The sequence below is a fragment of the Marinomonas primoryensis genome (assembly GCF_013372285.1).
GTDB classification, from domain to species: domain Bacteria; phylum Pseudomonadota; class Gammaproteobacteria; order Pseudomonadales; family Marinomonadaceae; genus Marinomonas; species Marinomonas primoryensis.
The window spans coordinates 420,001-477,671 of record NZ_CP054301.1 but is presented as its reverse complement, the minus strand read 5'-3'; the positions used below and the strand labels follow the sequence as shown (position 1 = coordinate 477,671).

The 57,671-nt window shown below is 43.0% G+C and carries 49 protein-coding genes, 2 rRNA genes and 1 other RNA gene (1 of these 52 running past the window's edge); 29 read left to right on the top strand and 23 right to left on the bottom strand.

Features of this window, described 5'->3' with window-relative positions; all coding sequences use genetic code 11:
- Positions 1–491: 491 nt before the first annotated feature.
- The 3 genes from MP3633_RS02155 (at position 492) to MP3633_RS02145 (ending at position 3,329) form a co-directional block, all read left to right on the top strand.
- Positions 492–1,505 (top strand): DctP family TRAP transporter solute-binding subunit, encoded by a 1,014-nt coding sequence (locus MP3633_RS02155; protein WP_176334282.1) that lies wholly within the window; start codon positions 492–494, stop codon positions 1,503–1,505.
- A 79-nt stretch (positions 1,506–1,584) separates the two neighbouring features.
- Positions 1,585–2,058: a TRAP transporter small permease gene (locus MP3633_RS02150; protein WP_176334281.1), complete on the top strand. Its 474-nt coding sequence runs from the start codon at positions 1,585–1,587 to the stop codon at positions 2,056–2,058.
- A gap of 2 nt (positions 2,059–2,060) precedes the next feature.
- Positions 2,061–3,329 carry a TRAP transporter large permease gene (locus tag MP3633_RS02145; protein WP_176334280.1) on the top strand — a complete coding sequence of 423 codons (1,269 nt, stop codon included), beginning with the start codon at positions 2,061–2,063 and terminating at the stop codon, positions 3,327–3,329.
- 76 nt (positions 3,330–3,405) lie between these two features.
- Here MP3633_RS02145 and MP3633_RS02140 read toward each other — a convergent pair whose 3' ends face one another.
- On the bottom strand, positions 3,406–3,885 hold the full coding sequence (locus MP3633_RS02140) for a peroxiredoxin (protein WP_176334279.1): 480 nt from the start codon (positions 3,883–3,885) through the stop codon (positions 3,406–3,408).
- Positions 3,886–3,947: 62 nt separating this feature from the next.
- Positions 3,948–5,924, bottom strand: coding sequence for a methyl-accepting chemotaxis protein (locus tag MP3633_RS02135; protein ID WP_176334278.1), 1,977 nt, complete (start codon positions 5,922–5,924; stop codon positions 3,948–3,950).
- A 254-nt stretch (positions 5,925–6,178) separates the two neighbouring features.
- Between MP3633_RS02135 and MP3633_RS02130 the strand changes: the two genes are divergently transcribed.
- The 3 genes from MP3633_RS02130 to MP3633_RS02120 all read left to right on the top strand — a co-directional run bounded on the left by MP3633_RS02130 (position 6,179) and on the right by MP3633_RS02120 (position 8,742).
- Positions 6,179–7,591, top strand: coding sequence for an aminotransferase-like domain-containing protein (locus tag MP3633_RS02130; protein WP_176334277.1), 1,413 nt, complete (start codon positions 6,179–6,181; stop codon positions 7,589–7,591).
- 212 nt (positions 7,592–7,803) lie between these two features.
- Positions 7,804–8,214: a PilZ domain-containing protein gene (locus MP3633_RS02125; RefSeq protein WP_112136413.1), complete on the top strand. Its 411-nt coding sequence runs from the start codon at positions 7,804–7,806 to the stop codon at positions 8,212–8,214.
- A gap of 12 nt (positions 8,215–8,226) precedes the next feature.
- The gene (locus MP3633_RS02120; RefSeq protein ID WP_112136411.1) at positions 8,227–8,742 is read left to right on the top strand and encodes a DUF501 domain-containing protein; all 516 of its coding nucleotides are present in this window, start codon (positions 8,227–8,229) and stop codon (positions 8,740–8,742) included.
- A 55-nt stretch (positions 8,743–8,797) separates the two neighbouring features.
- On the opposite strand, the gene MP3633_RS02115 is transcribed toward MP3633_RS02120, so the two are convergent.
- Positions 8,798–9,088, bottom strand: coding sequence for a hypothetical protein (locus MP3633_RS02115; RefSeq protein ID WP_176334276.1), 291 nt, complete (start codon positions 9,086–9,088; stop codon positions 8,798–8,800).
- An 89-nt stretch (positions 9,089–9,177) separates the two neighbouring features.
- On the bottom strand, positions 9,178–10,662 hold the full coding sequence (glpK, locus tag MP3633_RS02110; protein ID WP_112136408.1) for a glycerol kinase GlpK: 1,485 nt from the start codon (positions 10,660–10,662) through the stop codon (positions 9,178–9,180).
- Between the two features lie 157 nt (positions 10,663–10,819).
- Between glpK and MP3633_RS02105 the strand changes: the two genes are divergently transcribed.
- The 3 genes from MP3633_RS02105 to MP3633_RS02095 all read left to right on the top strand — a co-directional run bounded on the left by MP3633_RS02105 (position 10,820) and on the right by MP3633_RS02095 (position 14,160).
- Positions 10,820–11,590 carry a DeoR/GlpR family transcriptional regulator gene (locus MP3633_RS02105; protein ID WP_112136406.1) on the top strand — a complete coding sequence of 257 codons (771 nt, stop codon included), beginning with the start codon at positions 10,820–10,822 and terminating at the stop codon, positions 11,588–11,590.
- Positions 11,591–11,773: 183 nt separating this feature from the next.
- Positions 11,774–13,261, top strand: coding sequence for a glycerol-3-phosphate dehydrogenase (gene glpD / locus MP3633_RS02100; protein ID WP_176334275.1), 1,488 nt, complete (start codon positions 11,774–11,776; stop codon positions 13,259–13,261).
- A 122-nt stretch (positions 13,262–13,383) separates the two neighbouring features.
- Positions 13,384–14,160: a TSUP family transporter gene (locus MP3633_RS02095; RefSeq protein WP_112136402.1), complete on the top strand. Its 777-nt coding sequence runs from the start codon at positions 13,384–13,386 to the stop codon at positions 14,158–14,160.
- On the opposite strand, the gene gcvA is transcribed toward MP3633_RS02095, so the two are convergent.
- The 4 genes from gcvA to MP3633_RS02075 form a co-directional block, all read right to left on the bottom strand.
- Complete coding sequence (gene gcvA / locus MP3633_RS02090; RefSeq protein WP_112136400.1) at positions 14,155–15,099, bottom strand: transcriptional regulator GcvA; 945 nt, start codon at positions 15,097–15,099, stop codon at positions 14,155–14,157. The genes MP3633_RS02095 and gcvA overlap by 6 nt on opposite strands.
- A gap of 545 nt (positions 15,100–15,644) precedes the next feature.
- Entirely contained in the window at positions 15,645–17,018 is a 1,374-nt protein-coding gene (locus MP3633_RS02085; protein ID WP_176334274.1) for a glyceraldehyde-3-phosphate dehydrogenase, read from the bottom strand.
- A 262-nt stretch (positions 17,019–17,280) separates the two neighbouring features.
- Complete coding sequence (locus tag MP3633_RS02080; RefSeq protein ID WP_176334273.1) at positions 17,281–17,610, bottom strand: DUF3392 domain-containing protein; 330 nt, start codon at positions 17,608–17,610, stop codon at positions 17,281–17,283.
- A gap of 33 nt (positions 17,611–17,643) precedes the next feature.
- On the bottom strand, positions 17,644–18,201 hold the full coding sequence (locus tag MP3633_RS02075; RefSeq protein ID WP_176334272.1) for a uridine kinase: 558 nt from the start codon (positions 18,199–18,201) through the stop codon (positions 17,644–17,646).
- 130 nt (positions 18,202–18,331) lie between these two features.
- On the opposite strand from MP3633_RS02075, the gene MP3633_RS02070 reads away from it, so the two are divergent.
- Entirely contained in the window at positions 18,332–18,943 is a 612-nt protein-coding gene (locus MP3633_RS02070) for a uridine kinase family protein (RefSeq protein WP_176334271.1), read from the top strand.
- Between the two features lie 34 nt (positions 18,944–18,977).
- On the opposite strand, the gene dnaJ is transcribed toward MP3633_RS02070, so the two are convergent.
- The 3 genes from dnaJ to grpE all read right to left on the bottom strand — a co-directional run bounded on the left by dnaJ (position 18,978) and on the right by grpE (position 22,877).
- On the bottom strand, positions 18,978–20,108 hold the full coding sequence (gene dnaJ / locus MP3633_RS02065) for a molecular chaperone DnaJ (protein ID WP_176334270.1): 1,131 nt from the start codon (positions 20,106–20,108) through the stop codon (positions 18,978–18,980).
- 174 nt (positions 20,109–20,282) lie between these two features.
- The gene (gene dnaK, locus MP3633_RS02060) at positions 20,283–22,196 is read right to left on the bottom strand and encodes a molecular chaperone DnaK (protein ID WP_112136389.1); all 1,914 of its coding nucleotides are present in this window, start codon (positions 22,194–22,196) and stop codon (positions 20,283–20,285) included.
- A gap of 102 nt (positions 22,197–22,298) precedes the next feature.
- A complete protein-coding gene (gene grpE, locus MP3633_RS02055) occupies positions 22,299–22,877 on the bottom strand; it encodes a nucleotide exchange factor GrpE (RefSeq protein WP_112136387.1) in 579 nt (192 codons plus the stop codon).
- 185 nt (positions 22,878–23,062) lie between these two features.
- Between grpE and recN the strand changes: the two genes are divergently transcribed.
- Positions 23,063–24,733 carry a DNA repair protein RecN gene (gene recN, locus MP3633_RS02050; RefSeq protein ID WP_176334269.1) on the top strand — a complete coding sequence of 557 codons (1,671 nt, stop codon included), beginning with the start codon at positions 23,063–23,065 and terminating at the stop codon, positions 24,731–24,733.
- 71 nt (positions 24,734–24,804) lie between these two features.
- Here the strand turns inward: recN and fur are convergent, their stop codons facing one another.
- The gene (gene fur / locus MP3633_RS02045) at positions 24,805–25,215 is read right to left on the bottom strand and encodes a ferric iron uptake transcriptional regulator (protein WP_112136384.1); all 411 of its coding nucleotides are present in this window, start codon (positions 25,213–25,215) and stop codon (positions 24,805–24,807) included.
- Between the two features lie 69 nt (positions 25,216–25,284).
- On the opposite strand from fur, the gene MP3633_RS02040 reads away from it, so the two are divergent.
- On the top strand, positions 25,285–25,602 hold the full coding sequence (locus tag MP3633_RS02040) for an outer membrane protein assembly factor BamE (protein ID WP_176334268.1): 318 nt from the start codon (positions 25,285–25,287) through the stop codon (positions 25,600–25,602).
- Here MP3633_RS02040 and MP3633_RS02035 read toward each other — a convergent pair.
- Genes MP3633_RS02035 through MP3633_RS02025 form a run of 3 tightly spaced genes read right to left on the bottom strand, consistent with a single transcriptional unit; the run spans position 25,599 to position 27,676 of the window.
- Positions 25,599–25,883: an RnfH family protein gene (locus MP3633_RS02035; RefSeq protein WP_112136381.1), complete on the bottom strand. Its 285-nt coding sequence runs from the start codon at positions 25,881–25,883 to the stop codon at positions 25,599–25,601. The genes MP3633_RS02040 and MP3633_RS02035 overlap by 4 nt on opposite strands.
- A 1-nt stretch (position 25,884) precedes the next feature.
- Positions 25,885–26,316, bottom strand: a complete 432-nt coding sequence (locus tag MP3633_RS02030) for a type II toxin-antitoxin system RatA family toxin (protein WP_176334267.1) — start codon at positions 26,314–26,316, stop codon at positions 25,885–25,887.
- Between the two features lies 1 nt (position 26,317).
- Complete coding sequence (locus MP3633_RS02025) at positions 26,318–27,676, bottom strand: sodium-dependent transporter (RefSeq protein ID WP_176334266.1); 1,359 nt, start codon at positions 27,674–27,676, stop codon at positions 26,318–26,320.
- Between the two features lie 181 nt (positions 27,677–27,857).
- Between MP3633_RS02025 and smpB the strand changes: the two genes are divergently transcribed.
- The 10 genes from smpB to MP3633_RS01975 all read left to right on the top strand — a co-directional run bounded on the left by smpB (position 27,858) and on the right by MP3633_RS01975 (position 36,668).
- A complete protein-coding gene (gene smpB / locus MP3633_RS02020) occupies positions 27,858–28,337 on the top strand; it encodes an SsrA-binding protein SmpB (RefSeq protein WP_112136376.1) in 480 nt (159 codons plus the stop codon).
- Between the two features lie 88 nt (positions 28,338–28,425).
- Positions 28,426–28,787: a transfer-messenger RNA gene (gene ssrA, locus MP3633_RS02015) on the top strand.
- Between the two features lie 283 nt (positions 28,788–29,070).
- On the top strand, positions 29,071–29,718 hold the full coding sequence (locus MP3633_RS02010) for a putative periplasmic lipoprotein (protein ID WP_176334265.1): 648 nt from the start codon (positions 29,071–29,073) through the stop codon (positions 29,716–29,718).
- A 215-nt stretch (positions 29,719–29,933) separates the two neighbouring features.
- The gene (locus MP3633_RS02005; RefSeq protein WP_176334264.1) at positions 29,934–30,545 is read left to right on the top strand and encodes a Yip1 family protein; all 612 of its coding nucleotides are present in this window, start codon (positions 29,934–29,936) and stop codon (positions 30,543–30,545) included.
- 307 nt (positions 30,546–30,852) lie between these two features.
- Positions 30,853–33,651 (top strand): monovalent cation/H+ antiporter subunit A, encoded by a 2,799-nt coding sequence (locus MP3633_RS02000; protein ID WP_176334263.1) that lies wholly within the window; start codon positions 30,853–30,855, stop codon positions 33,649–33,651.
- The gene (locus tag MP3633_RS01995) at positions 33,651–34,016 is read left to right on the top strand and encodes a Na+/H+ antiporter subunit C (RefSeq protein ID WP_112136281.1); all 366 of its coding nucleotides are present in this window, start codon (positions 33,651–33,653) and stop codon (positions 34,014–34,016) included. The genes MP3633_RS02000 and MP3633_RS01995 overlap by 1 nt, the downstream gene beginning before the upstream one ends.
- Positions 34,017–35,528, top strand: a complete 1,512-nt coding sequence (locus MP3633_RS01990; RefSeq protein WP_176334262.1) for a monovalent cation/H+ antiporter subunit D — start codon at positions 34,017–34,019, stop codon at positions 35,526–35,528.
- Positions 35,525–36,010, top strand: coding sequence for a Na+/H+ antiporter subunit E (locus tag MP3633_RS01985; protein ID WP_176334261.1), 486 nt, complete (start codon positions 35,525–35,527; stop codon positions 36,008–36,010). Before MP3633_RS01990 ends, MP3633_RS01985 begins: the two co-directional genes overlap by 4 nt.
- A complete protein-coding gene (locus MP3633_RS01980) occupies positions 36,004–36,273 on the top strand; it encodes a K+/H+ antiporter subunit F (protein WP_112136275.1) in 270 nt (89 codons plus the stop codon). Before MP3633_RS01985 ends, MP3633_RS01980 begins: the two co-directional genes overlap by 7 nt.
- An 8-nt stretch (positions 36,274–36,281) precedes the next feature.
- Complete coding sequence (locus MP3633_RS01975) at positions 36,282–36,668, top strand: Na+/H+ antiporter subunit G (RefSeq protein WP_112136273.1); 387 nt, start codon at positions 36,282–36,284, stop codon at positions 36,666–36,668.
- Here MP3633_RS01975 and amt read toward each other — a convergent pair.
- Positions 36,646–39,702 carry an ammonium transporter gene (amt, locus tag MP3633_RS01970; RefSeq protein WP_176334260.1) on the bottom strand — a complete coding sequence of 1,019 codons (3,057 nt, stop codon included), beginning with the start codon at positions 39,700–39,702 and terminating at the stop codon, positions 36,646–36,648. The two genes, MP3633_RS01975 and amt, sit on opposite strands and share 23 nt — an antisense overlap.
- Positions 39,703–39,953: 251 nt before the next feature.
- Complete coding sequence (locus MP3633_RS01965; RefSeq protein ID WP_112136272.1) at positions 39,954–41,981, bottom strand: hypothetical protein; 2,028 nt, start codon at positions 41,979–41,981, stop codon at positions 39,954–39,956.
- Positions 41,982–42,384: 403 nt separating this feature from the next.
- Between MP3633_RS01965 and MP3633_RS01960 the strand changes: the two genes are divergently transcribed.
- The gene (locus tag MP3633_RS01960) at positions 42,385–42,678 is read left to right on the top strand and encodes a hypothetical protein (RefSeq protein WP_176334259.1); all 294 of its coding nucleotides are present in this window, start codon (positions 42,385–42,387) and stop codon (positions 42,676–42,678) included.
- A 32-nt stretch (positions 42,679–42,710) separates the two neighbouring features.
- Here MP3633_RS01960 and MP3633_RS01955 read toward each other — a convergent pair whose 3' ends face one another.
- A complete protein-coding gene (locus tag MP3633_RS01955; RefSeq protein ID WP_112136268.1) occupies positions 42,711–44,228 on the bottom strand; it encodes a Ppx/GppA phosphatase family protein in 1,518 nt (505 codons plus the stop codon).
- A 532-nt stretch (positions 44,229–44,760) separates the two neighbouring features.
- Between MP3633_RS01955 and rho the strand changes: the two genes are divergently transcribed.
- Both rho and MP3633_RS01945 read left to right on the top strand, forming a co-directional pair.
- Complete coding sequence (gene rho / locus MP3633_RS01950) at positions 44,761–46,026, top strand: transcription termination factor Rho (protein WP_217909077.1); 1,266 nt, start codon at positions 44,761–44,763, stop codon at positions 46,024–46,026.
- Positions 46,027–46,168: 142 nt separating this feature from the next.
- Complete coding sequence (locus MP3633_RS01945) at positions 46,169–46,897, top strand: NAD(P)H-flavin reductase (RefSeq protein ID WP_176334258.1); 729 nt, start codon at positions 46,169–46,171, stop codon at positions 46,895–46,897.
- A gap of 96 nt (positions 46,898–46,993) precedes the next feature.
- Here MP3633_RS01945 and MP3633_RS01940 read toward each other — a convergent pair whose 3' ends face one another.
- Together MP3633_RS01940 and mqo are read right to left on the bottom strand one after the other, a co-directional pair.
- Positions 46,994–47,269, bottom strand: coding sequence for a hypothetical protein (locus tag MP3633_RS01940; protein ID WP_176334257.1), 276 nt, complete (start codon positions 47,267–47,269; stop codon positions 46,994–46,996).
- Positions 47,270–47,370: 101 nt separating this feature from the next.
- Entirely contained in the window at positions 47,371–48,849 is a 1,479-nt protein-coding gene (gene mqo / locus MP3633_RS01935) for a malate dehydrogenase (quinone) (protein WP_239495680.1), read from the bottom strand.
- A 405-nt stretch (positions 48,850–49,254) separates the two neighbouring features.
- Here mqo and MP3633_RS01930 point away from each other — a divergent pair, with 405 nt between their 5' ends.
- Positions 49,255–49,662 (top strand): CBS domain-containing protein, encoded by a 408-nt coding sequence (locus tag MP3633_RS01930; protein WP_112136263.1) that lies wholly within the window; start codon positions 49,255–49,257, stop codon positions 49,660–49,662.
- Here MP3633_RS01930 and hslO read toward each other — a convergent pair.
- Entirely contained in the window at positions 49,659–50,534 is an 876-nt protein-coding gene (gene hslO, locus MP3633_RS01925) for an Hsp33 family molecular chaperone HslO (protein ID WP_176334256.1), read from the bottom strand. The two genes, MP3633_RS01930 and hslO, sit on opposite strands and share 4 nt — an antisense overlap.
- A 231-nt stretch (positions 50,535–50,765) precedes the next feature.
- On the opposite strand from hslO, the gene MP3633_RS01920 reads away from it, so the two are divergent.
- From MP3633_RS01920 to ppk1, 3 genes are all read left to right on the top strand, one after another.
- Entirely contained in the window at positions 50,766–52,691 is a 1,926-nt protein-coding gene (locus tag MP3633_RS01920; RefSeq protein ID WP_176334255.1) for an ABC-F family ATP-binding cassette domain-containing protein, read from the top strand.
- 136 nt (positions 52,692–52,827) lie between these two features.
- Positions 52,828–53,817 carry a porphobilinogen synthase gene (gene hemB / locus MP3633_RS01915; protein ID WP_176334254.1) on the top strand — a complete coding sequence of 330 codons (990 nt, stop codon included), beginning with the start codon at positions 52,828–52,830 and terminating at the stop codon, positions 53,815–53,817.
- Between the two features lie 153 nt (positions 53,818–53,970).
- Positions 53,971–56,190 carry a polyphosphate kinase 1 gene (ppk1, locus tag MP3633_RS01910; RefSeq protein ID WP_112136258.1) on the top strand — a complete coding sequence of 740 codons (2,220 nt, stop codon included), beginning with the start codon at positions 53,971–53,973 and terminating at the stop codon, positions 56,188–56,190.
- A 281-nt stretch (positions 56,191–56,471) separates the two neighbouring features.
- Here ppk1 and rrf read toward each other — a convergent pair.
- Both rrf and MP3633_RS01900 read right to left on the bottom strand, forming a co-directional pair.
- A 5S ribosomal RNA gene (gene rrf / locus MP3633_RS01905) occupies positions 56,472–56,586 on the bottom strand.
- 234 nt (positions 56,587–56,820) lie between these two features.
- Positions 56,821–57,671, bottom strand: a 23S ribosomal RNA gene (locus tag MP3633_RS01900); it runs 2,045 nt beyond the window's last position.

Sequence of the window (57,671 nt, the reverse complement as noted above, 5' to 3'; positions counted from 1 at the left end):
TATTACATTTTGATATAGCTATTTTTAGTACAAGTAAGTACATCTACTCATTTCAGATATTTACGCCAGATAACGTCATTCTTAATCGGACTAAACACGCCTTAAAATTACGCCATAACTTTGATCTATATAGTTTTTTTAAAATCCACTAAGCTAAAAGTGTTTTTATATTCCGTTTTCGATATACAAGAGACATAAAAAATTCATTTCTAAAAATGCAAAAATTACGACATTTTGTGTAGTGTTGCTTAGCAAAACAGATCAAAAAGCAAATATCGAGCGGAATACAAAGCATAAATCTAAACTGTATTTATGCCATTGTGTGCCTACAAGAAAAAATGTAGGGTATTTTTGAAATGATCCTATATTATTTAAACGCCCAAAAATATTAATGACGAATACAGGACAGCCTGCCTTACTGCAAAGTAAGACAGAAAATACAAAAATAATATGTCCGGGACACACAAGGTCCCGAGCTTGGAGACGTAAAAATGAATCTAACCAAAAAAATCACCCTCGGTTTAATGGCAGCAGGTGCAGTCAGTGCCGTTAGCGCAGCAGACCTTACTATTACTATTGGCCACGTTGACCCTCAAGATTGGACATCATCAAAAAAAGGCGCTGCTACTGAGGTCTTTAAAAATCTCGTTGAAGCTGAGTCCGGTGGTCGTATTGAAGTCAATGTGTACCCTTCTGGCCAACTTGGTGGTGAAACAGACCTTGTTCAATCCGCTCAAGAAGGCACACTTAGCATGGCGATGGTGTCTGGCGCTTTTGCAAAAGTTTGTAAAGAAGCCGCTGTGCTAGAAATCCCCTACTTATTCCCATCAGCCCCAATCGCATGGGAAGTATTAGATGGCGAATTTGGCAAAGCCTTGTCTCAACACTGTCTAAAAGAAAGTGGATTACGCACCCTAGCGTATGGCGAAACTGGCTTCCGTAACTTCACCAACTCAAAGCGCCCTGTTGCTGAACCTAATGACATGAAAGGGCTAAAAATTCGCGTTCAAACTTTGCCTCTTTACGTTGAGATGGTAAAAGCGATGGGCGCAGAACCAACGCCAATCGCATGGCCTGAAGTACCATCCGCCCTAACGACTGGCGTTGTTGATGGTCAAGAAAATCCAATCAGTGTTATTGAAGCGAACAAATTCTATGAGTTCCAAAAATACTTAACACTAGATGGTCACGTCTACGGAACAGATTTCTTGCTAATGAATGAAGACCTGTATCAATCATTGAGCGATGCAGATCGAGCCATCATTGACCGCGCAGCGAAAGTAGCCGGAACATTAGGCCGTGCCGTACAGCAATTCAACTCTGCAAAAGGGCTAAAATCATTGGCTAAAAATGGCATGGTCATAACCACACCAACGCCAAGCCAAATGGCGAAATTCCGTGATGCTGCACAACCAGCCGTAATCAATTGGCTGAGAGGTGAAGTACAACCAGAGTGGATTGATCGTGCTCAATTGTCTGTAAAGGTTGTTAGTAACTCGCAATAAGCTATTCGTTTGAAATCAGGAGGCCGGCAGAGATTTAATCACTGTCGGCCACCTTCCTTTGTCACAACCCGGAATCACCATGAAACGCCTCTACAAGAAAGTCCTCTCCATCTTAACTGGCACCTCCCTATTCGTTATTTTTGGCGTTATTTTAGTCAGTAGCATGAGTCGCTATTTATTAAATTCACCGATTCAATGGAGTGAGGAAGTAGCGAAATACGCCATGATTTACGGCACCATGTTTGGCATGGCGCTGTGTTATTTAGAAGGCATACATATTCGTTTTACGTTTTTAGAGGATTTGGTTTCCGATAAGATCCGCCACTTTCTTTATTTTATTTCCGACGCTATCGCCCTTATTAGTGGCGGAGTGATCGCCTATTCTGGTTACCTTTTCATGATGAAACGAGGCGGTATCAAAGCGCCTGGGACGGGCATTGAAATGTATTATTTTCAAGTCGCCATGGTCATTGGTGGCTTGTGTCTTATTATTGCTGCACTCATTCGACTCGCCGCGTATTTCCAACCTAAATCATCCGTAGAAGGGCAATAATCATGCTAGGTTTCGGAATTCTTATTGTTCTTTTGGTAATTGGTAGCCCTATTGCCTTTGCTATTTTATTGGGTGTTGTGGGTCATGTTTACACTCTTCCATTTAATGTAAGTTTAGTGGCTCAACGCATTTTCAGCGGGCTGGACTCTTTTTCAATTCTGGCCATTCCGTTGTTCGTTCTAGCGGGTGAGTTAATGAATGAAAGTGGCATCACAAGCCGCATCATCAACTTTGCTAATGCTTTAGTTGGACACATGAAAGCAGGACTTGCCCATGTAAACATCTGGGCTTCGGTGATTTTTGCAGGTCTATCTGGATCTGCCGTTGCGGATACATCAGCACTTGGACGCGTGTTTATTCCGACCATGGAAAAAGAAGGCTACCCACGCGCTTTTGCGGCGGCACTAACGGCCGCATCGTCTGTTATTGGGCCGATGATTCCACCCAGCATTCCGGTGATTATTTACGCTTTAATCACCACCGGTGTTTCTGTCCCTGCTCTGTTTCTTGCTGGTGTCACGCCTGGGCTATTTCTTGCTGTTGCCTTGTCCGTTTACGTTTACTTTTTTGCAGGTCATTACGCGCCGTTAAAAGCAAAACTGTCCATGAAAGAACGCTGGAAAGCCTTTGTTGAAGCATTGATTCCACTTTTCATGCCGATATTCATTGTGGGCTCAATCCTGACCGGTATCGTTACGCCAACGGAAGCCGCTGCCTTTGCTGCCGCTTATGCTTTGTTAGCAGGTATGTTTATTCTGAAAAGTTTGAAAATATCAGACTTGCCTCGCATTTTCGCCCGAGCAATGCGCGACTCCTCTGTGATTCTGATCGTAATTGGCGTAGTCGCAGCAGCGAACTGGTTACTGACTTTCTCAAGAGTGCCGCAAACCGTCAGCCAAATGGTACTAGAGCAAGTGTCTAGCCCTTGGATGTTCCTAATCCTAGTCAACGTAATTTTGCTGGTTGTTGGTCTATTCCTTGAAGGGATTGCCGCGATGCTGATACTACTGCCGATTTTGCATCCTATCGCCATGAGCCTTGGCATTGATCCGGTTCACTTTGGTATTGTGGTGATTTTTAACTTGATGATTGGGCTTGTGACACCGCCGATGGGGATTTGCCTATTCGTTTCGAACTCCATTGCCAATGTCGGTATTGCGGCGATTTCAAGACAAATCATGCCACTCTTCTTAGTTGAATTAGCGGTCTTGATCTTGATTACCTTTGTACCAAGCACGGTAACCTTCTTACCGACGTTATTTGGCTACTGACCAGCACATAATGAGTCATAAATATCGGATACAAAAAAACGACGCACATGGCGTCGTTTTTTTTGTCTCGAAATATCTACAGTTGAGACAATACGTATTCAGCAGAGCTAACTTTGTATTCGCCTGGCTCATCTAGCCATAACTGTTGCACAATGCCATTTGACACTAACATGGCATAACGGCGACTACGAATCCCCATTTTGGCAGCAGAGATGTCCAGTTCTAATCCCATAGAACAAGTAAGTTCAGCCAGACCATCAGACGCCATTATTAGGTTTTCTGCGTTATTTGCTTGACCCCATGCATGCATCACAAAGACATCGTTAACAGAAAGACAAACGATCTCATCAATTCCCTTTTCTTTCAGGACATCAAAATGCACAACAAAACCAGGTAAATGACTGGCACTACAGGTTGGTGTGAAAGCACCCGGTACGGCAAACATCAACACAGTTTTTCCTGAGAAAAACTCAGTCACATCTATCGTTTCAGGGCCTTCTTCTCCCATGACTTGAAACGTACCATGAGGCAACATATCACCAACAAGAATCGACATAGACTTTATCTCCCGAGAATTAAGTTGCACCAATATTAACGCAATCTATCTTAGAAAAACCATCAAACAATCTTAAATTGGCTAAGTAGATGTTTCTGATGAGACGCTAACTTTGACAAGCCTTCACTGTCGCTCTCACTTTGATCCGAACCCAATGCCGCTTGTTCAGACATCTCAGATATCTCAAGCACATTCAGCTTAACTTCTTGCGAAACCGCAGACTGTTCTTCAGCCGCTGCCGCTATTTGCGTACTCAAATCACGTATCTCTGCCATGCTGCTTTGCAATTCAGCTAACGACAATCCAACTGTACGAGCCTCTTCAACACTGGCATTAGCACTCTTACGGCTTTCTTCCATACTGCCAACCGTTTTCGTCACGCCTTGTTGTAATTGAACAATAACGCGCTGTATTTCTTCGGTAGAACTGTGTGTGCGAGTTGCTAAGGTACGAACCTCATCGGCCACCACAGAGAACCCTCGACCTTGCTCACCAGCACGCGCCGCTTCGATGGCCGCATTTAATGCCAATAAATTCGTTTGCTCTGCAATTGCTTGAATCACATCCAGGATACGATCGATGTTCTTAGAGTGCTCATCAAGCTGGTTAACGACCTCGGTAGACTCTTCAATTTTTGCAAGGAGGAGCTCCATTTTTTGAATATTTGAATCCATCAAAGCGCGGTTCTGATTGGCTCTTTGGTCAACCGATTGAATTTGGTGCAAAATAACCTCTGAACTTTTCGCCACTTGATCTACTGCGGAAACCATTTCAGACATGGATGATGCCACTTCCGTCGTTTTGTCATTCTGCGCTTTCATCAATCGTTTAGAGTTCGCTGCTAAGCGAACATTACTGACGGCAGATTCAGCAACATTATTAGAGACTTGGTCTATTTCAGCCATCACACTTTGTAGTTTAGCAACCAGTCCATTGACCCAATTCGATAACTCACCAAACTCATCTTTGGTTTGGACGTTACTACGCTGAGTGAAATCACCATCCGATATTTTACCCAAGACAGTCATCACTTCTTTTAACGGTAGACGAATACTTCGGCTAACCCACAAAGCCACCAGCACAGCAATCACAATCGATACCACAAGCACGATTCCAATAATAAGCGTCGATAACGTCGCTGCGGCGCTCGCTTCAGCTTTTGCTTCCCCACCCATTTGCGTTGTCGCGGACAATAGCTCCTGTACCGATGTATTCACGACCTCCATGCTGTCTGACAACTGCTTAGCCAACCTTTCAGACTCTTGAACTAAACGAGCACTTTCATATTGTTTCGCCACCACACCTTCATCTGAAACAACACCCATCTCAATCTCATTAACCAGATCATTGATGTTGTCATCTTTTAAATACGACTCTTTATCCTTCAAACTCGTAATTATCGATGCCATTTCATCGCGAAATGCCTGCATCTTTTCCAAACTACGCACATCAAAATAATCGTTTACTGTAACTTGTAGGCTTTGTATTTGGCTTTGCATATAGGATGCGGCAAACTGAACTTCTGACGTATCGCCATCCGTCTCTAACATGCCCAAATCTTCAGACGTAAAATTGATCGCATCTTTCAAATCAAGTTTTTCATCTGGTACTACAGCTTGTAGCTCTAGCATTTTTTTGTGATTAGAAAAGGCGATATCGGTATAACCAAAGAAATGCTCAACTTCTGCGTTGATATTTCCCAACGCCTGATTCATTTCAGGAAGGTCTTGAAGCTGAACAGACAGTTGATTAGACACCTCACTAAACTCTTGTTTATGCAGTGAAAAACGTTCAGATAAACTTTCTAGCGAATCGGGTTTCTTACTCAGTAAATACTGTAAAACAGCGGCATTAGCTAAACTCAAATCGTCTTTTAAAGCATTACTAGTAGACGAAATGGTGGCTACTTTCCCCGTAACAATATTCAGTCGATCCTCGATTTTATTAATGCCAACAAAACCTGATGCAGCAATCATCAATAAAAGCAGAAGTAGAATACTAAAACCAAATAAAATCCTTTGAATAACGGACAACGACATAATCGACCTCTAAATTAATTTCTACTCTAAGCTCTCTATGTGCCTATTCTACTGAAAGACACTCACATTTACTGAAAACTAACCAATCATACAGGAAAACCATAACACTTTATTTACAAACAATGATGCATCATCAACGTCAAATGGCATGGAAAGTAAATCTATAAACGTCGCCCTGCTGATCCACATAGATTTCTTTCAACCCACCAATCTGGTAGATTGGCTCTCTCTTTTATGAATTCGAATTGCGCTTTATGGATTGCCCCTTATACGAAAAAATCGCCAACCAAATTGAACACCAAGTTCATGAAGGTATTTTCTTACCAGGCGCAAAGATTCCATCAGTTCGAAAATCCAGCAAACAAATGGAAGTCAGTGTTGCCACAGTGCTACAAGCCTATAGTTTATTAGAAGACAGGGGTGTCATTAAAGCACGCCCACAAAAAGGCTATTTCGTCCAAGAAAATCAGCTACAGCCAACCGAGTCTGCAAAAATTGAACCGACTCAGAATGATGGCACCATTCATGCGCTTTTAAGGCGTTTGCTGCACGCATCACAAGACGACAATATCATTCAATTTGGTGCGGCTATTCCAAAAAGCCAATTCCTACCGATACGACAACTACAACGCTCTGTTGGTCGACTTATGCGTTTAGAGCCAGAAATCTGTGCGGCTTACGAGTTTACGCCAGGTTCATTAAGCTTGCGCCGTCAAATAGCCATCCGAATGCTAGACAGCGGCTGTCAACTACAACCCGATGACATCACCATAACACTCGGCTGCCAAAATGCCTTAATGTTGTCATTACAAGCCGTTGCCAAGGCTGGTGACACCATCGCCATAGAAAGCCCTGCTTATCATGGCGTCTTACAAGCCATCGAAATACTCAACTTAAAAGCCATTGAAATCCCCTGCTCGGCTGAAGACGGCATAGATTTAGATTTATTAGAAAAAGCCGCCACAAAGTGGGATATTAAAGCCTGCATTGTCACACCAAATAATCAAAACCCGATTGGTGCCACACTCAGCCACCAAGCAAGACAGCGTATTATCGACCAATCCGTACAACATAACTTCACACTCATTGAAGATGACGTGTATGGCGAACTCAGCTACAAGGACAAGCGCGAGCGATCCCTCAAAGCAGACGACAAACTTAACACGGTTATTTATTGCAGCTCTTTTTCTAAAAGCATCGCACCTGGGTTTCGCGTAGGTTGGATTGTCGGCGGACGATTTCAAACACAGATTGAACATTATGCTTATGTGCAATCTTTAGCGATTCCAACATTAACGCAAACCGCCATCGCCAATTTTTTAGAAAACGGTGCATACGATCGTCATCTACGAAAAACTCGATTGGCGTATCAGGATAACTTAGCCCGCTGCCAAGCATTAATTTTAGAACACTTTCCAACAGGCACCCAAACCTCAACACCAAAAGGGGGTTTTTTACTGTGGGTCACTTTACCAAACACCGTCGATGCTATGACGCTTCACTCCCAAGCACTAGAGAGCAACATCGGCTTACTTCCAGGATTAGCGTTCAGTTTAACAGCGCAGTTTAGCCATCATTTCAGATTGAATTACGCACTCAATTGGGACAATAAAACCGATGCTGCACTAAAAGAATTGGGCAGACTTTGCCAACAACAGACAAACTGATCTAAGCTAATTGAGCACACCAAACAGTAATGGACGCAAAGCGAGACACAGCGGTCATTTTCATATAAGTAGAAGTTATGATTTAGGGCTTAGACATCTTAAAATTGATCTGTACAGACAGGGTAAAAAGCGTACAATTCGCATTCTTTTTTAAACACTCTGCCTCCTTGGCCGATAACATGAATATCTGAAATAGTAGCTGGCTTGTTGCGATGGAATTTGTTTTACATCCGAAAGACCTTCCGTTAGACATTACGCTAATAGAAGATCAGCCCTTTCCTCCAATTAATGAAGAAAGAGCTGGGTTTGTCGGTATCACCTATGTTGCCCTCCGCCCATTTGACAATGGGCGCTCAGTAAGAATTACACTGGAAGAAATAGACCCAAATTTCTGTGTCTCTGGCCGTGTCGTTTGGTGCAACAAAGAAAAAGACGGCTATCGTATCGCCATTGAATTTCCCACCAACGAAGAGTGCTATTGTGTTCGTATGATCGAGCAACTCTCTCAGATAGAGCACTATCGACGCCAAGCCAAAATTCAAGGGCGAAGACTTAACTACAATGAAGCTGCTGCCGAATGGATACAAAAATTTGCCGCCAGCTTTCCTGCATTCAGCATTTAATAAGACCCTACAATGACAACAAAACTTTCTCAACGTGATATCGACATCATCACAGCACAACTCAAACGTACACCTAACGGAATCAATGCGGTTGCTCATTATTCGCCTAATGGAACACCACAAGTCTTAGAAATGGAAACCTGGGTATTTGATCAACCCTTCCCTACGCTTTACTGGCTTTCCAGCAAAGCCATAGACAAAGCATTGGCTAAAATAGAAAGCAGTGGCGTTGTAAAAGAACTGGAACAGCGCATTAAAGAAGATGAAGAACTAAGAGAAGCGCATCACGCCTCCCATCGCGATTACATTGCAAGACGTTGGGAAGTCATGAGTGATGAGCACAAAGCCATCATTGAGGCAAAAGGCTTTACGCACCTCTTTGATAAGCTAGGCATTGGCGGTATAGCAAACTGGGATCAAGTGCGATGCTTGCATATGCAATACGCCCACCACCTTGCTGGAAATAATGTTATCGGTCGTATTCTCGACGAAGAATACGGTGTTAGAGCCATAGCAGACGCAGAATAACATAAAAAAAGGGCAACTCAATGTTGCCCTTTTTTATCATTGTTAACCGAATCTTTTATTTCAAACTCTTCAACAATGCTCTCAATTCATCCGGTGATGTCACCTTTGGGAGCACCTCACGAATTCGATTAAACGCAGCTTGTGCAACGGTTGCACGTTGCGCGTAAGTCGTTAACGCACCACCAGTCCAGCCAGCCAGTTTCACCATTTCATTTTTGAAATTGTTACCACCCACACCGTGTCCACCTAACGTCATTAGCGCATCTTCAATGGCTAAGTAGCTAGGACGTTCACCACCAAACTTCATAAAATCATCATCTTGTACTTCAATAAACTGCTTTGACATTATCTAAACCTTTTTCACAATGCTCACGCTTAAAGTTAGACACAATTGCCCTATCGTACAAGACATGACGTGTATCAAATCGTAAAGGCTTAGTCTCGTGTACGAACGCGGTCTACCGCCTTTTGCCAACCTTGATACAATTTATCTCCTGTGCCTTTTTCCATTGTTGGCTCAAAGCACTTATCCGCTTTCCATAATGCACCAACATCGTCTAAAGACTGATAAAGACCCACATGTAAACCCGCCAAAAATGCAGCACCCAGTGCGGTTGTCTCTGTCACGCAAGGACGCTCTACCGTAATTTCTAATAAATCACTTAAGAATTGCACCATCACATCATTTATTACCATTCCACCATCTACACGTAAAGAACTAAATGTCGCGCCATCTTGCGCCATCGCACCAACAAGGTCTCTCGTTTGATAACACACAGAGCGCAAACCTGCACTCACGATGTCTTCTACACTTGTGTCGCGAGTAAGCCCTATCATGGCGCCACGTGCATCTGGGTCCCAATACGGCGCACCCAAACCAGTAAAGGCAGGCACAAGATAAACCGAATCATCATTCAAAGCTTTCTTTGCTAAGCTCTGTGTCTCTTTAGCATCGGCAAAAAGCTTCAGCCCATCACGCAACCATTGAATAGCGGCGCCAGCCACAAAAATGCTGCCTTCTAAGGCATAAGTGACTTTGCCATTTAAACGATAACCAACCGTTGTCAGCAGCTTATGCTCTGATCGAATGGCCTTATCGCCCGTGTTCAGAATCAAGAAACAACCAGTACCATAGGTGCTTTTTACCATGCCAGGTGTAAAACACGCTTGTCCAACCAACGCCGCTTGTTGATCACCAGCAATACCATTCACCGGAATTTCAGCACCTAACCAAGAAGCATCAATGACACCAAAATCAGCACTGCAATCCATCACTTCAGGAAAAATAACATCCCCTATACCGAGAATCTGAATCAGTTCATCATCCCACTCTTGCGTATGAATATTAAACGCCATCGTACGCGCAGCATTTGTCGCGTCGGTTTTATGAGACTTACCCTTGGTTAATCGCCACAACAAAAAGCTGTCAACCGTACCAAAAGCCAAACGACCCGCCTGCGCTTTTTCTCGAGCCCCTTCAACGTTATCTAAAATCCAACGAATTTTTGTGGCTGAGAAATAAGGATCGATTAAAAGACCTGTTTTCTCTTGAACCTTTTCACCCAACCCCTGATCGCTTAAGGATTGGCAGAATCCACTCGTTCGGCGGTCTTGCCACACAATCGCGTTATATACCGGCTTACCCGTTTCCGTATCCCATAGAATGGTCGTTTCACGCTGATTTGTGATGCCTATGGTTGCTATCGCTTGCGCATCGATCCCTGTATCCTTAAGAACGGATCGACAAACAGCTAAGGTAGATGACCAAATATCTTCTGGATCATGCTCAACCCAACCGTCATCCGGAAAGATTTGCGGGAACTCTTGCTGAGATTGACCGACACGGGTGCCTTTTTCGTCAAATAAAATAGCTCGAGAACTGGTAGTACCTTGATCGATAGCAAGAATATAATGCGTCATAGTGAATTCTCTTTGAAGTCACAGCCACTCAAAAATCGGGCGACTTAATTGTTGTTTTGTTTTTTGAACATGAATATTCAAATACGAATATTCCATATTAAAAACCAATGTGTACACATTTAGCAAGTAGTAACCTTTTTCAGGAGAATAAAACAATATGGGTCAACTCTCTCGCCAAGACAACATTGTCGCCATAGTAAAAGAAAAGGGCTATGTCACAATTGATGAATTGGCCAGCCAATTTACTGTCACACCGCAAACCATTCGCAGAGATATCAATGAGTTGGCTAAAGCGGATAAAATACGCCGACATCATGGTGGCGCCAGTTACGATTCCAGCACCACCAACGTGGCTTATGCAACCAGACAAATATTACAACTTCCAGCAAAAGAACAAATTGCTAAAAAAATTGCCGCTGAAATCCCTAATCATGCTTCCCTGTTTATCAATATAGGTACAACAACCGAAACGGTTGCGCGAGAATTATTGAATCACCAAGGCCTACAAGTTATTACTAATAATTTAAACGTCGCCGCTATCTTAAGCGGAAAAGAAGACTTTACCGTCATCATTGCTGGTGGCACGGTTCGCTCTCGTGATGGCGGCGTTATGGGAGAGGCCACCATCGACTTCATCAATCAATTCCGAGTGGACTTTGGCATTATAGGTATCAGTGGGATAGACCCAAATGACGGTTCTCTTTTGGATTACGACTATCAAGAAGTTCGCGTTGCACAAAGTATTATCAATAACTCTCGTACTGTTTTTCTTGCAGCTGACAGCGCTAAATTCGGCCGTAACGCCGTTGTCCGCTTAGGTAATATCTCACAAGTCGACAGACTGTTTACCGACGAACAACCGCCAAAAGCCATCATTAACATGATGAAAGAACACAAAGTACGATTAGAGCTTTGTACGCCCAAGTAACCCTTGGGCACAGCACTACCAGCTTAATTGAGGTTTGCCACTTCTGCTTTTTTCATCAAAAAGATCAAATATTCACCAAAATCTTACAAACCGATATTGTCATGAGACACATAGAGGTTTAATATCGAATTCAAATGTTCATTTTCGAACATACACATTCGTATATCAACCGTGAGGCTTTGCATGAATCACTCCCATTTTGACCTATTTGTTGTTGGCGGCGGCATTAACGGCACCGGAATCGCCGCTGACGCGGCAGGACGCGGCTTGAATGTTGGCCTTTGCGAAATGGGAGATTTGGCTCACGCCACCTCATCGTCAAGCAGTAAGTTGATTCACGGTGGCTTACGCTATTTGGAACACTACGAATTTCGCCTTGTGAAAGAAGCGTTAACAGAACGTGAAGTTCTGTTAAAAATAGCGCCTCACTTAGTCACGCCCATGCGTTTCCAAATGCCACATAGACCTCATTTACGCCCAGCTTGGTTAATACGCATCGGTTTGTTTCTCTACGACAACTTAGGGAAACGAGATACTCTGCTGGGCTCAAAAGGCGTAAAATACGGCACTGACAGCCCGCTAAAAGACGATATAACACAAGGCTTTGAGTACTCAGATTGCTGGGTAGATGATGCTCGCTTAGTTGTGATCAACGCTCTTAGCGCACAACAAAATGGCGCCTCTATTTTTGTTCGCACTCGCTGCACTTCAGCAAAGCGTGTCGACAATCAATGGCATATAAGCCTAGAAGATCAGATAACTAAAGAAACCCACGAGATAACCGCGAAAGCGTTAGTAAACGCCGCAGGGCCTTGGGTATCATCATTTATCGAAACTAAACTAGAGCAAAAAGCCCCATATGGCATTCGCATGATCAAGGGAAGCCATATCGTAGTACCTAAGCTATATCAGCACTCTAATGCATTTATTATGCAAAACACGGATAAGCGTATCGTTTTTGCAATTCCTTATCGTGAACACTACACGCTACTAGGCACAACCGATGTTGAATACAAGGGCAACCCTAACGATGTGGCGATTTCCGAAGAAGAAACCCAGTACATTTTAAAAGTGGCAAACGATCACTTCAAAAAAACACTCTCTCCAGCCGATGTCGTATGGAGCTATTCCGGCGTTCGTCCTTTATTAGAAGACGAGTCCTCTGATCCATCCGCTGTGACTCGGGATTACACTCTGCATCTAGACGACAAAAATCACAAAGCACCATTGCTAAGTATTTTTGGTGGAAAAATCACAACCTATCGTAAACTGGCTTTATCAGCGATGACTAAACTTACGCCTTATTTCGATAACCTTGGCGAGGCTTGGACAGACAAAAAACCACTACCAGGTGGTAATTTAGACATGTCATTGGATGCCTTCACCATGAAACTTCAACAAGACTACCCTTTCATTGGCGCTAACCTTGCTCGTCGCTTTGCTAACAGCTACGGCACGCTAACCCATACTTTGCTGGATAAAGTCAACTCCGAGAGCGAGCTTGGGCAACACTTTGGCAATCAGCTTTATCAAGTAGAAGTCGATTATTTGATAAATCATGAGTGGGCACGTTCAGCCGAAGACATTCTGTGGCGCCGCACTAAACTGGGGCTTGAGCTGACACCAGATCAAGTGACTACCCTTGAAGGCTACATACAAACGAAAGTGTAATATCGTCGGTAACGAATTTTAACATTCCTACTCATTAGCTCATCTAAACGATTGTTTAGGTGGGCTTTTTTTGGTCTACTAAAACGCGCCTAACCTCCCTCTATAATAGGAAACAACACGCAATGGATTTTGTATTTTTTGAGATTTCTCTTTGGGTTTATCTTGCGCTCTTTGGGGCCGCGTTTTTTGCCGGAATGATCGACGCGATTGCAGGCGGCGGCGGCCTGATTACCGTTCCCGTCTTATTAGCAGCAGGCCTTTCTCCAGCGGAGGCATTGGCGACCAATAAATTACAAGGCTGTGCAGGCACAGTCTCGGCTTCTTATCACTTTATTAAAAAAGGACAAGTGACACTTTCGGATATGTGGCTACCCATTGCAATGACGGCAATCGGTGCCGTCTTCGGAACACTATTAGTCTCTTATCTAGACAGTGGCCTGTTGCTAAAAGCAGTGCCTATTATTTTAATTGCCGTGGCTATTTTCTTTTTCTTTTTGCCAAAGCTTCAACCTTATATTGCCAGTAAGTTTTCTCTTACTCATGTGCAGTTTGCCGTGATTATCGGTACCAGTATTGGTTTTTATGATGGCTTAATTGGCCCTGGCACCGGCGCTTTTTTTTCAACGGCTTACCTATGCCTAATGGGATTGACGGTGGTTTCAGCAACGGCACACACGAAAGTACTCAATGCGACCAGTAACTTAGCGTCACTCGCGATGTTTGCCTTTAGCGGTCATCTTATTTGGGCGTTAGGGATTGTTATGGGAATAGGCCAATGGTTTGGCGCGCAAATCGGCTCACGTCTCGTCATCACCAAAGGTGTAAAACTCATTCGTCCTATGGTGATTATTATGTGCTTGGCGATTTCAGTAAAACTGCTTTTAGATAACTACTTATAGTGAGTTCAAATCATCGGGCGTCGTCAAAGTATCCTCTGGTGAATATTGATAGCACTGTGCAACTAACCAACTGAGCAACTGCTGAACCGGCTCTCGCTGGCGCTGCATTTCAGGGCAAACAAACAAATACGCATGCCCTTCGTCCAATATTTCTGAAAACGGCATCATTAATCGCCCTTGCTGAATATCATCCATCACCAAAGGCGTTCTTCCTAAGGCAACACCCTGCCCTGCAATAGCGGCCTGCACAGCAAGATCACCTCGGTTAAAACTGATGCCACGAGAAGGTTTAATACCTTTTGCATTAGCCAGTAGCAGCCACTTCTCCCACTCTGCATAAGGACTAGAAAAACGCCATTCAGAGTCATCATTTAATAAAGGTACTTGTGCTAATTGACTCGCTTCGCTCAAAGCCCGCTGCTGCGCAAACGCAGGACTGCAAACAGGAAACACCTTATCCTTCATCAAGGGAACAATATGCCCTTTGGAGCTATGAACATGGCTATGCACTATCGCCACATCAATTCTGTCACGCTGGAAGTTCACTTCTCTATCGTTGGCTTGGATGCGAAGCTGTAAATCAGGATAGGCTTCTTGCAAACTGCCCAGTCGAGGAATCAACCATTTGGTTGCAAACGATGGCATAACAGAAACGGTTAAAATATTGGAGGTTTCTTCTTCCTGAAGATCTGAGACCAACTCATTGATTTCATTGAAACTATGATTTAACTGAACGGCCAAACGTGCGCCGGCTACCGTTAACTCCAAACGCCGGTGATAACGAATAAATAAAGTCAGCCCTAACCTTTCTTCTAATTGCCGAATTTGCTGACTAATAGCGCCTTGCGTTAGGTGCATTTCTTGCCCGGCTTTTGTAAAACTCAAATGGCGCGCAGCGATAGCAAACGTACCCAGTCCAGCCAAAGGAATAGACTTCATAAAAAAACCATCATAAGACGAGCTCAGCTACTGCAAAATAAAAAAAGATAATTAGAAAATATTTTCTATATATTGAATGTGCACCTAAAAATCGCATTTATCACCCTAATATGATCAATTAAAGTAAAAAAAAACAGTAAATCACGAAAATTAAAAATAACCCAGAGTAACAAGGCGCGTATTCAAGAATATATTATTGTATTTTGCATTAATCTATCTAATCCTACAAATCAATTTATATCGTTTGTAACCTTCCTCTCTGAAGCTAGAATAGCGTTATATCTTAGGTTTAACAGCAACCTAATATTTACCGATACAGCCCTAACTGTATTATTCTCAAAACGTGTCCCACAGTCATGTTTTGAGTGAGTCGTATCATTCCCCACAGTGTGATACTGCTAGTTACTTTTATTTAAGCCGGATCTTTATCCGGCTTTTTTTTATCCGATTTTTCTTTCCAACATTGATGACATCCATATCAGAACAAAAAACGGCGACCTTAGGGGTCGCCGTTCAAAAAAACAATGTAATGCAGTCGTTATTTATTAAGCAGCTTGCTCTTCAAGCAACTCAACACTCATAAAATTTACCTGAGCAAGTTTCTCCATCAAACGAACCACCTGACAGCTGTAACCATACTCGTTGTCGTACCAAACATATAATGTCGCTTGATTGCCGCGAACTTTCGTTGCTAACGAATCTAAAATCCCTGCTTGTTGAGAACCGATAAAGTCAGAACTCACCGCATCCGCCTCTTCACTGTAGCCAATTTGCCCTGTTAACTCGGCGCTATTAGACGCCGATTTTAGCAACTGGTTAATCTCTTCAACCGATGTCTCAGACTTCAGATTTAGACTTAATACCGCGATAGAGACGTTAATCACAGGAACTCGGATGGCGCTGCCGCTCAATTTGCCTTCTAGAGAAGGAATCGCTTTTGAAACGGCTTTAGCCGCACCCGTTTCTGTCATCACCATGTTCATGCCTGCTGCACGGCCACGACGATCACCCTTATGAATATTATCGATTAGATTCTGGTCATTGGTGTAAGCATGAATCGTTTCAACATGACCAGATACGATACCGAACTTGTCTTCAAGAACAGACAATATCGGTGTAATCGCGTTGGTTGTGCAAGACGCCGCAGAAACAATGCGATCGTCTTCGGTGATATCACTGTCGTTTACGCCGAAAACAATGTTTTTCATTTCTTTACCTGGCGCGGTCAACACAACACGCTCAATACCTGGGCGATTCAAGTGAACACTCAAACCGTCACGGTCACGCCAGCGCCCAGTGTTATCAACTAATAGAGCGTTGTCGATGCCATGCGCTTGATAATCGACTTCAGCAGGATCTGAAGCATAAATGATTTTTACTGGAGAACCATTAATAATCAATGATTGGTTCGCTTCATCAACCTTAACTAAACCTTCGTATATGCCGTGAACCGAATCGTATTTTAATAAGCTAGCACGTTTAGCAAGGTCGTTATCACAAGCCTTACGAACAACAATAGCCGCCAACGCCATACCTGGTGTTGTATGACCTAACGCACACATACGACGAGCAAGCAAACGACCAATGCGACCAAAGCCGTACAACACAACAGGGGTTTCAGAGCCATTTTGAGAATGCGCCGCCAATACAGAAGACACATCCGCTTCTGCAATAAGAGACTCAAGCTCCACGGTGGTATGTGCATTATTGCTAGCAAGAACCTGCTCCAACACTTGATAGACTTGCACAAGATCTAGCTCTGGATGCTGATCAAAAGCCGTCATTAATCCAGTAACAGAGTCTGCCATCAAGGTGTTTCCTGCCAACTGAACTTTAATCGCTTTTTCACGACCAAGTTTACCCAAAAGAGGAATCATAGATTCTGCTTGCGAAAGTGTTTGTAACCAAGTGTTTGTCATTTTCTGCCCCCGAAAAAAGACTCTGTTGTATCAATATGGGCGCAGTTTAACGAGAGAATTAGACAAAAACAAATTGTAAGAAGACTACAAAAAACCTTTAAAACCGGTAGTTTAGAGTGTTTTTTTATAGAAATAACGAAATAAAAAGGAAGGGTTAGAAACTTTACTACATAATCGCACTATCAAGCGGCACATCCGCACAAATAGCGCCGCTATGTTGTAATTTGGCAACGTAAACTGGTAGATAATTTCATGAATTATTTTATAAATGACGCTTTCTTTCCGCCAAAACCCCCAAAAAGCAAAAACAAGCAAGCAACAAAACGGGGCGATACACAAAATCAACGCGTGTAATCCCCCAATAAACCAGTGGCTGACTCCACAAGGCTAAAAGTCCGTACCCAAACGTACACATCAAAATAAACGCCATAACCCGAGCAATAAAGACCCAAGAAGAAACTAAGCGCTTAAGAAACCCATTCACTTTATCGCCATACACTACCAAGCAGGTGGCCACCAAGGCCAAAGATATGTCATGAAGGTGAGGTTGAATTAAGTGCGCCAAACGAAGATTAAGATCTAGAATAAACATAATAATAAATACTACAAAGCAAAAAATACAACACTACTGTTTTTTACGAGACAAAGCCTCAACATCAATTTGACCAGAACGCCCCATCACTCTAGGCCGCTCATCGACATACATAATATATACATCATAAGTACTATTATGAAACTCGATCATAGTGCCATCTTTAAACAGCCACTTTGATCGACCAATGCCGTCATTCAAGTAGCCCTCACTAGGAGCGCCATACTTTTTCTGTAGTAATTCACCCAGCGCCTGGCGCTTTTCAAGACTTCCCACAACGCCTGACAACAGTGCCTGCTGTACATACCTAGATGAATTCGAAAAAATGGTCGCATTAGTCACACCCAAAATACCTTCAGGCCCCAAACTGTAGCTCACTTCTCCCTCTTTATAAGAAGGGTAACTATGTAACCCCATGCTATCAAGTTTCTTCTCCAACCGAGACAAGCTCAAATCATTCAGTGGCAAACCAAACAATTCGGCTATATTAGAAAGCTGAGGAATTTCAGTCGTTTTTGCATTTACAACCGTCGTCATTCCCACTAAAACAAGAATCAACACAGCAAACACTGAAGTAAATTTTCTAGACATTAACCTTTTTCCCAATGAGATGTCATGTTCCAGTTTGACTGGGCAAAAAAAGACAAACCTGATATATAATACGACACTATAAACTCCTTCAACCAAAGGAGCATCAAAACTTTATTTATTGAGGTAATTCATGGCTCTTGTTATTGGCATCACAGGCGTATCCGGCAGCGGAAAAAGCCGACTATGCTCTCTATTAGCGGAAGGTCAAGGCGATAAAATCACCGTTCTTTGCCAAGACAGTTTCTATAATGGGTGTGGCAGTATTGACCCAGATGTATACAACTTTGACGACCTAAACTCGTTAGACCTTGAGAGCATAACGCTGGCCATTCATAACTGTAAAAACCGCCAGCAACCAAACGAAATTCCTGTTTATGATCACTCACAACACAAACGTATAGGGTACCGAAATTTAGACCCTACTCACATTGTATTGGTAGAAGGTCATATGATGTTTCAAGACGCTGGCATTCGTGATGCCGTTGACTACCTACTCTACGTCGACACCGACATGGACATCGCTATCGTTCGACGACTGAAGCGAGACATCGCTGAGCGTGGTCGAGATGTGAACGAAGTAACCAGCCGCTATATGCGTCATGTACGCCAAGCCTCACTAAAGACGATAGATATTCGCAGCAAATCGGACTTTATTATTCCGAACAATAAAAGCTTCACCAATGCCGCCAATTTACTACGCAACTATATTGACTATTTACTAAAAGAAAAAGGCGCCAAATAGGCGCCTTTTTTAAACGATAGGAATAACAAATCTTTTATTTCTTAATGTCGTCAAAGAAACGCTTCACACCGTCAAACCAATTTTTTTGCTTAGGCGAGTGATTTGTTCCCTCTCCCATGCTTTCAGACAACTCTGTGAATAACTCTTTTTGACGAGACGTTAGGTTCACTGGTGTTTCGATCACAGCCTTACAAATCAAATCACCCACTGGACCGCCACGCACAGGCTTAACGCCTTTATTACGAAGACGGAACAATTTACCTGACTGACATTCAGCCGTCACCTTCAGACGTACACGACCATCTAGCGTAGGCACATCAATTTCACCACCCAACGCAGCCGTAGTGAAGCTGATAGGTACTTCACAATATAAGTTCGCACCATCTCGTTCAAAAATACTGTGCGGCTTCACCGATACCTGAACAAACAAGTCACCTGATGGCCCACCATGCGTTCCGGCTTCACCTTCACCAGACAAACGAATACGATCACCTGTGTCTACGCCGGCAGGAATTTTAACATTAAGTGTTTTGTACTCTTGCACTCGACCTTGTCCATGGCAATCATGACAAGGATCGCTGATAACTTGACCGGCACCATGACACTCTGGGCACGCCTGCTGAACAGAGAAAAAACCTTGTGACATGCGGACTTGGCCTGCGCCACCACACGTGCCACAGGTTTTCGGCGTTGAGCCTTTTTTCGCACCAGAACCTTCACACTTCTTACAATTCACCAGCGTTGGTATACGAATTTTTTCTTCGCATCCCCAGACTGCTTGCTCAAGGTCAAGCTCTAATGTGTAACGCAAATCGGAACCACGACGAGTTCGGCTTTGACCGCCACCGCCACCGCCGCCAAAAATGTCACCAAACACATCACCGAAAACATCACTAAAACCACCAGCTCCAGCACCACCGCCGTAACCGCCGCCCTGACCATTAACACCTTCATGGCCAAATCGATCATAGGCTTCGCGTTTTTCATCAGAAGACAGGATTTCATAAGCTTCTGCCAGCTCTTTGAATTTATCAAGTGCTTCTGGGTTATCTGGGTTTTTATCTGGATGGTACTTATTCGCTAAAGAACGATAAGCTTTTTTAATATCTTTCTTATCCGCGCTTTTGGCCACCCCAAGAACGTCGTAATAGTCTCTTTTGCTCATCGAAGGCATTCCTGAATTAAAAAGTCCGAATTAAAAAATCTGAATTGAAAAGTCCAAATCTAAAGAGTCTGCAAAGTCGTCAATCTAAGACATTACAAATAGCAAAACACGGTCCTAAAACCGTGTTCGCTATTAACAACCCTTTTTGACAAGGGCAAAAATAAGGTTTAACGCTTATTTTTTATCGTCTTTTACTTCTTCGAACTCGGCGTCAACCGCATCATCCTGAGACTTAGCTTGTTCGCCTTCAGCTGGCTGTTCGCCGGCTTCTGCTTCTGCATACATCTTCTGAGCCAAAGTACCAGACGCTTGAGTCAACGCATTCGTTTTCTCTTCGATCTTCTCTTTGTCGTTAGACGTTAGCGCCTCTTCAAGCTCAGTGATCGCTGTTTCAATCGCTTCTTTCTCTTCTGCTGTTGCTTTGTCGCCAGCATCAACCAAAGTTTTACGAGTAGCGTGAATCATGCCGTCAGCTGTGTTGCGAACTTGTACAAGTTCTTCGAACTTGCGATCTTCTTCGACATTCGCTTCAGCGTCTCGAACCATTTTTTCAACTTCTTCGTCAGTCAAACCAGAAGAAGATTTAATGACAATAGACTGCTCTTTACCCGTTGCTTTGTCTTTCGCAGACACACTCAAGATACCGTTGGCATCAAGATCGAAGCTTACTTCGATTTGTGGCACGCCACGTGGAGCAGGTGGAATGTCAGCCAAGTCAAAACGACCTAGAGATTTATTCTGAGACGCTTGTTTACGCTCACCCTGCAATGCATGGATAGTCACTGCATTTTGATTGTCTTCTGCTGTAGAGAAAGTCTGAGACTTCTTAGTAGGAATCGTCGTATTTTTCTCGATCAGCGCCGTCATCACGCCGCCCATAGTCTCGATACCTAAAGACAGTGGTGTAACGTCTAGAAGAAGAACGTCTTTTACATCACCAGAAAGCACCGCACCTTGAATAGAAGCACCAATTGCAACGGCTTCATCTGGGTTCACGTCTTTACGTGGTTCTTTACCAAAGAATTCAGTTACTTTCGCTTGAACCATTGGCATACGTGTTTGACCACCAACCAAGATAACATCATCGATGTCAGCCGCTGTCAGGTCGGCATCTTTCAATGCTTGACGACAAGGCTCAAGAGATTTCAATACAAGCTCTTCAACCAAAGACTCTAACTTAGAACGTGTCAATTTCACGTTCAAATGTTTAGGGCCAGACGCATCTGCTGTGATGTAAGGCAAGTTAACTTCTGTCTGAGAAGAAGAAGACAACTCAACTTTCGCTTTTTCGCCTGCTTCTTTTAAACGCTGTAGTGCCAATGGATCGTTATGTAGATCGATACCAGATGATTTTTTAAACTCAGCCGCTAAAAATTCGATAATACGCATATCGAAATCTTCACCACCTAAGAAAGTATCGCCATTAGTAGACAGTACTTCGAATTGCTTCTCGCCATCTACGTCAGCGATTTCGATGATAGAAATATCGAACGTACCACCACCAAGGTCATAAACCGCGATAGTAGAGTCGCCAGTGCTTTTATCTAGGCCGTAAGCCAAAGCCGCTGCCGTTGGTTCGTTGATAATACGTTTCACTTCTAGACCAGCGATTTTACCCGCGTCTTTTGTTGCTTGACGCTGAGAATCGTTGAAGTAGGCAGGTACTGTAATAACCGCCTCTGTTACTTTTTCGCCTAGGAAGTCTTCCGCTGTTTTCTTCATTTTCTTAAGAACTTCAGCAGAAATTTGTGGTGGCGCTCTTTTCTCGCCTTTCACTTCTACCCATGCATCACCGTTATCCGCAGCTACGATTTTGTAAGGCACCATAGAGATGTCTTTTTGAACAACATCGTCTTTAAACTTACGACCAATCAAACGCTTAACAGCAAACACAGTGTTTGTTGGGTTTGTTACCGCTTGACGCTTAGCAGATTGACCGACTAACACTTCACCGTCTTCTGCATAAGCAACGATGGACGGTGTGGTGCGATCGCCTTCAGCATTTTCAATTACGCGTGCTTTCTCGCCATCTAATACGGCAACACAAGAGTTCGTTGTACCTAAATCAATACCAATGATTCTACCCATGGTTTGTCTCTCCAATAAATTCGTTTATTACAATGATGATTCTGTATTTGGGTCCGCTTTTTTATATTTCAAGCGCTTAGTGTCAAAAAAATGACAGGCAATTTAAGCCGCGCTTGAAACCACAACCATTGCTGGACGCAATAGACGGCCATGAAGCGTATAACCTTTTTGCACAACATCCATTACCGTGTTTGGCTCTAACTCAGGATTTGGCATCATGGTGATCGCTTGATGCAATGCTGGGTCGAAAGGTTCGCCATGTGGATCAACCACGGCCACCTCAAAACGCGCTAAGGTTTCAAGCAAATCTTTTAGCGTAAGCTCAACACCTTCACGAACAGGGTCTGATTCACCTGTTTCAGGGGCCGATGTCAGCGCTCGCTCAAGATTATCCGCAACACCTACAATTGCTTTCGCAAATTTTTCGACGCCAAATTTATGCGCCTTTTCAACATCTTGCTCCGCACGACGGCGCACATTTTGCGCATCGGCATGAGCTCGAAGTGCCGCTTCTTTATACTGAGCGACTTCTTCTAATGCTTTTGCAAGCTCATCATTTTCAGTAACTTCCTCTAAAAGCTCTACTTCAGGCTCCAAAAGTTCTTCTACTGTTTCGTTTTGCGTTTCGCTTTTCAAAACTTGCTCCGCGTCTAGATTAGGATTTTTTTGCTGCTCACTCATTCTTTAACTCCAAATAACAGAAACAATTCTTTCTCTGTGCTGGTTATATGGGGACAGCTTTTTACCTTTCAATACTAAAACCGCATTAATTTCATGGGAATTAAATTTGCGAACTAGACTTGTCAAAAAACAACCAACTACTGTATAAATAACCATATAAAATATTTTCTATTTCGGAGCACTCTATGCTGACCAGTATCGCTATCTCCAACTTCGCCATTGTTGAATCCCTAGAGCTGGAATTCAAAAAAGGCATGACCGTGATTTCAGGTGAAACGGGCGCCGGTAAGTCCATTATGGTGGACGCCTTGTCTTTATGCTTAGGCGATCGTACTGACGCCGCGGTTGTAAGGCATGGTGAAAAAAGAGCTGACATCAGCGCCAGCTTCGATATACAGCAATACCCTCATGTTCATAAATGGCTTGAGGAAAGAGACCTAGAACATGACCAACATTGCATACTACGTCGCGTCATCAGCAAGGAAGGCCGTTCGAAAGCGTATATAAATGGTCGCCCTTGTACCTTAAGCGATTTAAAAGAAGTGGGCAGTCAACTTGTTGATATTCATGGACAACACGAACATCAGTCTTTATTAAAAAAGAATGCACAAAGGCAACAACTTGATGCCTATGGCCAGTTGACTGACTTAAGTAAAAAAGTAAACCAGCAATACACTGTCTGGCGACAGCTAAAAGAAGAGCTGTCTGCTCAACAAAATCGTTCATCTGAACAAAATGCTAAAATTCAACTCCTCGCCTATCAAGCTCAAGAATTCCAGCAACTCGATCTGCAAAAAGGTGAGATTGAAGCACTGGAAAACGAACAAGCCTTTTTATCCAACATTGCTGATTCGCAATTTAAAGCCTATCAAGCCAGTGGCATTTTGATTGACAGCGACGAAGGCAACGTTTGCTCTTTATTACATCAAGCCATTAATAGCGCTAACCAAATCAACCCTACCACCAAAGAGCTCGAAAGCGCGCTCGAAATGATGAACACCGCGCTTATTCAAGCCCAAGAAGCCGCAGATAGTTTACATCATTACCAAGATACGCTGGAGCAAAACCCAGAACGCCTTACCGAGGTAGAGCAGCGCTTATCCGATATTTATGAAACGGCTCGAAAACATAGGACACTCCCAGAAACACTTTTAATATTGCGAGAAAGTGTCGAAACAGAACTGAATAGCCTACAAGGCAGTGAAGAAAGCTTAGAGTCACTAAAAGAAAAAGAAGAACAAGCCTACGAAAACCTAACTGCACTTGCCACAACATTGACCGAGAAGCGCATCACAGCGAAAGACGACCTCGCTCAAAAAGTGGAAGAACAAGTTCATGGCTTAGGTATGCCCCATGCCCGTTTCTTTATTCAGTGCCAACCACTTAATCAAGTGACGGCTAACGGCTTTGAAGACATCGAATACATGATCGCCTCCAACCCAGGGCAGCCAGCTCAACCACTACGCAAAGTGGCATCAGGCGGTGAGTTGTCACGAATCAGCTTAGGTATCCAAGTGGTCACCGCGCACACATCGATTATTCCGACCTTGGTATTTGACGAAGTAGACGTTGGTATCAGTGGCGGTATCGCCGAAGTGGTCGGCCGCATGCTTCGCTCTGTTGGCAAACGCGGACAAGTTTTCTGTGTTACTCATTTAGCTCAAGTCGCTGCGCAAGGCAATCAACACCTACGCGTCAGTAAATTAGTTGCGGATGAAGCAACATCTTCACAAGTGGCATTGTTAAAGGACCAAGAACGCACTCACGAAATTGCACGCCTATTAGGTGGACTAGAACTTACAGAGCAAACCTTAGCGCACGCTCGTGAAATGCTTGGGAATGTTCAGTTACAGTAACAAGAAATTCAAAAAAGGGCTTAAACTCTGCAGTTTAAGCCCTTCACACTCACTATAACGTAAGAGAGTGTTTATTTTTTCTTTGGACGCACATACATAATCAGACTGTGATCTTCAATATCGAAGCCATGCGCTTCAGCAATTTCATGCTGACGTTGCTCAATAATAGGATCAACGAACTCAATCACTTTACCAGTCTCTAAACAAATCATGTGATCGTGATGATCGCCTTTCGCCAATTCAAAAACAGCAGTGCCTGCTTCAAAGTGATGGCGCTGAACCAAATCAGCCGTTTCGAATTGAGTTAAAACACGATAGACCGTTGCTAGGCCTACGTCTTCACCTTGATCGAGCAGGGTACGATAGACATCATCCGCGCTCATATGGCGGTCACCTGCAGTCTCAAGAATTTGTAAAATTTTCACTCGTGGCAAAGTTACCTTGAGTCCCGCTTTCTTTAGCTCTTGATTTTCGCTAGTCATGAGTCATTCTCTATTCGATCTTATTGATAATTACTTTATCATTAGCATACCAGAGTAAGGATAATACAAATGAAAAAATCAGTTTTTATACTATGCGCGGCACTTTCACTTGGCGCATGCAGTTTATTCCCACCACCTTACAAGGTTCCGGTAACACAAGGAAACCTTATAACGAAGGAACAGTTATCACAGTTACAAGTTGGCATGTCGGAATCTCAGGTAACTTACCTATTGGGGAACCCAATGTTAAAAGATACCTTTAAACCAGACGAGTGGCATTATTTATACACAACTCGATATGCAGCGCCAGACACCAAAAAAAGTGATGTTAACGACCTAGTACTAATTTTCAGCAATGGCGTTTTAACACAAATTAAAAACAACTAGCCTTTTGTTGTTTTTGCTGCTCGGTTGGCTCTAGCTTGTTTAGGGTCAACCGTCAGTTCACGATACAGTTCAACACGCTCGCCTTCTTTTAACACTTGTTCTTCTGCATTACGCACCGTTTTTCCAAAAATACCAACCTTAATAGTTTCTACATTCACATCAGGAAAAAAAGCAGTAATATTGGAATGACGAACAGCATCGCGAACGGTGCAGCCTTCTTCAACCTCCAACGTAATAATTTTTTGCTTATTAGGCAAAGCATAAGCCACTTCAACTCTCATACTATTCACCGTATACCACTTTTGCACGCTTGCTAAAAGAATCCACCATCGTATTGGCTATCTGGCTAAACACACCACCAAAAGCAAATTTCAGCATACCGCTTAATTCGAAGTTAATACTCAACATAATTTTACAGCTAGTCGGTGACAGCTCGGTAAAAGTCCATACTCCGTGTAGACTTTTAAATGGCCCTTTTACTAAAGTCATTTCTATTCGGCTATAGTTTTCCAAAAAATTCTTTGTCGTAAAGGATTGTCGTACAGGCCCTTTACCCACATCCAAAGACGCGACGATTTCAGTCGGTGTTCTCGAAATCAGTGTAGAAGCCAAGCACCCTGGCACGAACTCTGGATAACCATCGATATCATTAACCAATGCAAACATCTGCTCGCAACTGTAATTAACATGAGCAAAACGCTCTATATGACTCAAACTAAACTCCTATCCAACCTGCAAAGGTAATCACCAACATAGCAGGAATACTGATGTATTTTAACGTTTTATACCACCATTGGAAATGATTAGCCTGTTTCGTAATCATCTCATTTTGCAACATAGAATGCGGTATAAACCAAGCCACCAAAACAGACAATAAAATTGCACCAACAGGCAAAAGGATCAGAGATGTAAACTCATCTAACAACTCAAAAAAATTCATCCCAAAGATAATTTTGCTGTCCCAATGATTAAAAGACAATAACACCGCAATACCAAGAAACCAGACAGCCAATCCCATTAAAAAAGCCGCTTTCAAACGCGCAATGTAAAATTTCTCATGCAACCAAGCAACAAACAATTCCAACATTGATATAGCAGAAGTCAACGCTGCGACCACCAGTAGTAAAAAGAAGACACCAGCAAAAAACAGACCACCGGGCAGACTACCAAAAATGATAGGCAAAGACACAAAGGTTAAACTTGGGCCCGCTTCCACATCAATTTGAAAGGAAAAGACCAACGGAAAGATAACCAAGCCGGCCAAAATTGCCACCAGCAAATCCACTCCAACAACAATGCTACAAGCACGAGCAATGGACATCCGCTTACTCATGTAAGCGCCATAAGCAAACATCGCCCCCATGCCAACACTCAAACTAAACAGAGCAAGTCCGACCGCCGCAAGAACAACATCAAAAGTAATATCCTGCCAAGACCAACGAAACATAAAGTCCATTGCTTCAGAGGTATTCCCAATCATCATGGAATAACTGGCCAGCAGAATCAAACTCACCACTAAAGTAGGCAACAATAAACGTACAACCGCCGACAATCCACGGGTAACAGACTGACCAACCGTCAACACCACCAACGCCATAAAGACAGAATGCCAGAGCAACATCTCCGTTGGATCTGATAATAAATCACCAAACATAACGGCCGCACCAACCTGAGTAATCTCTTTGAAATCACCCGATAAAGCACGCTCTAAATACGCCAGGGACCATCCCGCAATGACACTGTAGAAAGTCAGAATCAAAAAACCCGTCACTCCGGCCAACCAAGGCACAAACACCCAAGCTTTATGCACGATGCGACGCTCGCTTAAATCATTTACCGTATCGATAGGGTTAGAACGAACCGTGCGGCCCAACGCCACCTCCGCCATCAATACAGGAAGGCCAACCAGCAACAAACACAGGCAGTACACCAACAAAAAGGCACCACCTCCGTTTTGCCCTAACACATAAGGAAATTTCCAAATATTCCCAAGCCCCACCGCCGATCCACTGGCCGCAAAAATAAATATCCATGGACTTGACCAGATACCTTGTAAACATCGACTTTCAGGCATAAATTTAAGCTCTAAATACACAACAAGTGTTTAAGTAAAGGAGGAAGATGCAGACGAGGCCAACACACCCACAAGACCTAAACAGACAAATTAATTAACAAGTGCGAATTTTCTAACATTCAGGCGCATACCTCAAGAAAAGCATAGGTTTTTGCCGCTATCGACCGTATAATTTCCAACTATGAGTAAAGTAAAGAAAAAATCCAGTAGCACGGGCACTATTGCGCTAAATAAACGTGCAAAATTTGACTACTTTGTTGACCAGAAGTTCGAAGCAGGACTGGTTTTATCTGGTTGGGAAGTAAAAAGTCTGCGCGAAGGCAAAGCTCAATTAGTAGACGCCTTCGTAATCATTCACCAAAACGAAGCATGGCTTGTTGGTGCGCGTATTGTGCCACTGCTTAGCGCTTCAACACACGTAGTCTGCGAGCCAATGCGCCAACGCAAACTGCTATTGAATCGAAAAGAGCTTGAGAAAATCATTCAAGTGACGGAACAGAAAGGCAAAACCTGCGCGGCCATGGCGCTGTACTGGAAAGGCAACAAAATCAAGTGTGAAGTGGCCTTAGTAACCGGTAAAAAAGACCACGACAAACGCGATACAGAACGAGATCGTGATTGGTCAAGAGACAAAGAACGACTAATGAAAAACAACATCTAACACTCTATTTCAATCGTGTAGATACTGAATATTTCAGCGTTATGTCTAGCGTAAGCACATTGTTTCCGTTAGACTTGAGTTACTTTTTGGGGGCGACATGGTTTCGACGTCGGTTACAAACCCAAAGGTGCATGTCGAGAGTGATGCGTGATCTCGTTAATCCCCCGCATCAATTTTATAGTCGCAAACGACGAAAACTACGCTTTAGCAGCCTAAACCGCTGCTAGTGTGCTGCCCTCAGGTTGCTTGTAGCCAGAGATTCTGCAGTATCATAAATTACTAGATGCTAACCGATGCCCCGCCTAGGGATAAGGTTCTAAGATTAAGTAGGCTCGCCATTAACACCCTGTCCTTCGGGCGGTTCGTGGTCAAATAATTGAAGTGACTATGCATGTAGAGCCGATGGCAGAGGATTGACGGACGGGGGTTCGACCCCCCCCGCCTCCACCAATTAAACGGTTGTTTTTAGAAGGGTTTGCACTTTTTAAAAGGAACTGGATGCACGTATGAAGCATCGAATTTAAAACCACCTTCGGGTGGTTTTTTATTGCCTATTATTTATGCCCGCTCACTTCATCACCACGTTCAGCCGCCTTCAATTTTCTCATTTAAATGCTACGTTACAGTAAGGTTTTTGAAAAATGCGTGAAAGCCGTGTGTCACGCCTCGGCTTTGATCGTTAGGTATGTTTTTATGTGTGTCGGATATTTGATAAGTAATGGAGAAGGCCAGTATGAAGTTTTTCACATTTTTGATGCTGTTTTCAGCGCTCCTAGCGGGCTGCTCGTCCAACGTTAAGTTGTCTGGTCAGAATGTTAGCAACGTGGACTCGAATGTGAATATTGATAAATCTGCCGCTATTGCTGTGATCTCAAGCGAGGAAGGTGATCCGCTCACGAACAAACGCTACATTCCCGATGTTATGAGTGCATTCGAAGAACGCGGTTTTACTAATGTCTCGGAAGTACAGAGCACCCCAGATTATCGTCTGGTGGTAAACTTCACCTCAGAAACCAAAACTGAAACAAAACAAGTTCCTATTTTCAATAACGAGCGAAACCTTCCTTATACCATTTGCCGTAGAAATGCCGATTCGAATACTCGAACCTGCTTCACTCGCTATCGACACTTTATGGAACCCATTGTTAGTGGCTACAAAACGGTAGACACACCGACGAATATTTATACTTTTCAATTCAAACTGACGGACAAACAAAATAATCTTATTTTGGACTCGACCAATACCGTGGTTCATGCGAGTTGTTCAAAATGGAAAATGTTCGAGTTCTTAGCAAAAGACGCAATCGTTAGAGCCAACTTCAATAATCCAGTAGATAAACCTTACGCTGTCGAGATGAAGCAAGATTACAACTGCCAATAAGATTGCAGCATAACAATGGCGTACAAATGAATTACGAGCGGCTTTACTCCTTTATCGTCCTAAAGCTTACTTTTTTATAAGAAAAAATTATTACCTTTTTCGTTATTTCTTACGTATCTATCTATACTTCATACAGGCCACTTTTGTTTGGGCGTGGCTGTATCAGGAGTTTTTCCAAATCCATTACGCTCACGTTGTGAAGCAAGGGGGAATCCATGATCAATCATGTTTGGGGTCTTATTCATCATCCAGATAAAGAATGGCGAGCTATTAACGAGGAACATGAATCAGTAAGCCACATGTTCTATCACCATGTCCTTTGGATGGCAGCAATTCCAGTGGTGAGTACTTTCATTGGAACAACACAATTTGGCTGGACATTTGGAGGGAGTGAAGCGATTAAGGTTTCTTTTATGGATGGCCTTAGTTTGGGGGTTTTGTTTTATGTGCTGATTCTCGCTGCTGTGGTAATGGTCGGTAGTTTAATCCATTGGATGGCTCGAAATCACGCCAACCGCCCACCTCGCCAAGAGTGCATTGTATTTGCGGGCTATATCGCCACACCAATGTTCTTAAGCGGTCTATTTGCTATATATCCGATCATTTGGCTGTGTTTACTCGCTTGCGTGGCTGGCGTAGCCTATACCGGCTACTTACTTTACCGAGGCACGCCAAGCTTTTTGGGCATCAGTCATAAACAAGGGTTTATACTTTCCAGTACGACATTAGGCATTGGAGTTTTGGTATTAGAAGCCTTGCTCGCCGCGGTGGTTTTACTTTGGAGCCTAGGGTCTGAGAACAGCATTGTCTGGAGTTTTTTTCAGTAATTGACCCTTTTTACGCTTAATAGTTAAAGCGGACGCCTCTTCTTCAGCAAACGACGGAACTTTTTCCGTCGTTTGCTTTCTTACTCTCCCTTATCCTTGTGACTAATCTGTGGTATTTTTTTCCTATGAAGGTGGTTTTAGGCTATTGATTAGATTAGTAAAAGGCTATGCTTGTTAAGTAATTACCCTATGCGTTCTCAGGGTCATGAATAGAAATCACATTTAGAGACAGATTGTTAGGAACAACAACCATGCTCACACCACAAATGCATCTTGTATATTCGCTAACTAGAAAGGAAATTTGCCCTTGAGCTCACTTATCTGGCTTCCTTTTCTTCCTTTATTGGGTACATTAATTCCGCTTATTTCTGCTCGTTTAAGCCGAACTGCTTGTGCCTTTATGACAGCGGCATTACCCGCTTTAACCTTATTTTTAATTCTTTCTCATGCTGGTGATATCTTTCAGGGTGAGCGTTTCCAAGAGGCTATCCCATGGATTCCTGCCATTGGACTAGAGCTTGCCTTTCGTTTAGATGGCCTTGCTTTACTATTCTCTATATTAATTCTTGGCATTGGCTTACTCGTCATCCTCTATGCTCGCTATTACCTATCGGCTCAAGATTCGATTGGTAAGTTTTACGCCTATTTAATTTTATTCATGTTCTCTATGTTGGGTGTTGTTCTATCTGACAATTTGATTCAGTTATGGTTTTTCTGGGAATTGACCAGCATTAGCTCCTTCCTATTGATCAGTTTTTGGGGACATAAAACGGAAGCTCGAAAAGGCGCCAGAATGGCGCTTACCGTCACCGGCGCTGGTGGCTTAGCACTTCTAGCTGGCTTGCTCATATTAGGCAATACCGTCGGAAGCTTTAGTCTTCAGGACATTTTAGACAATGGCGATGTAATCAAGGCCAGTGCGAATTACCCTATTATTGTTGTATTGATACTGCTTGGCGCTTTTACTAAATCCGCACAGTTTCCTTTCCATTTTTGGCTACCCAATGCCATGGCAGCTCCAACCCCTGTCAGTGCCTATTTGCATTCCGCTACTATGGTGAAAGCGGGTATCTTTCTAATGGCTCGGTTTTACCCAGCGCTGGCAGATACTAATTTATGGTTTTTAATTGTGAGCCTAACAGGCCTTGCAACCTTCCTTGTCGGTGCTTACGTTGCGCTGTTCCAACACGATTTAAAGGGCCTTTTAGCCAACTCAACCATTAGTCATTTGGGCTTAATTACGTTGTTATTGGGTATGGGGACAGATCTTGCGGCCGTCGCCGCCATTTTCCATATTATTAACCATGCGATCTTCAAAGCATCATTGTTTATGGCGGCGGGGATTATTGACCACGAATCTGGCTCACGAGACATGCGTCAGCTAAACGGTTTATGGAAGTACATGCCTTATACTGCGACGCTTGCCATGGTGGCCTCTGCGTCGATGGCTGGCGTACCATTAATGAATGGCTTCTTATCCAAAGAAATGTTCTTTACCGAAACACTGCACCAAGCATCGCTGGGGTCTTTGTCGTGGTTTATTCCAGTCTTAGCCACATTAGGTGGTGTATTCGCTGTCGCTTATTCCACACGTTTTATTCACGATGTATTTTTTAACGGCGAGCCGATTAACCTACCAAAAACACCGCACGAACCGCCTCGATACATGCGCGTTCCAGTGGAAATTTTAGTAGGCCTGTGTCTGATAGTCGGTATTTTCCCGAGTTTGGTAGTGGGCGACCTTTTGTTGGCGGCCGCCAGCGCGACATTAAATGGGCCCGCCCCGAGCTACAACCTTGCTATTTGGCACGGCTTTAATTTTCCTTTACTAATGAGTGTGATCGCTCTAATCGGCGGGCTATTCATGTATTACAGCCGCTCTCATTTGTTTAAGTTTCAAGCACAGTTCCCAGCCAATGACCCTAAACTGGTTTTTGAAGGCGTTATCCAATTCCTTACGGAGAAAGCAAGCCGCTTTATTGCGCTGACAGAAAATGGTTCTTTACAGCGCTATATTTTCTTCGTTCTGAGCTTTGCCGTCATTATGACAGCGTCGTCGCTAATGAAACTGAACACCACGGCTGGACAACGCCCTGAAATCCCAGTCGATGCACTATCAATCACTTGTGCGGTTTTACTATGCCTTTCCGCTCTGGCCACTGTGCTATGGCACAGAAGGCGTGTCGTCGCTTTGCTCACGTTGTCCGTCGTAGGCTTAATCGTTTCCTTGGCGTTTGCTCAATTTTCTGCACCAGACTTGGCTCTTACTCAGTTATCTGTTGAAGTGGTTACCGTCATTTTATTAATACTGGCTTTATTTTTCTTACCACAAAAAACGCCGAAAGAGTCGTCTCCTCGCCGTGTGGTTCGAGATTTGAGTCTGGCCTCATTGATTGGTGGGGTTATTGGTACAATTTGTTATGCCTTAATGACTCGCCCTCTCGATACGATTTCAACCTTCTTCACTGAGAATAGTAAGACCGGTGGCGGCGGAACCAATATTGTTAATGTTATTTTGGTGGATTTTCGTGGCTTTGATACCTTGGGCGAAATCACCGTATTGGGCATTGCCGCGCTAGGCATTTATAAGCTGATTGCGAGAATGCGTCTCTACATGCCATCCAGCGACGACAACGGACTGACTTGGTCCGAAGACAGATACCCAATTTTATTAGCCGTAATATCACAAAGTTTATTACCACTGGCACTTTTGGTATCAGCGTATATTTTCTTACGTGGTCACAACATGCCTGGCGGTGGCTTTATCGCAGGCCTGATCACATCGGTCGCGATTATTCAGCAGTACGTCGCTCATGGTGTGGTGTGGATTAAGACACGAATCAAATTGGATTATCAGATCATGATTGGTTCTGGTATTGGTATCGCGACATTAAGCGGTCTCGGTAGCTGGGCCTTCGGACATACTTTCTTGTCATCTTGGTTCGATTATTTCTATTTACCCGTCATCGGGAAGTTCGAATTAGCCAGCGCCATGGTATTTGATCTTGGTGTTTTCCTCACGGTCGTTGGTGCTACCATGCTGATCCTTGCCAATCTCGGACAACTAACAACCAGTGAGCGCCCTGTTCAAAAGGAGCATGAGTAATGGAAGGTTTGTACGCATTTTGCGTTGGTTTATTAACCGCCTGTGGTGTTTTTCTTGCGTTACGAGGCCGTAGTTTTTCCGTGGTTATCGGGTTGACGCTCTTATCTTACGCCGTGAATTTGTTTCTGTTCGCAAGTGGACGACTCAAACTCAATGCAGCGGCGGTGCTTGGTCAGTCTGAACAATATAGCGATCCGCTCCCTCAAGCATTGGTGTTAACCGCCATTGTTATTGGTTTTGCAATGACCGCTTTTGCGGTGATATTGGCAATGCGTGCACGTGCCGATTTAGGCAATGATCACGTTGATGGCACGCTACCAACTCAACCTGGCGATGTCTCGGCAAAATCAGGAGGGAGTCAATAAATGCAACATCTAAGCATTTTTCCGATTCTGATCCCTTTGTTGTTTGGCGCTCTTATGTTGCTGCCACCCATATCTCGCGATATCAATTCACAGCGAGTTGCCTCGATTATTGGCACGTTATTTCTCCTTATTTCGTCCGCTGTTTTGCTTTATAAAATCAATGCTGAAGGCGTTCAACTTTATGCATTAGGGGGTTGGCAAGCGCCCTTTGGCATCGCTCTTGTGGCAGACAGAGTATCTAGCCTGCTCGTACTACTCACTGCATTTTTAGCATTTTGCGTTATGTTGTATGCCGTTTCGGGGCAAGATAAAGGCGGTGCCTATTTTCATCCCTTGTTCATGTTTCAAATCATGGGAATTAACGGTGCGTTTTTAACTGGTGACATATTTAACTTATTCGTCTTTTTTGAAGTGTTATTGATCGCTTCATATGCCTTATTAATTCACGCTGGCGGTAAACAAAAAACACAAGCTGCACTGCATTATGTCATTCTTAATTTAGTCGGCTCTAGCCTGTTCTTATTTGGTCTTGGCATATTATACGGCACCCTTGGCACGCTAAATATGGCCGACATGGCAGTGAAAGTCGGTCAACTTCAAGGTGAAACCGCGACACTGGCAAAAACAGGCGCATTGCTATTATTGGTCGTATTTGGTTTAAAAGCCGCCATGCTACCCATGCATTTTTGGCTTCCTAAAACCTATGCAAGTGCCAGCGCACCTGTGGCCGCTTTATTTGCTATTATGACAAAGGTAGGTATTTACAGTATTTTCCGCGTCTATACCGTTATATTTGGCGAAAATGCTGGTGAATTAGCGAATATTGCGACACCTTGGTTATGGCCTTTGGCCTTACTAACAATCACTATTGGTACCATTGGCGTGTTTGCCAGCCCAGGTATCAAGACACTAAGCGCGAATTTAGTGATTGTTTCCAGTGGTAGCTTGCTCGCTTGCGCAGCAATCAATTCCGAAGCCGCTACCTCTGCTGCTCTTTATTACATGATCCACAGCACATTGGCATCAGCAGGACTCTTTTTATTAGCGGATGTTATGGCTCGCCAACGAGGAAAAGCAGAAGACCGCTTCGTACGTTCTCGCCCTTTTGTTCAACCAAGGTTATTAGGTTTTGCCTTTGCGATTGCGGCAATGGCGCTCATTGGAATGCCGCCGCTTTCAGGCTTTGTCGGAAAAATCATGATTCTGCAAGCAACGCAGTCTACCGCACAAACCATGTGGGTTTGGCCTCTCATTCTTATCGGGAGCCTCGCCGCTTTGATTACTTTTTCTAGAGCGGGAACCACATTGTTTTGGCGACATAATGGAACAATAGCAACTGACGCTGAGCCGGCAAAAACAACAGAAATAGTCAGTATTGCACTGCTATTGCTGGCTTCTCCAATACTGGTTTTATTCGGTGGTTATATCACTGAATTCACTCAACAAGCGGCTTACTACCTGCACGACATTCAGTCTTCCGCTTATGATTTATTACCAGGAGTGGCACTATGAAGTTTTTCCCTATGCCATTTCACAGCTTTTTACTGTTTGTAGTTTGGCTGTTATTGAATAATTCTATCAGTGCAGGACACATCGTCTTGGCGATTTTTTTTGCCATAACAATACCTTGGCTCGTTACAGGCATGCGCGACGAACATCCTAAAATACTTAAGCCTTGGCTGGCCATTCGTTATGTACTAATGGTGATGAAGGACATACTTACTGCTAACGTGGAAGTGGCATTGCTCATCATTGGGCCAATTAAAAAGCTCAATCCTGGCTTTATTGCTGTTCCCATTAATGTCGGTTCAGACCTAGGGATCACTATTTTGGCCAGCACTGTTTCTCTTACACCAGGAACCGTCAGTGCAGAGGTATCGAAAGACAAAGCGTGGCTTTATATTCACGCTCTTCACTTAGACAATGAAGCCGAGCTTATTGAATCCATCAAGCAGCGTTACGAAAAGCCAATCAAGGAGATTTTTGGATGCTAAATTTAACCATCACTATTGTGGCTGTTTGCATTTGCATCGCTTTGATTTTGAATTTATGGCGGCTACTAAAAGGCCCTACCATCTCAGACCGAATTCTGGCGTTGGATACTATGTACATAAATGCTATTGCACTCATTTTGCTATACGGCATTCACATAAAAAGCGCTTTGTATTTTGAAGCGGCAGTATTAATTGCCATGTTAGGTTTTGTCAGCACGGCAGCACTATGTAAATACTTACTTCGCGGCGACATCATAGAATAGGATAAGTTATGCCTTTTTATCTAGAAATTATCATCTGTGTATCCTTGCTAATTGGCGGCCTATTTTTATTGATAGGTTCTTACGGTCTCGTACGTTTGCCTGATATTTATATGCGCTTGCACAGTCCTACCAAAGCCTCAACGCTCGGTATTACGGGCGTTCTGGTTGCATCAATGATCTTCCAAAGCCACCTAAAAGAAGCGCTTTCAATTCAAGAGTTGCTCATCACTCTATTTCTTTTGATTACCGCTCCGGTTGCCGCCAATATGATTGCTAAAACAGCACTTCATCAACGCACTAAATCATTAGAGAGAACCCAAGGCCAAGATCTTATGGAAACGATTCGCAACCGAGAAGCACCGGTAAGCCAACCTAAGCCACCACATAATCCTTAATAAGTAATTTAGCAATCTCATTACTTTTCATCGGTTTATGATAGTAATACCCTTGGAAAATCTCACAGCCTAGAGACTTTAACATCTCGGCTTGCGGAGCGGTTTCTACGCCCTCCGCAACAATAGCGAGTTCCAGGCTTTGCGCTAGGTGAATTATTGTTTCACAGATTTTGGTGTCTTCCACATGACTATCGCATTCTTCAACAAACGACTGGTCAATTTTCAAGATATCCAAAGGCAAACGCTTTAAATAACTCAGCGATGAATAGCCGGTTCCAAAATCATCCACTGATATTTTAATGTCTAACGCTTTCAGTTCTGCCATGACGTCGATGCAACGCTGGATATCTTTCAGTAAAACCCCTTCCGTAATTTCAATCTCTAGCCAACACCCTTCAATACCGTAATATTCCAACTTTTGTGAAATATATGGCACCAAAGAGTCTGATACTAGATGTCGTCCAGAAAGATTCACTGCAATAGAGACAATTGTTAAGCCTTGATCCCGCCAGCTTTTTTGCTGCTTTAACGCTTGGTTGATAACCCACTCATCTATCTTGATTATTAAACTAGATTCTTCAGCAATGGGAATGAATTCGGATGGAGGAATTAGCCCTTTGATCGGATGATTCCAACGGATCAAGGCTTCTAAACCTAAAATATTACCTTTCTCCATGAATACTTTTGGCTGGAAAACCAAATGAAAGTGCCCTAATGAAAGCGCTTCATTAATCTCTTTCTCAAAGCCGAATTTTTTTGTGATCACATTGACCATTTCCGCTGTGAAAAATTGCGCATTATCACGCCCTTTTTCCTTTGCCCAATACATGGCAATATCAGCTTGTTGAATCAATTTATCCGCATCAATACCGAGTTGATCGGAGAACGAAATTCCAATACTGGTAGGAATAGTAAGGTACTGTTCGTTGAGTTTAACGGGCAGACGCATCGCACTAAGAATGTCTTGAGCGCGCTGCGATAAGCGACTTTCTGTCACTTCTTCAGTCATCATAAAGACAAACTCATCGCCGCCCCAACGTGCAATAACGTCATGTTGATCTGATACCGCGATTAATCGTCTAGCAACTTCACACAACAACTCATCACCCGCTTTATGCCCAAGCGTGTCATTAATAATCTTAAAGTTGTCTAGATCCAAGAACAGCAAGCCAACGGCTGTTTTCTGCTTGGTGGCAAACAATAATGAGCTCACCAGTGCATCCATTAAATAGGTTCGATTGTATAGGCTCGTCAGCGGGTCGCTGTAAGCCAAAAACTTCAAACGCTCCTGCAGCTTCACATGACGCGTCATATCTCTAATATGAAGCGTGTACTCACTTTCTATGGAGGATTCTGAGTTTGCTTTGGTAATGGCAATTTCTGCCGGAAAATGATGGTTTTGACCACGTTGTAAACGAAACGGATTGCGTCGGTTAAGAATCAAACCACTTGATGAAGAAAAGCCTGAGTTCAAACTTTCAAAGATTTTCTGTCTATCGTCTTCAAGAATGAAGAGACCAATAAAACTTTTTCCTTCTACTTGTTTTTTCAAACACCCAAAAGTACGCTCGGCGGCTGGATTAAACTCCATAACCGAACCAAAGCGATTGATAGTCACAATACAGTCCATCGAAGAGTTCAAAATCGCAGACTTGCGCATTTCACTTTCTTGAAAACGAGTTAATGCATCATCACGCTGCGCAATTTCACTGCTTACCCGGTCAATCACTTGATTGTATTTACGTGCAATCTGTCCCACTTCAGTAAAAGGCTCTTCTGGTACCGGCGTTGAAAAGTCAGCATTATTTTGTTGATACTGCATGGATGTCAGCAAATCAAACAATTCTGTTGTCGCCCGATGCTCTGCAACATTTAACCCTTGCTCTTCTTGTTCTTTACTTGCTCGTAGCGGCATAAAATGATTCAACAACCACATACAGGCATAAGCAACAAAAAAACAATATAAACCAATGACAGCAACACCTAAGGCTTGCACCCAAAGCTGCCCAAAGAAGCTTAATCCATTATTTATTTTGTCGGTTTGACCAAATAAAGCCACACTCAACGTACCCCAAATGCCCGCGAATAAATGCGCAGGGACAACGTCAAGTGCGTCATCGAGACGCCAGCGTTCCATCAATAAACTGCCGTAGTACACCACGACGCCAGAAACACCGCCGATAATAATTGACGCTCCAGAAGAAACAACATGACAAGAAGCAGTGATACCAACTAGACCAGCTATGGTGCCATTCAATACAAAACCGACTTCAACATAACCGTCTCTGAAATAATTGATAGCCGCTGCGACCAAGCCTCCCCAAGCCGCAGATATGAAGGTATTTAAGATAATTAAGGGAACAGCGTCGGTTAACGCCAACGTACTTCCACCATTAAAACCAAACCAGCCAAACCAAATTAATAAAACCCCCAAAGCCGATAAGGGAAGATTATTTCCAGGCGGTAAACGAATTCCCTGCTCAAAACGCCCCAAGCGCGGACCAATAATTATAATGGCCGCTAATGCCACCCAACCACCAACCGAATGCACAACGGTAGAGCCAGCAAAATCCACAAAACCAAGCGCTTCAAGCCAACCCTGAGGCCTCTCTGAAGAGTAAACACTAGACCAAACCCAATGCCCAACAATAGGATAAATTAGGGCACTTAATACAACCGTAATGGCTAAATAGCCAATAAATGTCATGCGTTCAGCAACCGCTCCTGACGTGAGCGTTGCTGCGGTACCACAGAACATCATTTGAAAAAGAAAGAAGCTAATTTCCCAAGGAGTATGTTGTCCATCAAACAAAAATTCACTGGTGCCAAAGACACCTGCTATAGAGTCACCAAACATAATGCCAAAACCAAAGAACCAAAATAACGTCGTCGAGATAATAAAATCGGATATGTTTTTTGCCGCGACATTGATGCTATTTTTACTGCGAATACGTCCACTTTCTAAACATAAAAAACCCGCTTGCATCATAAAAACAAACGCCGAAGCGACTAACAACCAATAGAATTCTGCCATATACATCCTAGACAATGAAAAGCGCACCAAAAAGACTCGAGCCAAATAGAGCCGCACAACTGAAGCTCACTAAAACCACCATCAGAACAAGAATACAAAAATAAGAAACAATTAAGCGGTTCTGCTTTTAAGGTATTCAATAGTTAAGCCAACTTTGGGAGCCGACCCGTTTAGCCGCCGTATAAAAACAAAAAAAGGCCACCTTAGAGGTGACCTTTTAAAATAAACATCTCGACACGACTTAGACAGTACTAGCCATTGAGAGTAAGTACTTTTGTTTTGCTAATACGATGACGATAAATTTCTCGAAGATACTTGATCGCATTCTTCACGTTATCAATGTCCAAACGAATATCATTGATAGAAACAAAATGCTGGCTGTTATCAATCAACTCACGATATTTTTTCTCGTACATTGGCTTAATGGCATACCAGTTTGTATCTAAAATTTTCGCTGGATTTTCATACGTCGTAAAGAACTTATCTATTAACGACTCATCAAACTCTTCATCTTGAATCATTTGTATAATAGCGTTGTCTATTTCATCCGTGTATCGGTAATCATCACGAGCAAAACAACGCTTCATGTAAGCAACCATCAGCGTTAAAAAGTCATCACTTAAACAAGGGCTTTTCGCAATAAGCGTTGTCAAAGACAAGTTTGCTGAAGCCCCAATCACAAGAGCGTAGCGCTTTAACGTGGTATTAGGACATAAACGGTTCAAGTGCATTTTCAAACGATTCAATGCAGTGAAAGACAGTTTGTAATCTCGAGGTAAAGAAATGATAGACACAATTGACGAACAATTTTTAAAGAAATGCAGATGGTTCAATGTACTCGCATCATAGCCACTTTTACGATAATTCTTAATAGCTTCACGGTATCGTTCTGATTCAACAGGTAGCACACTGACACCTTCAATCGCTGACGTGTCATTATTAAAATGTGGCAACTCAATAGAGCGACAGAACAAATCATCTATATCAACACTGTCTTGATGCGTGCCTTCATTGACCACACTTTCGGCATAAGCCACCGCAACTGGGCCCGCTAAACTCATAAATAAGTCATTGGCATCAAGGCGAATTGTTTCAGCAATATCAATACCAGCACGACGGAAGTAGTCTTCATCGTAGTCTGTTGTCACCGCTTGTGCTGTCAGAATGTTGAAAATTTGCTGTGAAATATACTGGTTAGCATATTTCTCCATGGTGTTTACATCGATATTATCAGCATCTCCACCGTCTTCCTCTTCGGCATAACGCATTATATCGTTAGAAATCAGCATCATAGAATTCCAAGGACGAATGCGCTCCATTACATCGGCAGGTACTTCGTCTTCTTCACGCTCTTCGTTATACGAAAAGTTCCACTCTTCTGAAATATACTTGGTTAACAAACGCCCTGCGTTAATATGCAATGCTTCTGAAATCTCAACATTTTTCCCAGAAATATTAGGGAGAATACAGATACCAGAGGTGAAAATAGGTTCAAATACAAAACTATGACGCTTATCAACCAATGGATTCTGATCTGAACGATAATCAAATGTTTTACTTAAGTACGAAAATTGTTGCGCAAGACCAAATTCAGACGCCATCCCCGAACCAGTACCACCACCCGCACTGAATATATAAAAATAAAGACGCGATTGATTCGCTTTAATGCCGCAAGAATCAACCAAATAAGAATGCATGTGTTTCCAATTTTCATTTTGGAATGTTGTCGCATCTTTATTGAGAATAATTTTCGCTAGATATTGCCCTAGAATAGGCGCATTACCGGCACCACCCGCATGCACTTCAGACAAGTCCATTATTTGCAGTTTTGTGTATTCCTCTAAAAACTTAGCTCGGCCGACTTGGTTCGAAAAACGAATTCGCCCTTCAATGTCTTTATCTAGATCGCCAAGTAATACGATAGGTTCAATTAGGAACACTGGCTTAAAGCCATCTTTATCTTCAAGCGGTAAATGTTTGCGAATCCAACGCATAGGCCGGAACTCACGTTCGCTATCTAACATTTCCTGGCTTTCCACTTCACGCATATAGCTTGTTCTGGCGTCGTAGACTAACGATGCGACATCCAATGCGATATTGGAGCCACAACGTCCTAAACCAATGAGGCAAACAGATGGGAACACCTGTTCATTAACGCCATTATCTTCTGGTGATGGAGGATGAATTCTATTTCGAACTATGTCTAAATTTTCTAAGATTTTTTCTAGATTTGTCTCAGTAAAATAAAGGTGTTCTATTGGTAGATTTTCTTGGCTCATGCGGCATCCTTTTTGAAGCGAATTACTTACAACAGACAATCATTCACGGTATCAAAGATAACAGCATGATATAAAGCAGAACGCTCACCTGTTAAATGCACCATTTATTAGTGCACCTTGCTGACGAAAAATTTAGTAAACAATATCATCCTTATATAGCAATGACACTAATATGGTGAATGAGAGTATAAAATAAATAGAAAATTAGGACTAATTCTGCGTTGAGTTAACCAATTAAATATAAAGCCACGACAAGTATGTCGCCTTCTTGCCCTCTGTCTAAAAATTATTCTGCTGTATAAAAAAAGATATTCAAAATAGAGCAGTAAAACACACATACCCAGGTCATTTTTTGTACTACTATATGAGTAGCATTTTGAATAGTTAGACTAGGGTGGCTGTTTTGTCGATTTCATCAGTAACATCAAGCAATCATTTGTATCTGCCTGCCTTACCGGTACAGGCAGAAACCAATGCGCGCCCAGATTCTGAGAACCGACAAGACCCAGTTCAATTATCTGATCGTGCTAAACAGCTACTGGCCGCTCCAATTCAACCAGAAAAATCTGAAGCAAAAGACGAGTCGGGAAAAGAATCGGTACAGATATCATCCAGTATTGGCAGGCTTTCTCGAGTGACCGGATTACAAAGAGAGGAAGTCGCGGCGTTATATCGATCAATTGATCAATTAACCTAACTATTTTCGACTCTTTGTAGACACAAACTCACTTAACTAAACGTCAACGTGTATCCATCCAACACTAAAGACTCGGCTTCGCGCTGTAAGTTAGCCAATGTTAACGGTCTGCTATCTAGCCATTCCGGCAAGAATTCCGCATGAAGTGTTTTATTATCGGCTTTCAACGTGAAAATAGGCATATCACCTTCTTTCCTATCGTGATGAAGCAAAATAGCCAATCTCAATAAAATTGACAATCGATCTAAATCTTGTTGATCACTTTTAGTAAAGCGGTAATCTAACGATTGAGTAAACTTGCGACGATGTCGCAAAATTAAGTTTGCTAACGCTTGCTGCTCTTGTTGGGAAAAGCCAGGCATGTCTGACTCTCTAATAATATAAGCACCATGTTTATGATATCGGCTGTGGGAGATACCAGCTCCGACTTCATGAAGAAGACCCGCCCAACGAAGTAAATCTTCGCTGGATATACTGTTTAAACTCCAATCGTCTCGAACTTGAGCCAAAGCAGACAGCGCAGTATGGGTCACAAGTTTCGCTTGTTCTGTGTCAATATGGTATTGATTGAGCATGTAGTTGACAGTACGTTCACGAATATCCGTTTCTGCGTATCGACCCATAATGTCATAAAGCACACCTTCTCTTAGTGCACCATTTGAAAAGTCCATTTGCTTAATATCAAAACACTCAAACACCGCCGTTAAAATGGCAATACCCGCTGCAAAGGTATTTTTACGTTCAGGCTTGAGCCCTGGTAAATCGATATTATCAACATGACCGGCCAAAAATAACGCTTTTTGAATCTGCTTAAGTGCTTTTGGTGTGATGCCTTTTTTGCTCCAATTGTTTTCCTTAACAATGTTGAAGGCAGCCTTAACCGTTCCTGATGAGCCAATTGAGACATCCCACGTTTCATCAAGGTAATCATCTTGAATACTTAGCAGCTCTAAACGCGCAGCAGTAACCGCTTTCTGAAAATTAGACTTATTAATGGTGCCATCATCAAAAAAACGTTGATTGAAACTAACGCACCCCATGTGAAGACTTTCCGTTAATATTGGCTCAAGCTGCCTGCCAATAATAAACTCTGTACTACCACCACCGATATCTACCACCAGTCTTTTGGCTTCACCATGATCCATGGTTCTTGAAACACCAACATAAATAAGACGTGCTTCCTCTCGTCCCGCGATAATCTCAACAGGGTGACTCATGATATCCATCGCTTTACCAATGAAGTCATAGCGGTTTTTGGCAACCCTAAGCGCGTTCGTCCCAACAACACGAACAGAACCAGGTGGCATATCTTCAATCACTTGCGCAAATTGAGCTAAGCAGTCCAAGCCTCGTTGCTGTGCAGCATCATCTAAGTGATCATTTACCAAGCCAGCAGCCAACTGAACTTTTTCTCCAAATTCTCCAGTGATACGCAATTGACCATGGGTAACTTGAGCGACAACCATATGAAAGCTATTTGACCCAAGGTCAATAGCGGCAATTTTTTCGAAAGGAAAGTCATGAGATTGTTGCAAAAAAAGTGATTGCATTCAGAAAGCCTTATATTGCAGAAGTCTTAATAAGGAGAACAGTATATCAGTTACTTGGCTGTGTCATTGCCAACAAAAAATCAAAAATAACGGATGATTCGATGAATTTTTCATTAAATTTAGCGGCTTTTTTCGAAAAGCAAGGATTACTAAGACCTTAATTCCAATAAAACACCAAGCAAAGCCCTAAAAATCCTGTTTTTGATCAAAAATTTATCAGAAAATGTTTTTTTCCTAAATTTCACTATAGACCTCGCCTTTAAGTCGAACTATAGTATGGATGGTCTTGATAGTGATAAAGCAGTAAGCTGATCACGTTTAGATTCCAATCAAATTGTTTCGCGCTGTATTGGCTTCTGCCTTATCCGGGCTAGCTTAAACCAGAACAAAAGTATAACCATATTGTTTTGCGTTTTTTGGTGCCGAGTAGCTGATACATTGTAAAATACTTCCAGACTCACATTATTGTTACTTAATGATTAACTCTAATTCCGTCAATCTTCCTCAAAATGAGCTAATACAAAATCCGCTTATGAACCTTACCGACTTAAAACAGAAATCAGTACACGAGCTTTTAGAAATCGCAGCAGAAATGGGCCTAGAAAATATGGCTCGTTCTCGTAAACAAGATGTTATTTTCTCAATCCTAAAGCGTCATGCGAAAGGTGGGGAAGACATTTATGGCGACGGCATCTTAGAGATTCTTCAAGATGGCTTTGGTTTCTTACGCTCACCTGACTGCTCATACTTAGCAGGACCGGACGATATTTATGTATCACCAAGCCAAATACGACGCTTTAACCTGCGTACTGGCGATACCATTGCCGGAAAAATTCGCCCACCTAAAGATGGCGAGCGCTACTTTGCCTTATTAAAAGTCAGTGAAATCAACTTTGATAAACCGGAAAGCGTACGTAACAAGATCCTTTTTGAAAACTTAACACCTTTATTCCCTGATGAACGTTTATTGATGGAAGCTGGCAACGGCTCTACTGAAGACGTCACATCTCGTATCATTGACCTTGTTGCTCCTATGGGTAAAGGCCAACGAGCGTTGATCGTTTCTCCCCCAAAAGCGGGTAAAACTTTCATGCTGCAAAATATCGCAAACGCCATTACTCGTAACAGCCCTGAATGCCACTTAATTGTGTTACTTATTGATGAACGTCCTGAAGAAGTAACCGAAATGTCTCGTACCGTACGCGGTGAAGTGGTTGCCTCTACGTTTGATGAGCCACCAGCTCGCCATGTTCAAGTGGCTGAAATGGTAATTGAAAAAGCAAAACGCTTAGTTGAACATAAACGTGACGTGGTCATTCTATTAGACTCCATTACTCGTTTAGCGCGTGCCTACAACACAGTCATCCCCTCATCAGGTAAAGTATTAACGGGTGGTGTGGATGCAAACGCGCTAGAACGTCCAAAACGTTTCTTTGGTGCAGCACGTAACATAGAGGAAGGTGGCAGCTTAACAATCATCGCTACTGCGCTTGTCGATACCGGTTCAAAAATGGATGAAGTTATCTTTGAAGAATTCAAAGGTACGGGTAACTCTGAATTACATCTTGACCGTAAGATCGCTGAGAAGCGTACATTCCCTGCGATTAATATTCGCCGTTCAGGGACTCGCCGTGAAGACCTACTAACGTCTGAAGACGAACTACAACGTATGTGGATTCTTCGTAAGTTATTAAACCCTATGGAAGACGTGGCAGCGACTGAATTCTTAATCGATCGCCTAAAAGTAACTCAAACAAACGATGAGTTCTTTGAGTCAATGAAAGGCAAAAATAAATAAGAAGACATTTCTGCAGCAAAACGTCTGCAGTAAAAAACCACTTTCTGAAGTGGTTTTTTTTTACTTAGATCATCAACTTAATGCATTATCAATGCCCGCCCGCTTTCCATTAGGGCAGTGCGACTTATATTGGAGTAGTCATATGAAAGAGATTACCGCAAAGGTAAACACTGTTGAGCTCATTAACAAGGATGTCTACCAAATCACTTTACAAGTAGATGATCTGGAATTTTTCGCTGGCCAATACTTAATGGTGGTATTACCAACGGGCGAACAAGTTCCCTACTCTATCGGTAGTACACCGCACGAACTTCCTAACATTACTTTATATGTGCTTGTTTCTGACGCCGCATCACTGGCCAGCAAAGTAGTTGAATATATTAAATCTAACGCCAGCATTACGATAAAAGCACCGGGTGGAGACTGCCATATCCACAATGGTGTTTTAGACAGTAACCCGGAGCATATTTTGCTCATCGCAGGTGGAACCGGCTTCTCTCAGATAAAAAGCCTATACTGCGACTTAGTTGAACAAAATTTTACGGGGAAAGTATCATTTTACTGGGGACTAAGAACCGCTGAGGATGTATTCGCGAAAGACTGGTTAGAAGAAGCACACAAATATTCACCTTTTTCATTAGATGTCATCGTGAATGAACAAAGTGATCAGTGGCATGGAAGAAGCGGTTGGTTATATGAAGCCATTCTAGCCGATAACCCAGATTTAAACCAAAGTGTGGCTTTCATCAGCGGGTCGGTTGGTATGGTATACGGCACGCTTGATCAATTAGAATTAAAAGGTTTGAGCATCGATCGATGTTTTTCAGACGTTTTTGCCTACGCCCCACACCCTGATAAACCCGTTCTGTAATACAAATACATTCGCAAAAAATCAACATTAAAAAAGGCAGACAATAACCCATTGTCTGCCTTTTTTAATCATTGTATGCACGTCGAATCAGCATTACTACGATATCTCTTTTTTACAAATCGTTTCCCACAATGCGGTGATATTTTCCTGATCTGATTCCATTACACCCTCTACTTCGAGTGTTTCTTGCAGAATAGTAGTGAAGGCATTATCAAATACCTTTTGCCCTTCTCCTTCCGTGCCGCTATGCAGGCCCAAAAGCCCTAAAAGGTAAGCGCAATAAAAAAGCTGATCTCCTTCTTCTGCATGATGTTCCATTTCTCGTAATCTGTCACAAAGTTGGTCTGCGCGCTCAGCAAAAGTTATTGTCATATTCAATCTCAGTGTTGATTTTTTTCGTTGTTCTATTAAAAAATACAAAAAAGCTGGGGAAGTTTCCCAGCTTTTTAAAAGACTTATCATTTCAATCTATATTAAGGCTTTAAATTTAGTGTCGCTAAAGTGTGTGCACGAATAGAAAGCAGTAAGTCCGTATTTTCTACCAATGATTCACCGTAAGAAGGCACCATTTCTTTCATTTTCGCTTGCCACTCTGGCGACTCGACACGTTCTGGGAAACAACGTTCTAGAATACCAATCATGGTATTCACCGTTGTTGAAGCCCCTGGCGAAGCACCCAACAAGGCAGCAAGAGAACCATCTTCGGTCGTAATCGCTTCGGTTCCGAACTCTAGCTTACCGCCTAACTTTTCGTCTTTCTTGATGATCTGAACTCGTTGCCCAGCGTACGCAAGCTCCCAGTCTTCATCCTTTGCATCAGGAAAAAACTGACGCAATGAATTACAACGGTCTTTATGAGATTGCATCACTTCACTGATCAGGTAGCGAGTTAGATCCATATTATTTTTACCAACACTTAGCATTGGTTTGATATTGTCGAAACGAACACTCTTCGGCAAATCAAAAAATGAACCTGTTTTCAAAAACTTAGTCGTGAATCCAGCAAATGGGCCAAATAAAATAGCCTTTTTTCCGTCAATAATGCGTGTATCTAAATGCGGAACAGACATAGGTGGCGCACCAATGGGCGCTGCTCCGTAGACTTTTGCAAAATGCTGCTCAACCAATTCAGGTTTTTCACACACCAACCACTGACCACTAACAGGAAAGCCGCCAAAACCTTTACTTTCTTCTACTTCCGCCTTTTGTAATAAAGGTAAAGCGCCACCGCCAGCACCTAGGAAAACAAATTTAGCATCAATAATTTTACGGGTACCATTTAACTCAACCGTGACATTCCATCGGCCATCAGACCTTTTCTTTAAGTCTTTTACTTCACAGTTTAGATTGAGATCAAAGTTCTCCAAACCTTCTAAATGCTTACTCATATTGCGAGCAATAGCGCCAAAATTCACATCGGTACCATGTTCGATACGCGTTGCGGCAAGAGGTTCATTTTCCACACGATTATTCATGATGAGAGGCATCCATTCCTTCATTTTTTCGCGATCTTCCGTGTATTGCATTTCTTTAAAGGCAGGATGTGCGCTCATCGCTGCGTGGCGCGCTTTTAACATATTTACGTTGCGCTCACCCCATACAAAACTTTGATGAGGAACGCGATGAATAAACTCTTGAGGTGCAGGCATTAAACCTTGCTCTACAAGGTAAGACCAAAACTGAAGACTGATTTCAAAGGCCGCATTAATATCCACTGCCTTGTCTATATTGACGGAGCCATCATCATTTTCAGAAGTATAATTAAGCTCGCAATAGGCAGCATGACCTGTTCCAGCATTGTTCCAGCCATCTGTACTTTCTTTTGCGATGATGCCCAAGCGCTCAACCATCATCATGGTTATGCTAGGGTCCAATTGCTTTAGTAACACGCCTAGGGTAGTGCTCATAGCACCTCCCCCGACTAGTAAAACGTCTACAGAACTTAAGGTCATATGATTTCGCCGTGTCATAGCCAATTGTGAATTTGAGAGTGATTTAGAAAGGAGGCTTTTGGCCAGCAGTAAATGTGTCAGAGGGTACTGCTTTGCTTTCTCCACACTCTTCTCAGTAAACCTTTGTCTACACTAAATATAATACTGCGTTAAAGGATACTAAACAGGTGTAGCTTAATTATACGGATTTTGAAGACAATGTCTTGAGGCCTTAGTGTAAGAATGTAGGTATACACACATTCCCATTTTCAAGATACCCCTCATTTTATTGACTTTAGCAGCAAGAAAGGCGATGTTAACAACATTAATAAAAAACATGCTTTAATTTTGCTGCTATATCTAAATAAGAATGTTCGGTATAAATATACTAAATCCTCTTAATCTAGAACCTGAGGGAGTATGACAATGAAAGCACAAGATATCATGGTAACCAATGTCATCTGCGTCGATATGGATGAGCGTTTGCCCAATGTAAGACAAATAATGGAAAAACATGGTTTTCATCATCTGCCCGTCACCGAAAAAGGTAAACTTGTCGGTATTATTTCAGACAGAGACCTTTTACGTTTTATAAGCCCTTTTATTGACAGTGCTTCCGAGCAACCTAGAGATTTAGACACACTGAATCATGCGGCCCATCAAATAATGACGCGCCAACCAATCTCAGTGAAAGCGGACACATTGATAGAAGAGATCGTCACCTGGTTTAAGCGAGTGGACATATCTTGTCTTCCTGTCATCGATGATAAAGAACAGGTCATCGGCATAATATCGTGGCGCGACCTTGTGAATCACGCCACATTTAAAACCTAGTGCGTTTTGGCTTGATCGCCTAGCATATCCGTCAAATCGTCTTCCGTGAATTCGTATTTCTCTGCACAGAATTGGCAGTCCACTTTCACACTACCTTGTTCAATCAAAAGTTCGCGAATTTCTTCAGAACCCAGTGACATAACGGCATCCAGTGTCCGTTGACGAGAACATGAACAACCAAATTGCATTGGCTTAGTGTCATAAAGGCGAACTTCTTCTTCGTGATACAAACGGTGCAATAACGATTCAGTCTCAAGACCAAGTAACTCTTCTTCTTTTACTGTAGAAGCGAGATGAGTAAAACGCTCCCAAGCGTCTTCATCACCTTCTTTTGCTTGTTCTAGTGGTAATCGCTGTAAAAACAAACCGCCACATTGAGCGCCATTCGCCGCTAGCCAAACTCGGCTAGGCAATTGCTCCGATTGAGAAAAATACTGCTCAAGACATTCTGATAAAGTATCACCAACAATCTCGACGATCCCTTGATAACGCTGACCATTACGCGGCTGAATAGTAATAGCCAAGTAACCACCTTCTAAGACCTCTTTTAAAGAGAAAGTGTCAGGAACGTCTTGGCTTTCATCCCATTGCGCTATACCACGAAGGTTCTGATGCTCATCACACTCCGTCATGAGAGTCGATAAAAAGCCATTCCCTTTAGCCTGAATAGAAAGCACGCCATCTATTTTCACAATATCTCTTAATAGCGCAATGGCCGCAACAAACTCACCCAGAAGCTTTTCTAGCGAGAGTGGATATTGTTTACGCTTAATGATCTCTTGATAAGCACTATTTAATAACACGCGCTCACCACGGACATTGGTATTATCGAATGAAAAGCGTTGTATTTCGTTTATGGTTACATTATTCACAAAGCGCACCTTGCCCAGCTAAAAAGCCTGAGTAAAAAAGTTCAAATTAATATTACCGCCATTTTACCCTTGAGCAACCTAATCATCTACTTTAAACCGTGTATTAACTGGGAATATGCACGCTTGCTATTTCGTTTACGTTGGCAGCACTCTAAAATGTTCCGTATTGTATTCAATAATCAAGCGCCTAATTTTACTCCTCATGATAGAGGTAAGAGATTCTTAGTTTTTATGATCCAATTTTCTGAAGTTAGCTTACAACGCGGCACTCAATTTTTATTAGAAGATGCCGACCTTACTATTTTCGAAGGTCAAAAAGTCGGCCTTATTGGCGCTAATGGCGCAGGAAAATCTTCTTTATTTGCCATGATCAAGGGCGAATTGCACGCCGATACAGGTGAGGTTATTCTCCCAGGTCAACGACGTATTGCTTTTATGGCTCAGGAAGTTGAGGAAACACAACGGTCATCATTGGACTATTGCCTAGACGGCGATGATAGGCTGCGAATGATAGAGAGTAATATTGTTAAATCGCAGGCTAACGGCGACGATCACGCTCATGCAAACTGGCTAGGCGAATTTGAAAACGCTCAAGGCTACACAGCCCACTCCAGAGCCGAAACACTCCTACAAGGTTTGGGCTTCAAGATGACCGACATGCACAGGCCAGTGTCTGACTTTTCTGGTGGTTGGAGAATTCGCCTTAATCTTGCCAAGGCGTTAATGTGCCCTTCCGACGTCCTTTTACTCGACGAACCTACCAACCATTTGGATTTAGACGCAGTAATGTGGCTGGAGAACTGGTTACGCCAATATCCCGGCACCTTATTACTGATTTCCCATGACCGAGATTTCCTAGACGGCATTTGCAGCCATATTGTTCATTTGTATAAAAAGGGACTCGTGCTTTATAAAGGCAACTATTCCAATTACGAGCGTCAACGAGCCGAACACCTTGCTCAACAACAAGCCAATCATGAAAAACAGGTAGAAAAACGTGCTCACCTTCAGCAATACGTCGACCGCTTTCGTTTCAAAGCAGACAAAGCCAAGCAGGCACAAAGTCGCTTAAGAATGCTTGAGAAAATGGAGATCATCGGTCCTGCTCATATCGACTCTCAATTTCAGTTCTCCATTCCTGTCGCGGAAAAAACCTCACAGCTGTTAATTAATTTATCGCAAGCGGACTTAGGCTATACATCAGAATCCGGCGCAAAGACAATTCAGCTGGGCAACTCCAATTTCGCGCTTCGAGATGGTCAGCGTGTTGGCTTATTGGGGCCAAATGGCGCGGGGAAATCCACGCTAATAAAATCCATTGTGGGTGAAATTAACCTTCTTTCTGGCGATCGCATTGCTGGTGAAAATCTAAAAATTGGTTATTTTTCACAGCATCAGTTGAGCGCACTCGACCTAGAGGCTTCACCGCTATTACACATTCAACGACTATCACCTAAAGTATTGGAAAGTGACATTCGCCGCTATTTGGGTGGATTTGGGTTTGTCGGTGATGATGCCCTGCGAGCCGTAAAAGGTTTTTCTGGTGGTGAAAAGGCCCGTTTAGCTCTATCGTTAATATCTTGGACGAAACCCAATCTCTTAGTGCTTGATGAACCAACCAACCACCTCGATTTAGATATGCGTCAAGCACTAACAGAAGCGCTGCAAGCGTTTCCCGGTTCCATTTTATTGGTATCCCATGATCGTCACTTACTCAACAGTACAGTCGATGAATTCTATCTCGTCGCAGACAACCAGATACAAGCCTTCGACGGGGATTTACCCGCCTATCACGCTTGGTTACAGGCAAGACAAGTCAATGCTGCGCAAGCTGAAAAAGGCGAATTGAATACGGGTAAAATTGAAAAAACCGATCGTAAAGAAGAACGTCGAAAAGCGGCAGAAATGCGTGAAAAACTACGCCCTCTTCATAAAAAAAGCGAGCGATTTGAAAAGGCAGTACAAACAGCTCAAGAGCATCTAGATAAAATATCAGACGCGATGTCTGATGCAACACTTTATGAGGCAGAGCAACGAGACAAACTACAAAGCTTATTAAACGATGAAGCTAAATGGAAGAAAGCTCTAGCAGAAAGTGAAGAAGCTTGGTTCGAGGCACAAGAAGAACTAGAAGAAGCCGAAGCACTGTTACTATAGAAGAAGAACAAATAAGAGAATAAGTGCTAGTAACCCGTAAAGTATTGCCTTAACACAAAGCTTTTATATCGACACTGACTTAATATTGTAACAACACTAAAGTACATTTACATACAGCGAAAAGGAGAGATATTGGATGACGTTTCCATACACTCGTATGCGCCGCATGCGTAAAAATGATTTTTCTCGCCGCCTGATGCGCGAACATCGCCTAACAGCAGATGATTTAATCTACCCTATGTTTATTATCGAAGGTAGCAACGTTCGCGAAGCTATTCCTTCTATGCCAAATATTGAACGAGTTTCTGTCGACTTACTACTCAAAGAAGCAAAAGAACTAGTCGAACTCGGTATTCCGACAATCGCATTATTTCCCGTTATTGCAGGAGATAAAAAATCCTTACTCGCCGAAGAGTCTTATAACCCGAATGGGTTGGTTCAACGTGCAGTTCGCGCATTAAAGGATGCATTCCCTGAACTTGGTGTACTAACCGATGTTGCACTAGATCCTTACACCACTCATGGTCAAGACGGCATCATTGATGACTCAGGTTATGTTCTAAATGACATCACCGTTGACACACTAGTGAAACAAGCCTTATCACACGCCAAAGCGGGCGCTGACATCGTTGCACCATCGGACATGATGGATGGTCGTATTGGTGAAATTCGCAACGAACTTGAAGCCGAAGGCTTTATTGATACTTTAATCATGGCTTACGCTGCCAAATTTGCTTCTGCGTATTATGGCCCATTTCGTGATGCGATAGGCTCAAGTAGCAATCTTGGTAAAGGCAATAAATACACCTACCAAATCGATCCAGCAAACTCAAACGAAGCTATCCGTGAGGTTATGCTAGATTTAGACGAAGGTGCTGATATGGTCATGGTAAAACCCGGCATGCCTTATCTAGATATTGTTCGTCGAGTAAAAACAGAGCTTGAAGTACCGACCTTTGCTTATCAAGTAAGCGGAGAGTACGCCATGCATATGGCCGCCTTCCAAAATGGCTGGCTGGATAAAGACACGGTTATGATGGAATCTCTCCTAGCATTTAAGCGTGCAGGTGCAGATGGCATCCTTACTTATTTTGCAAAAGATGCAGCACGCCTGTTGAAGAACTAGAAGCCCTACGCTTTTCGTTTAAATAAACACACAGAATCGGTGACCAGCAGGCTGCATTGGTGTAATTTGTTATGACATGCTTACATGCTGTAGGCAAAAAGAACAAAGATACCAACATCATCATTAAACGGTATTTGGAGATAATAAAAGCACATGTCTGAGCAGTCTGTGAACGAAATAGAAAAAAAAGAGTCGGCTTCTCCCCAGCCTATAGAATTAGATGCTGAGCTGGTTTTAGAACCCATACCTGAGCAACCGCTAGATCCGAATAAGATCGCTATCGAAGAGCGTTTACCAGAAGAAATCGACTTAGCTGATCCAGAACTCTACTTTAATCGTGAATTAAGTCACCTGCAGTTCAATGCTCGAGTGCTTGAACAAGCGATGGATGAAAACCACCCCATCCTAAATCGGTTGATGTTTCTGTGTATCTTCAGCTCAAACATGGACGAGTTTTTTGAAATTCGAGTCGCCGGCTTAAAAAGTCAACTAGAATACAGCCGTGAAAAAAACGGACCGGATGGCATGCATCCGAAGAAAGTATTAGGATTAATCAGCGAACACGCTCATAAGTTAGTACGCCGTCAATATCGTATTCTTAATGACATTATCTTGCCAAAACTTGCCAAAGAAAACGTTAAGTTTATCCGCCGTACTGTGTGGAATGAAAAGCAAGCAGCTTGGGTAAAACGTTATTTCCGAAACAACGTACTTCCTATTATTAGCCCAATAGGACTCGATCCCGCACACCCGTTCCCAAGGCTAGCAAACAAAACCTTCAACTTCGTCGTTGAACTAGAAGGGCGTGATGCCTTTGGTCGAGAGAATGGCCTTGCTATCGTACCGGCACCAAGTTCATTACCACGTTTAGTCAAACTTCCAGATGATGTTTGTGAAGGTGGAGACAATCTCGTTTTCCTCTCTTCCATTATTCATGCTCATGCCGATCAATTATTCCCAGGCATGACAGTCAAAGGCTGTTTTCAGTTCCGACTAACACGTAACGCAGACTTAGAAGTAGACTCAGATGATATCGGTGTCGATTTAGCAGGCGCCTTGCGTACAGAATTACAAAGCCGACATTATGGCAGTTCTGTGCGATTAGAAATTGCTGAAAATTGCCCTCCACATATTGTTGATTCTTTACTAAAACAATTTGATTTAGAGCAGCAAGACTTGTATCGCATTGATGGCCCAGTCAACTTAAGCCGTCTTATGGCAGTACTTGAATTAGTCGATCGCCCAGATCTTATGTACCCTCCTTTCTCTCCAGGTTTACCAAGAAAATTGGCCAGTTCTGGAGGATTATTTGAAGCGATTCGTCAGCAAGACTATCTACTCATGCACCCATTTGAGAGTTTTTCTCCAGTCATCGATTTTCTGAGTGAAGCGGCTAAAGACCCAAGCGTTGTAGCTATTCGCCAAACACTCTATCGAACTGGTGCTCGCTCTCCAATTGCTAACGCCCTTGTAGAAGCTGCCCGTAACGGCAAAGAAGTCACTGTCGTTATTGAGTTAAGAGCTCGATTTGACGAAGCCGAAAACTTAGCCTTAGCAAGCCGCTTACAAGACGCTGGCGCCATTGTTGTTTATGGTGTCGTTCGTCATAAAACTCATGCGAAAATGATTCTTATCGTGCGTAGGGAAGGTACGGATCTTACGCGCTACGTTCATTTAGGAACCGGTAACTATCACGCAGGCAATGCTAGGCTGTATACAGACTATAGCTTCATGACATGCAATAAGGACATTGGCGAAGATGTTCATCGTGTATTTCAGCAACTAACAGGAATGAGTAAAGAGCTGAAGGTTAAAAAGCTATTACACGCGCCATTCACTCTTCGCGATCGTCTACTTGAGATGATTAACCGTGAAGCAGAAAATGCACAAAAAGGTGAACCGTCGCGCATTATTATTAAAGTGAACTCCTTGACTGAGCAAAAACTTGTGCAGTCTCTCTATAAAGCGTCGCAGGCTGGCGTTAAGATTGACTTAATTATTCGAGGTATCTGCACGCTACGTCCTGGAATAAAAGGAATATCCTCTAATATCCGAGTACGAAGTATTATAGGGCGGTTTCTTGAACACACTCGTGTTTACTACTTTTATAATAACCGCAATCCACAGGTCTACCTATCCAGTGCAGATGGGATGGATCGAAACTTAAACAACCGCATTGAAGTCGCTTTCCCTCTACAGGATTACAAACAAACTCGTCGAGTGAAAAAGGAACTTGAGTATTACCTAACAGATAATACTCAAAGCTGGATTCTACAAAGCGATGGCTCCTACCAGCTATCTAAACCGCGAAAAGGCGAGTATCGGAGTGCACAACGAGTCCTACTCAGTGAGTTAGCAGACAACACGCGTTAATCTTTATCACGCTCATACTAAAGCCCACTTCAAAATGAAGTGGGCTTTTTTGTGCATAAAAACAAGGCTTATCCCCAGATTAGCAAGAATACATGATGCTATTAAACCATCACACTTGTTTACTCAAGAGCACATAGCTGACATCTGTAGCATTCAATCACCTCACACGCTATCAGCCATTCTTATATTCCAGCCTCAAGGTAGATTTCCCACCTATTTTCCTTTCCTTGAGCCAAAAAAAAGCCCTGACAGCGTTAGCTATCAGGGCTCTCTTAATTTAAGCTTGACGACGACCTACTCTCACATGGGATCTCCCACACTACCATCGGCGATGGCGCTTTTCACTTCTGAGTTCGGGATGGGATCAGGTGGTTCAACGCCTCTATGATCGTCAAGCAATTCTGCTGCGTTCGTTCTGGCGGTTTCTTAAGATGATAATCTCTATCATCTCTTTCTTCCAACCAAAACACGCGAAGACATGCTTGGATCTTTAACAATTCTTTTTTGAAATAACAGTAATCAAGGTTAAACCAGTTTTTATCGTAATGTGTCTCTGTAATCTTTGATGCATTTGCTTAGAGTCTTTTTCATTCTCTCTTCACTTATCATCTAAAACCACTTTGGTGTTATATGGTCAAGCCTCACGAGCAATTAGTATTGGTTAGCTCAATGCCTCACAGCACTTACACACCCAACCTATCAACGTCCTAGTCTCGAACGGCTCTTTAGGGGACTTATGTCCCAGTGAGATCTTATCTTGAGGGAGGCTTCCCGCTTAGATGCTTTCAGCGGTTATCCCGTCCGAACGTAGCTACCCGGCAATGCCACTGGCGTGACAACCGGAACACCAGAGGTTCGTCCACTCCGGTCCTCTCGTACTAGGAGCAGCTCCTCTCAAATCTCAAACGTCCACGGCAGATAGGGACCGAACTGTCTCACGACGTTCTAAACCCAGCTCGCGTACCACTTTAAATGGCGAACAGCCATACCCTTGGGACCGGCTTCAGCCCCAGGATGTGATGAGCCGACATCGAGGTGCCAAACACCGCCGTCGATGTGAACTCTTGGGCGGTATCAGCCTGTTATCCCCGGAGTACCTTTTATCCGTTGAGCGATGGCCCTTCCATACAGAACCACCGGATCACTAAGACCTACTTTCGTACCTGCTCGACGTGTCTGTCTCGCAGTTAAGCGTGCTTTTGCCTTTACACTCTACGCATGATTTCCGACCATGCTGAGCACACCTTCGTGCTCCTCCGTTACTCTTTGGGAGGAGACCGCCCCAGTCAAACTACCCACCACACAGTGTCCTCGATCCAGATAATGGACCTGAGTTAGAACCTCAAACATACCAGGGTGGTATTTCAAGATTGGCTCCAATAGAACTAGCGTCCTATCTTCAAAGCCTCCCACCTATCCTACACAAATAGGTTCAAAGTTCACTGTGAAGCTATAGTAAAGGTTCACGGGGTCTTTCCGTC

Coding starts and splice junctions, on each gene's coding strand:
- MP3633_RS02155 (WP_176334282.1), top strand. CDS start 492: ATGAATCTAACCAAAAAAATCACCCTCGGTTTAATGGCAGCAGGTGCA.
- MP3633_RS02150 (WP_176334281.1), top strand. CDS start 1,585: ATGAAACGCCTCTACAAGAAAGTCCTCTCCATCTTAACTGGCACCTCC.
- MP3633_RS02145 (WP_176334280.1), top strand. CDS start 2,061: ATGCTAGGTTTCGGAATTCTTATTGTTCTTTTGGTAATTGGTAGCCCT.
- MP3633_RS02140 (WP_176334279.1), bottom strand. CDS start 3,885: ATGTCGATTCTTGTTGGTGATATGTTGCCTCATGGTACGTTTCAAGTC.
- MP3633_RS02135 (WP_176334278.1), bottom strand. CDS start 5,924: ATGTCGTTGTCCGTTATTCAAAGGATTTTATTTGGTTTTAGTATTCTA.
- MP3633_RS02130 (WP_176334277.1), top strand. CDS start 6,179: ATGGATTGCCCCTTATACGAAAAAATCGCCAACCAAATTGAACACCAA.
- MP3633_RS02125 (WP_112136413.1), top strand. CDS start 7,804: ATGGAATTTGTTTTACATCCGAAAGACCTTCCGTTAGACATTACGCTA.
- MP3633_RS02120 (WP_112136411.1), top strand. CDS start 8,227: ATGACAACAAAACTTTCTCAACGTGATATCGACATCATCACAGCACAA.
- MP3633_RS02115 (WP_176334276.1), bottom strand. CDS start 9,088: ATGTCAAAGCAGTTTATTGAAGTACAAGATGATGATTTTATGAAGTTT.
- glpK (WP_112136408.1), bottom strand. CDS start 10,662: ATGACGCATTATATTCTTGCTATCGATCAAGGTACTACCAGTTCTCGA.
- MP3633_RS02105 (WP_112136406.1), top strand. CDS start 10,820: ATGGGTCAACTCTCTCGCCAAGACAACATTGTCGCCATAGTAAAAGAA.
- glpD (WP_176334275.1), top strand. CDS start 11,774: ATGAATCACTCCCATTTTGACCTATTTGTTGTTGGCGGCGGCATTAAC.
- MP3633_RS02095 (WP_112136402.1), top strand. CDS start 13,384: ATGGATTTTGTATTTTTTGAGATTTCTCTTTGGGTTTATCTTGCGCTC.
- gcvA (WP_112136400.1), bottom strand. CDS start 15,099: ATGAAGTCTATTCCTTTGGCTGGACTGGGTACGTTTGCTATCGCTGCG.
- MP3633_RS02085 (WP_176334274.1), bottom strand. CDS start 17,018: ATGACAAACACTTGGTTACAAACACTTTCGCAAGCAGAATCTATGATT.
- MP3633_RS02080 (WP_176334273.1), bottom strand. CDS start 17,610: ATGTTTATTCTAGATCTTAATCTTCGTTTGGCGCACTTAATTCAACCT.
- MP3633_RS02075 (WP_176334272.1), bottom strand. CDS start 18,201: ATGTCTAGAAAATTTACTTCAGTGTTTGCTGTGTTGATTCTTGTTTTA.
- MP3633_RS02070 (WP_176334271.1), top strand. CDS start 18,332: ATGGCTCTTGTTATTGGCATCACAGGCGTATCCGGCAGCGGAAAAAGC.
- dnaJ (WP_176334270.1), bottom strand. CDS start 20,108: ATGAGCAAAAGAGACTATTACGACGTTCTTGGGGTGGCCAAAAGCGCG.
- dnaK (WP_112136389.1), bottom strand. CDS start 22,196: ATGGGTAGAATCATTGGTATTGATTTAGGTACAACGAACTCTTGTGTT.
- grpE (WP_112136387.1), bottom strand. CDS start 22,877: ATGAGTGAGCAGCAAAAAAATCCTAATCTAGACGCGGAGCAAGTTTTG.
- recN (WP_176334269.1), top strand. CDS start 23,063: ATGCTGACCAGTATCGCTATCTCCAACTTCGCCATTGTTGAATCCCTA.
- fur (WP_112136384.1), bottom strand. CDS start 25,215: ATGACTAGCGAAAATCAAGAGCTAAAGAAAGCGGGACTCAAGGTAACT.
- MP3633_RS02040 (WP_176334268.1), top strand. CDS start 25,285: ATGAAAAAATCAGTTTTTATACTATGCGCGGCACTTTCACTTGGCGCA.
- MP3633_RS02035 (WP_112136381.1), bottom strand. CDS start 25,883: ATGAGAGTTGAAGTGGCTTATGCTTTGCCTAATAAGCAAAAAATTATT.
- MP3633_RS02025 (WP_176334266.1), bottom strand. CDS start 27,676: ATGCCTGAAAGTCGATGTTTACAAGGTATCTGGTCAAGTCCATGGATA.
- smpB (WP_112136376.1), top strand. CDS start 27,858: ATGAGTAAAGTAAAGAAAAAATCCAGTAGCACGGGCACTATTGCGCTA.
- MP3633_RS02010 (WP_176334265.1), top strand. CDS start 29,071: ATGAAGTTTTTCACATTTTTGATGCTGTTTTCAGCGCTCCTAGCGGGC.
- MP3633_RS02005 (WP_176334264.1), top strand. CDS start 29,934: ATGATCAATCATGTTTGGGGTCTTATTCATCATCCAGATAAAGAATGG.
- MP3633_RS01995 (WP_112136281.1), top strand. CDS start 33,651: ATGGAAGGTTTGTACGCATTTTGCGTTGGTTTATTAACCGCCTGTGGT.
- MP3633_RS01990 (WP_176334262.1), top strand. CDS start 34,017: ATGCAACATCTAAGCATTTTTCCGATTCTGATCCCTTTGTTGTTTGGC.
- MP3633_RS01985 (WP_176334261.1), top strand. CDS start 35,525: ATGAAGTTTTTCCCTATGCCATTTCACAGCTTTTTACTGTTTGTAGTT.
- MP3633_RS01980 (WP_112136275.1), top strand. CDS start 36,004: ATGCTAAATTTAACCATCACTATTGTGGCTGTTTGCATTTGCATCGCT.
- MP3633_RS01975 (WP_112136273.1), top strand. CDS start 36,282: ATGCCTTTTTATCTAGAAATTATCATCTGTGTATCCTTGCTAATTGGC.
- amt (WP_176334260.1), bottom strand. CDS start 39,702: ATGGCAGAATTCTATTGGTTGTTAGTCGCTTCGGCGTTTGTTTTTATG.
- MP3633_RS01965 (WP_112136272.1), bottom strand. CDS start 41,981: ATGAGCCAAGAAAATCTACCAATAGAACACCTTTATTTTACTGAGACA.
- MP3633_RS01955 (WP_112136268.1), bottom strand. CDS start 44,228: ATGCAATCACTTTTTTTGCAACAATCTCATGACTTTCCTTTCGAAAAA.
- rho (WP_217909077.1), top strand. CDS start 44,761: ATGAACCTTACCGACTTAAAACAGAAATCAGTACACGAGCTTTTAGAA.
- MP3633_RS01945 (WP_176334258.1), top strand. CDS start 46,169: ATGAAAGAGATTACCGCAAAGGTAAACACTGTTGAGCTCATTAACAAG.
- MP3633_RS01940 (WP_176334257.1), bottom strand. CDS start 47,269: ATGACAATAACTTTTGCTGAGCGCGCAGACCAACTTTGTGACAGATTA.
- mqo (WP_239495680.1), bottom strand. CDS start 48,849: ATGACCTTAAGTTCTGTAGACGTTTTACTAGTCGGGGGAGGTGCTATG.
- MP3633_RS01930 (WP_112136263.1), top strand. CDS start 49,255: ATGAAAGCACAAGATATCATGGTAACCAATGTCATCTGCGTCGATATG.
- MP3633_RS01920 (WP_176334255.1), top strand. CDS start 50,766: ATGATCCAATTTTCTGAAGTTAGCTTACAACGCGGCACTCAATTTTTA.
- hemB (WP_176334254.1), top strand. CDS start 52,828: ATGACGTTTCCATACACTCGTATGCGCCGCATGCGTAAAAATGATTTT.
- ppk1 (WP_112136258.1), top strand. CDS start 53,971: ATGTCTGAGCAGTCTGTGAACGAAATAGAAAAAAAAGAGTCGGCTTCT.